The organism is Lactobacillus delbrueckii subsp. jakobsenii ZN7a-9 = DSM 26046 (assembly GCF_001888925.1).
Taxonomy (GTDB): domain Bacteria; phylum Bacillota; class Bacilli; order Lactobacillales; family Lactobacillaceae; genus Lactobacillus; species Lactobacillus delbrueckii.
Map to the genome: position 1 here is coordinate 1,830,227 of NZ_CP018218.1, position 57,671 is coordinate 1,887,897.

The 57,671-nt window shown below is 50.5% G+C and carries 36 protein-coding genes, 28 tRNA genes, 3 rRNA genes and 7 pseudogenes (2 of these 74 running past the window's edge); 10 read left to right on the forward strand and 64 right to left on the reverse strand.

Annotated elements, in window-relative coordinates; all coding sequences use genetic code 11:
* On the forward strand, positions 1–420 hold the 3' portion of the coding sequence (locus LJ046_RS09385) for a GNAT family N-acetyltransferase (protein WP_002878838.1). The gene continues 111 nt to the left of window position 1, outside the view; 420 of the gene's 531 nt are visible here — the last part of the coding sequence; the start codon falls outside the window, past its left edge; it ends in the stop codon at positions 418–420.
* Between the two features lie 199 nt (positions 421–619).
* Here LJ046_RS09385 and LJ046_RS09395 read toward each other — a convergent pair whose 3' ends face one another.
* The 3 genes from LJ046_RS09395 to LJ046_RS09405 all read right to left on the reverse strand — a co-directional run bounded on the left by LJ046_RS09395 (position 620) and on the right by LJ046_RS09405 (position 3,391).
* Positions 620–805 (reverse strand): hypothetical protein, encoded by a 186-nt coding sequence (locus LJ046_RS09395; RefSeq protein ID WP_002878837.1) that lies wholly within the window; start codon positions 803–805, stop codon positions 620–622.
* Between the two features lie 119 nt (positions 806–924).
* Entirely contained in the window at positions 925–1,911 is a 987-nt protein-coding gene (locus LJ046_RS09400; RefSeq protein WP_035176631.1) for a LacI family DNA-binding transcriptional regulator, read from the reverse strand.
* Between the two features lie 22 nt (positions 1,912–1,933).
* Positions 1,934–3,391 carry a sucrose-6-phosphate hydrolase gene (locus tag LJ046_RS09405; protein WP_002878835.1) on the reverse strand — a complete coding sequence of 486 codons (1,458 nt, stop codon included), beginning with the start codon at positions 3,389–3,391 and terminating at the stop codon, positions 1,934–1,936.
* Between the two features lie 288 nt (positions 3,392–3,679).
* Here LJ046_RS09405 and LJ046_RS09410 point away from each other — a divergent pair, with 288 nt between their 5' ends.
* Both LJ046_RS09410 and LJ046_RS09415 read left to right on the forward strand, forming a co-directional pair.
* Positions 3,680–5,620, forward strand: coding sequence for a sucrose-specific PTS transporter subunit IIBC (locus LJ046_RS09410; RefSeq protein WP_002878834.1), 1,941 nt, complete (start codon positions 3,680–3,682; stop codon positions 5,618–5,620).
* A 182-nt stretch (positions 5,621–5,802) separates the two neighbouring features.
* Positions 5,803–6,882 carry a 6-phosphofructokinase gene (locus tag LJ046_RS09415; protein ID WP_002878833.1) on the forward strand — a complete coding sequence of 360 codons (1,080 nt, stop codon included), beginning with the start codon at positions 5,803–5,805 and terminating at the stop codon, positions 6,880–6,882.
* Positions 6,883–6,962: 80 nt separating this feature from the next.
* On the opposite strand, the gene LJ046_RS09420 is transcribed toward LJ046_RS09415, so the two are convergent.
* The 8 genes and pseudogenes from LJ046_RS09420 to LJ046_RS09455 form a co-directional block, all read right to left on the reverse strand.
* Positions 6,963–8,684 carry a phospho-sugar mutase gene (locus LJ046_RS09420; RefSeq protein ID WP_002878832.1) on the reverse strand — a complete coding sequence of 574 codons (1,722 nt, stop codon included), beginning with the start codon at positions 8,682–8,684 and terminating at the stop codon, positions 6,963–6,965.
* 579 nt (positions 8,685–9,263) lie between these two features.
* A pseudogene (locus LJ046_RS09430) lies at positions 9,264–10,732 on the reverse strand (RNA-guided endonuclease TnpB family protein).
* Between the two features lie 40 nt (positions 10,733–10,772).
* The gene (locus tag LJ046_RS09435; RefSeq protein WP_072557678.1) at positions 10,773–11,432 is read right to left on the reverse strand and encodes an IS607 family transposase; all 660 of its coding nucleotides are present in this window, start codon (positions 11,430–11,432) and stop codon (positions 10,773–10,775) included.
* 122 nt (positions 11,433–11,554) lie between these two features.
* Positions 11,555–11,737 (reverse strand): annotated as a pseudogene (locus LJ046_RS09440) (glycogen/starch/alpha-glucan phosphorylase); the annotation flags it as partial.
* Between the two features lie 100 nt (positions 11,738–11,837).
* Positions 11,838–11,996: a hypothetical protein gene (locus LJ046_RS10105; protein WP_002880109.1), complete on the reverse strand. Its 159-nt coding sequence runs from the start codon at positions 11,994–11,996 to the stop codon at positions 11,838–11,840.
* A gap of 16 nt (positions 11,997–12,012) precedes the next feature.
* Positions 12,013–12,540 (reverse strand): hypothetical protein, encoded by a 528-nt coding sequence (locus LJ046_RS09445; RefSeq protein WP_002880108.1) that lies wholly within the window; start codon positions 12,538–12,540, stop codon positions 12,013–12,015.
* Between the two features lie 573 nt (positions 12,541–13,113).
* A tRNA-Thr gene (locus LJ046_RS09450) sits at positions 13,114–13,186 on the reverse strand.
* A gap of 103 nt (positions 13,187–13,289) precedes the next feature.
* Positions 13,290–14,579: an alpha-amylase family glycosyl hydrolase gene (locus LJ046_RS09455; RefSeq protein ID WP_002880104.1), complete on the reverse strand. Its 1,290-nt coding sequence runs from the start codon at positions 14,577–14,579 to the stop codon at positions 13,290–13,292.
* 287 nt (positions 14,580–14,866) lie between these two features.
* On the opposite strand from LJ046_RS09455, the gene LJ046_RS09460 reads away from it, so the two are divergent.
* Positions 14,867–16,102, forward strand: a complete 1,236-nt coding sequence (locus LJ046_RS09460; protein WP_002880103.1) for an L-lactate MFS transporter — start codon at positions 14,867–14,869, stop codon at positions 16,100–16,102.
* A 108-nt stretch (positions 16,103–16,210) separates the two neighbouring features.
* A complete protein-coding gene (locus tag LJ046_RS09465) occupies positions 16,211–16,627 on the forward strand; it encodes a helix-turn-helix domain-containing protein (RefSeq protein WP_002880102.1) in 417 nt (138 codons plus the stop codon).
* 44 nt (positions 16,628–16,671) lie between these two features.
* On the opposite strand, the gene LJ046_RS09470 is transcribed toward LJ046_RS09465, so the two are convergent.
* Entirely contained in the window at positions 16,672–16,980 is a 309-nt protein-coding gene (locus LJ046_RS09470; protein ID WP_035176861.1) for a hypothetical protein, read from the reverse strand.
* Positions 16,981–17,118: 138 nt separating this feature from the next.
* On the opposite strand from LJ046_RS09470, the gene LJ046_RS09475 reads away from it, so the two are divergent.
* Together LJ046_RS09475 and galE are read left to right on the forward strand one after the other, a co-directional pair.
* Entirely contained in the window at positions 17,119–20,259 is a 3,141-nt protein-coding gene (locus LJ046_RS09475; RefSeq protein ID WP_002880099.1) for a DUF3427 domain-containing protein, read from the forward strand.
* Between the two features lie 80 nt (positions 20,260–20,339).
* A complete protein-coding gene (gene galE, locus LJ046_RS09480) occupies positions 20,340–21,329 on the forward strand; it encodes a UDP-glucose 4-epimerase GalE (protein WP_002880098.1) in 990 nt (329 codons plus the stop codon).
* A gap of 190 nt (positions 21,330–21,519) precedes the next feature.
* On the opposite strand, the gene LJ046_RS09485 is transcribed toward galE, so the two are convergent.
* Entirely contained in the window at positions 21,520–22,362 is an 843-nt protein-coding gene (locus tag LJ046_RS09485) for a C40 family peptidase (protein ID WP_002880096.1), read from the reverse strand.
* A gap of 192 nt (positions 22,363–22,554) precedes the next feature.
* Between LJ046_RS09485 and LJ046_RS09490 the strand changes: the two genes are divergently transcribed.
* On the forward strand, positions 22,555–23,925 hold the full coding sequence (locus LJ046_RS09490) for an amino acid permease (RefSeq protein ID WP_002880095.1): 1,371 nt from the start codon (positions 22,555–22,557) through the stop codon (positions 23,923–23,925).
* Between the two features lie 628 nt (positions 23,926–24,553).
* Here the strand turns inward: LJ046_RS09490 and LJ046_RS09505 are convergent.
* The 5 genes from LJ046_RS09505 to LJ046_RS09525 form a co-directional block, all read right to left on the reverse strand.
* Complete coding sequence (locus LJ046_RS09505) at positions 24,554–24,922, reverse strand: DUF956 family protein (RefSeq protein ID WP_002880094.1); 369 nt, start codon at positions 24,920–24,922, stop codon at positions 24,554–24,556.
* Between the two features lie 9 nt (positions 24,923–24,931).
* The gene (locus LJ046_RS09510) at positions 24,932–25,846 is read right to left on the reverse strand and encodes a PTS system mannose/fructose/sorbose family transporter subunit IID (RefSeq protein WP_002880093.1); all 915 of its coding nucleotides are present in this window, start codon (positions 25,844–25,846) and stop codon (positions 24,932–24,934) included.
* Positions 25,847–25,874: 28 nt separating this feature from the next.
* Positions 25,875–26,687 (reverse strand): PTS mannose/fructose/sorbose transporter subunit IIC, encoded by an 813-nt coding sequence (locus LJ046_RS09515; RefSeq protein ID WP_002880092.1) that lies wholly within the window; start codon positions 26,685–26,687, stop codon positions 25,875–25,877.
* 18 nt (positions 26,688–26,705) lie between these two features.
* Complete coding sequence (locus tag LJ046_RS09520) at positions 26,706–27,707, reverse strand: PTS sugar transporter subunit IIB (RefSeq protein ID WP_002880091.1); 1,002 nt, start codon at positions 27,705–27,707, stop codon at positions 26,706–26,708.
* A 268-nt stretch (positions 27,708–27,975) separates the two neighbouring features.
* Positions 27,976–28,063: transfer RNA gene (locus LJ046_RS09525), tRNA-Ser, on the reverse strand.
* A 533-nt stretch (positions 28,064–28,596) separates the two neighbouring features.
* Here LJ046_RS09525 and nhaC point away from each other — a divergent pair.
* Positions 28,597–29,976 carry a Na+/H+ antiporter NhaC gene (gene nhaC / locus LJ046_RS09530; RefSeq protein ID WP_002880089.1) on the forward strand — a complete coding sequence of 460 codons (1,380 nt, stop codon included), beginning with the start codon at positions 28,597–28,599 and terminating at the stop codon, positions 29,974–29,976.
* A gap of 290 nt (positions 29,977–30,266) precedes the next feature.
* Here the strand turns inward: nhaC and rrf are convergent.
* The 5 genes and pseudogenes from rrf to sufC all read right to left on the reverse strand — a co-directional run bounded on the left by rrf (position 30,267) and on the right by sufC (position 37,144).
* Positions 30,267–30,383 (reverse strand): 5S ribosomal RNA (rrf, locus tag LJ046_RS09535).
* Positions 30,384–30,452: 69 nt separating this feature from the next.
* A 23S ribosomal RNA gene (locus LJ046_RS09540) occupies positions 30,453–33,360 on the reverse strand.
* A gap of 217 nt (positions 33,361–33,577) precedes the next feature.
* Positions 33,578–35,141 (reverse strand): 16S ribosomal RNA (locus tag LJ046_RS09545).
* Together the 16S, 23S and 5S rRNA genes form the textbook arrangement of a ribosomal RNA operon.
* A gap of 630 nt (positions 35,142–35,771) precedes the next feature.
* Positions 35,772–36,188 (reverse strand): SufD family Fe-S cluster assembly protein, encoded by a 417-nt coding sequence (locus LJ046_RS10520; protein WP_035176414.1) that lies wholly within the window; start codon positions 36,186–36,188, stop codon positions 35,772–35,774.
* Positions 36,189–36,364: 176 nt separating this feature from the next.
* Positions 36,365–37,144: pseudogene (sufC, locus tag LJ046_RS09565) on the reverse strand (Fe-S cluster assembly ATPase SufC).
* Between the two features lie 210 nt (positions 37,145–37,354).
* On the opposite strand from sufC, the gene LJ046_RS09570 reads away from it, so the two are divergent.
* Complete coding sequence (locus LJ046_RS09570; protein ID WP_035176412.1) at positions 37,355–37,849, forward strand: GNAT family N-acetyltransferase; 495 nt, start codon at positions 37,355–37,357, stop codon at positions 37,847–37,849.
* A gap of 212 nt (positions 37,850–38,061) precedes the next feature.
* Here LJ046_RS09570 and LJ046_RS09575 read toward each other — a convergent pair whose 3' ends face one another.
* The 41 genes and pseudogenes from LJ046_RS09575 to arcA form a co-directional block, all read right to left on the reverse strand.
* Positions 38,062–38,550: a PTS sugar transporter subunit IIA gene (locus tag LJ046_RS09575; RefSeq protein ID WP_002876925.1), complete on the reverse strand. Its 489-nt coding sequence runs from the start codon at positions 38,548–38,550 to the stop codon at positions 38,062–38,064.
* 5 nt (positions 38,551–38,555) lie between these two features.
* A complete protein-coding gene (locus LJ046_RS09580; protein ID WP_002876924.1) occupies positions 38,556–39,056 on the reverse strand; it encodes a hypothetical protein in 501 nt (166 codons plus the stop codon).
* Positions 39,056–39,838, reverse strand: a complete 783-nt coding sequence (locus LJ046_RS09585) for a MurR/RpiR family transcriptional regulator (protein ID WP_035176410.1) — start codon at positions 39,836–39,838, stop codon at positions 39,056–39,058. Before LJ046_RS09585 ends, LJ046_RS09580 begins: the two co-directional genes overlap by 1 nt.
* A gap of 83 nt (positions 39,839–39,921) precedes the next feature.
* On the reverse strand, positions 39,922–41,805 hold the full coding sequence (locus LJ046_RS09590; protein ID WP_002876922.1) for a PTS sugar transporter subunit IIBC: 1,884 nt from the start codon (positions 41,803–41,805) through the stop codon (positions 39,922–39,924).
* A 44-nt stretch (positions 41,806–41,849) separates the two neighbouring features.
* A complete protein-coding gene (locus LJ046_RS09595; protein WP_002876920.1) occupies positions 41,850–43,184 on the reverse strand; it encodes a family 4 glycosyl hydrolase in 1,335 nt (444 codons plus the stop codon).
* A gap of 271 nt (positions 43,185–43,455) precedes the next feature.
* Entirely contained in the window at positions 43,456–43,614 is a 159-nt protein-coding gene (locus tag LJ046_RS10245) for a hypothetical protein (RefSeq protein WP_196767766.1), read from the reverse strand.
* A gap of 147 nt (positions 43,615–43,761) precedes the next feature.
* A complete protein-coding gene (smpB, locus tag LJ046_RS09600; protein WP_002876917.1) occupies positions 43,762–44,223 on the reverse strand; it encodes an SsrA-binding protein SmpB in 462 nt (153 codons plus the stop codon).
* Positions 44,224–44,238: 15 nt separating this feature from the next.
* Positions 44,239–46,596: pseudogene (gene rnr / locus LJ046_RS10570) on the reverse strand (ribonuclease R).
* Positions 46,597–46,662: 66 nt separating this feature from the next.
* Positions 46,663–46,896, reverse strand: a complete 234-nt coding sequence (secG, locus tag LJ046_RS09610; protein WP_002876914.1) for a preprotein translocase subunit SecG — start codon at positions 46,894–46,896, stop codon at positions 46,663–46,665.
* Positions 46,897–46,922: 26 nt separating this feature from the next.
* Positions 46,923–49,015: pseudogene (locus LJ046_RS09615) on the reverse strand (LTA synthase family protein).
* Between the two features lie 527 nt (positions 49,016–49,542).
* On the reverse strand, positions 49,543–49,935 hold the full coding sequence (locus tag LJ046_RS10735) for a hypothetical protein (RefSeq protein ID WP_231128042.1): 393 nt from the start codon (positions 49,933–49,935) through the stop codon (positions 49,543–49,545).
* The gene (locus LJ046_RS09625; protein ID WP_002876906.1) at positions 49,928–50,977 is read right to left on the reverse strand and encodes a glycosyltransferase family 4 protein; all 1,050 of its coding nucleotides are present in this window, start codon (positions 50,975–50,977) and stop codon (positions 49,928–49,930) included. The genes LJ046_RS10735 and LJ046_RS09625 overlap by 8 nt, the downstream gene beginning before the upstream one ends.
* A pseudogene (locus LJ046_RS09630) lies at positions 50,970–52,137 on the reverse strand (glycosyltransferase family 4 protein). Before LJ046_RS09630 ends, LJ046_RS09625 begins: the two are co-directional and overlap by 8 nt.
* 158 nt (positions 52,138–52,295) lie before the next feature.
* A tRNA-Leu gene (locus LJ046_RS09635) sits at positions 52,296–52,380 on the reverse strand.
* A 17-nt stretch (positions 52,381–52,397) separates the two neighbouring features.
* Positions 52,398–52,482, reverse strand: a tRNA-Leu gene (locus tag LJ046_RS09640).
* A gap of 28 nt (positions 52,483–52,510) precedes the next feature.
* A tRNA-Cys gene (locus LJ046_RS09645) sits at positions 52,511–52,581 on the reverse strand.
* A gap of 29 nt (positions 52,582–52,610) precedes the next feature.
* Positions 52,611–52,683, reverse strand: a tRNA-His gene (locus tag LJ046_RS09650).
* Positions 52,684–52,696: 13 nt separating this feature from the next.
* Positions 52,697–52,767 (reverse strand) — tRNA-Trp (locus tag LJ046_RS09655).
* Between the two features lie 4 nt (positions 52,768–52,771).
* A tRNA-Tyr gene (locus LJ046_RS09660) sits at positions 52,772–52,853 on the reverse strand.
* A gap of 8 nt (positions 52,854–52,861) precedes the next feature.
* A tRNA-Phe gene (locus tag LJ046_RS09665) sits at positions 52,862–52,934 on the reverse strand.
* Between the two features lie 6 nt (positions 52,935–52,940).
* Positions 52,941–53,014: transfer RNA gene (locus LJ046_RS09670), tRNA-Asp, on the reverse strand.
* A gap of 3 nt (positions 53,015–53,017) precedes the next feature.
* Positions 53,018–53,091 (reverse strand) — tRNA-Met (locus LJ046_RS09675).
* 9 nt (positions 53,092–53,100) lie between these two features.
* Positions 53,101–53,188, reverse strand: a tRNA-Ser gene (locus tag LJ046_RS09680).
* A 42-nt stretch (positions 53,189–53,230) separates the two neighbouring features.
* Positions 53,231–53,302: transfer RNA gene (locus tag LJ046_RS09685), tRNA-Glu, on the reverse strand.
* A gap of 260 nt (positions 53,303–53,562) precedes the next feature.
* A tRNA-Ser gene (locus tag LJ046_RS09690) sits at positions 53,563–53,650 on the reverse strand.
* A 2-nt stretch (positions 53,651–53,652) separates the two neighbouring features.
* Positions 53,653–53,726 (reverse strand) — tRNA-Ile (locus LJ046_RS09695).
* Between the two features lie 3 nt (positions 53,727–53,729).
* Positions 53,730–53,800, reverse strand: a tRNA-Gly gene (locus LJ046_RS09700).
* A 14-nt stretch (positions 53,801–53,814) separates the two neighbouring features.
* A tRNA-Phe gene (locus LJ046_RS09705) sits at positions 53,815–53,887 on the reverse strand.
* Positions 53,888–53,904: 17 nt separating this feature from the next.
* Positions 53,905–53,978: transfer RNA gene (locus LJ046_RS09710), tRNA-Met, on the reverse strand.
* Between the two features lie 11 nt (positions 53,979–53,989).
* Positions 53,990–54,063 (reverse strand) — tRNA-Ile (locus LJ046_RS09715).
* Between the two features lie 12 nt (positions 54,064–54,075).
* Positions 54,076–54,149, reverse strand: a tRNA-Met gene (locus LJ046_RS09720).
* A gap of 36 nt (positions 54,150–54,185) precedes the next feature.
* Positions 54,186–54,259 (reverse strand) — tRNA-Pro (locus LJ046_RS09725).
* A gap of 6 nt (positions 54,260–54,265) precedes the next feature.
* Positions 54,266–54,339 (reverse strand) — tRNA-Arg (locus LJ046_RS09730).
* 5 nt (positions 54,340–54,344) lie between these two features.
* A tRNA-Leu gene (locus LJ046_RS09735) sits at positions 54,345–54,430 on the reverse strand.
* Positions 54,431–54,444: 14 nt separating this feature from the next.
* Positions 54,445–54,516 (reverse strand) — tRNA-Gly (locus LJ046_RS09740).
* Positions 54,517–54,520: 4 nt separating this feature from the next.
* Positions 54,521–54,593 (reverse strand) — tRNA-Thr (locus LJ046_RS09745).
* 11 nt (positions 54,594–54,604) lie between these two features.
* Positions 54,605–54,686, reverse strand: a tRNA-Leu gene (locus LJ046_RS09750).
* A 12-nt stretch (positions 54,687–54,698) separates the two neighbouring features.
* A tRNA-Lys gene (locus LJ046_RS09755) sits at positions 54,699–54,771 on the reverse strand.
* 2 nt (positions 54,772–54,773) lie between these two features.
* Positions 54,774–54,846, reverse strand: a tRNA-Val gene (locus tag LJ046_RS09760).
* 158 nt (positions 54,847–55,004) lie between these two features.
* Positions 55,005–56,433: pseudogene (locus tag LJ046_RS09765) on the reverse strand (basic amino acid/polyamine antiporter).
* A gap of 100 nt (positions 56,434–56,533) precedes the next feature.
* On the reverse strand, positions 56,534–57,671 hold the 3' portion of the coding sequence (arcA, locus tag LJ046_RS09770; protein ID WP_002878792.1) for an arginine deiminase. Its footprint extends 86 nt past the window's final position; the window shows 1,138 of its 1,224 coding nt (coding positions 87–1,224); the start codon falls outside the window, past its right edge; it ends in the stop codon at positions 56,534–56,536.

Here is a 57,671-nt window from a genome sequence, read left to right on the forward strand (position 1 = left end):
CACTGGGGGATCTACCCAAGCGAAAAAGACATCGCGGAAGCAATTGCACAAAAGCGGGCCGTGGTTGGCATCAAGGACGGCAAGATCGCCTCAGCCGGCATCTTGACTGTGGGTAATGACCCTCTTTACAGTAAATTTGCCTGGCCAACCCCAGCTGAAGACAACGAAATCGCCGTCCTCCACCTCTACGGGGTCCACCCATCCTTCCGCCGGCAGGGCCTGTCCTCTGTCCTTTTGACCTTTATCAAGGACCAGGCCAAAAAGCTCGGCTGTAAATCCATCCGCTTGGACAGCATGGATGGCAACGTTCCTGCCCGCCGCCTCTATGAAAAGAACGGCTGGCGCTTTGTCAGCCAGGAAACTGTCTACTACGACGACATCGGAGACAGCAAGGTCGACCTGCTTGAATTAGCCTTATAACAACAAAAAACCACAAGCCTGGCTTGTGGATTTTTTCTTTACTCTTTTTTCTGTTCTTGATTCTTATTTTTTCCCGCCACTCCTTGGCCCGCTGGTCCGGGATAAACCACATCAGCATGACCAAAGCCATGAAGACCCAGGACAAAATTGGCCAGGCAAAGCCAGGCCCAATTTCTTCCACTTTATTCAGTAGTTAGCACTATTCTTGATTCTTGTAGTCAGCTTCCATTTCCTGCGGATCTTCCGCCTCTTCTTCATCGAAGCTGTATTCCATCTTCTTGTTGCGGTCCTTCATAAAAGCATAGGCAATTTCCGCCCCGTAGACCAGGAGGCCGATCAGGCTAAAAGCCAGAATGAACAGCCAAACGCGTTTCTTCTTCTCCATGCTTGTCACCTTAGCTTTCTTTTAACTAAAAATTGCTTCCTAATTCTATTATAAGCGCTTTTCGGGAAAAATACAGATTTCCTGGCAAAGACAGGAAAAGCACCCCCCGCAGGAGATGCTTAAACAGTCTGATTTCTCAGCAGCTTGACCGGGAGCAGGTAGCTGTTTTGGGCCAGCTTCTTTTCCGGGTCCGCGATCCGCTCATAGAGCAGCTTGACCAAGGTCCCGGCCAGGTCTGGAACCGGCTGGACGACCGTCGCTAATTCCGGCACGTAGTTCTGGACCAGCTGGGTCCCGTCAAAGCCAACGATTTTCAAGTCCTCCGGCACCCTGATCCCCAGCTTCCTGGCTTCTTTTAAGAGCAGGATGGCCGTAAGATCGTCTGAGCAAAAGACCCCGTCGATCTTCCGCCCGCTGGTCAAGAGCTCCCGGAGTTCTCGCGCCTTAGCCGCCGGAGACTCGTAAAAGGCTGACCGGGCCGTGTGTACCGTCAATCCCGTCGCGGCCACCGTGTCCGCGTAGCCGTCAAAGCGGCGGGAGGTCGGGTTGCCGGTTTTAACCAGATTGCCGACAAAGTAGACATGCCCGCATCCCGCGTCAACCAAGGCTTGGGTAGCCAGGCAGCCGCCCTGGTAGTTGTCACTGGTCACGATCGGCACCTGGTCAGACAGGTCCCGGTCAAAGGAAACGATCGGCAGGCCATGGCGCTGGTATTCTTCAATCCCCAGGTTGTGCGAACCCGCGATGATCCCGTCGACCCGGTTGGCCTCCAGCATCCGCAGATAGCGTCGCTCTTTATCGCTGTCCTGGCCGGCGTCGCAGAGCAGCATCTTGTAGCCGTCCGCTTCCAGCTTGTCTTCAATTGCCGCGACCAGTTCCGCGAAGAAGGGATTGGTGATGCTGGGCATGATCACCCCAATCATCTTGGTCTGCTTGCCATGCAAAGACCGGGCCAGGGTGTTGGGCTGGTAGTTCAGCTCCCGCATGGCCGCGTACACCCGGTCCCTGGTCTTCTGGCTGATGTAGCCGTAGTTGTTGATCACCCGCGAGACAGTCGTCGGCGAGCAGCCAGCCTTCTCCGCTACATCAGTTAATTTTGGCCTCATCGTCATCCCCTCTTCTGCTCTCCTACATATCCTTTAACCGCCAAGTCTTGGCCTGGTAGTCAACACCGCTATCCATCTTAACAAAAGTTTGTCCATTTTGAGGGAAGAATCTCCCCGTAATGACTTCTTCGCCGCCATTGACAAAAATTTCAAAGAGGGAGTGGTCCACAAAGATCCGCAGGTCCAGGTCTTCCCCGTCTGGCAATTTCACCGTCCGGCTAGTCCCGTAGTCCGGGTTCACGGCCTGGCCGCATTCACCCCGGTCAACCATTAAGCGGGCGTGCTTGCCGGTCTTGAAGCTGAGCTTGATGCAGTTCTTACCTTCACTGTCTGCCGCCAAAAGCAGCTTGCCCTTCTGCCCCTGCTTAATAGTCAGCTTCAGTTCGCTTTGCGCGCCAACATCAAAGGCCAGGTCACCTGTGAAGTCTTCTTCGACTCCTCTCAGGCTCTTCATGGCCTTGACCGGCTTTTGAAGCAAGCGGCCGTGCTTTAAAGCCAAGCGCTTGACCTGGCTCAAGCAGTTAGCCCAGCCTTCCTTATCACTTGGGTAAGTCATATCCGGCAGGCCAACCCAGCTGATAGCGTAAGCATAGCCATCTGGCGCGTTGAAGGCCTGAGTAGCGTAGACGTCAAAACCCCCGTCCAGGTTGATCGGGGCCTTCTGCTTGGTCTCGAAGTGACCGGTTTCAAAGTCAAAGCTTTCCCCAACCCAGTACATGTTTGGGTAGACATTCTGGTAGTCGGTCACGTTCTTGTCCAAACCCTGCGGGCAGAAGATGAAGACCGGCTTGCCGTCAACAAAGACCAGGTTCGGGCATTCAATCATGTAGCCCATGTCTGGCAGGTCAACATAGCCCAGGTCCTGCCATGGACCCGTTACAGCATCTGCCTTGTAAAGGCTGATCTTGCCGGCCTTGGTCTCCTTGTCCTGGGCACCCAGAATAGCGTAGTACTTGCCATCGTGCTCTAAAATCTGCGGGTCACGGAAGTGCTCAGTCACATGCTCTGGCGAGTTGATCAGAGGCGTCTCCAGCTTGGTCACCTTTCCCTCTTCGTCCATCCAGGCCCCAACCTGGTAAGAATGGCGAACCCAGTTTTCGTCGCGGACATTGCCCGTGTACATCAGAAAAAGCTTGTCGCCAATTGCCTTGGCTGAACCGGAATAGGCCCCATGGCTGTCCAGCGGGGTGTCAGGATAAACAGCTTCGCCCAGGTTTTCCCAGTGAACCAGGTCGGAACTGGTCAAGTGCACCCAAGACTTCAAACCATGCACTGCCCCAAATGGGTAAGCCTGGTAGAAGACCTGCCAGCGGCCATTATAGTAGGAAAAGCCGTTAGGGTCGTTCAATAAACCAGAAGTTGGCCGGATGTGGTAGTGCAATTGGTAGTCTGACCGGGCTGCCTGGCTCTGCAGCTCAAGCAAAGTCTTGACATCCCATTTCTCATAAGGAAGATATCTTTTTTCTCTTGTCCATTCCATATTAAGCAACCTCCGCTTAATCACTAATCTCTTCTTTAGTAACCTTTTATCTTTATTTGCCAGATTGTTCCCAGGCAAAAAAATCTGGATAATTAAGCTTTTATCATCTTCTATTTTAGGGTTGAAGCGCTAACATGTCAAACGGTTAACAGGCTCTTTTTGAGTTAACAGAACTTTTATAAAATATTCTCTGCCAAACGATTGACACATTTGCCAGAAACAGATATTATTGTTAAGTGAATTAAAGAAAAGCGTTTTCAGAAAATAAGGAGAGTGTTTCTCGTGGCAATGAATTACAATGCAGTTGCCAAGCGGGTGATCGCTGCCGTAGGTGAAGACAACCTGGTAGCCGCTGCCCACTGTGCGACTCGTCTGCGTTTAGTCTTAAAAGACGATACCAAGATCGACCAAGCAGCCTTGGACAAGGATCCCGACGTTAAGGGTACCTTCAAGACTGACGGCCAATACCAAGTTATCATCGGGCCCGGTGACGTTGACAACGTCTACAACGAATTGATCAAGCAAACCGGCCTGTCCGAAGTTTCTACCGACGACTTGAAGAAGATCGCCGCCAGCGGCAAGAAGGTCAACCCTGTCATGGCCTTCATCAAGCTTTTGAGTGACATCTTCGTGCCAATCATCCCAGCCCTGGTTGCGGGTGGTTTGCTGATGGCCTTGAACAACTTCTTTACCAGTCCTGGCCTGTTCGGGCCTAAGTCCCTGGTCCAAATCAACCCAGCCATCAAGGGCCTGTCTGACATGATCCAACTGATGTCAGCTGCCCCATTCATGTTCCTGCCGGTTCTGGTCGGTATTTCCGCCGCTAAGCGGTTTGGCGCCAACCAATTCCTCGGGGCTGCAATGGGCTTGATCATGACCACCCCGCAGCTGGCTGGTGCAACTCACTACTGGAACATCTTCGGCTTGCACGTAGCGCAAACCAACTACCAATACCAAGTTATTCCAGTCCTGGCAGCTATCTGGATCTTAGCCTTCTTGGAAAAGAAGCTGCACAAGGCCCTGCCAAGCGCGGTCGACTTTACTTTCACCCCGCTTCTGTCAATCATGATCACTGGCTTCCTAACTTTCGCCATCGTCGGGCCAGTGATGCAGACCGTTTCTAACTGGATCACCAACGGCTTCGTATGGCTGTATGACACTGCTGGCTTCATCGGCATGGGTCTGTTCGGTCTTTGCTACTCAGCCATCGTTATGACTGGTTTGCACCAAAGCTTCCCGGCCATCGAAACCCAATTGCTGGCTGCCTTCACTGCCGGCAAGGGTGCGGGCGACTTTATCTTCGTTGTTGCTTCCATGGCCAACGTTGCTCAAGGTGCCGCAACCTTCGCTATCTGGTTCTTGACTAAGAACGAAAAGGTGAAGGGTCTGTCTTCATCAGCCGGTGTTTCTGCCCTCCTGGGGATCACCGAACCAGCCCTCTTCGGGGTTAACTTGAAGTACCGCTTCCCATTCTTCTGCGCCCTGATCGGGTCCGGTGTTGCTTCAGCCCTTGCAGGTCTCCTGCACGTTGAAGCCGCATCCCTTGGTTCTGCCGGTTTCCTGGGCTTCCTGTCCATCTACCCGAAGACCATCCCAATGTACGTTGTCTGTGAACTTGTTTCCTTCGCTATTGCCTTCGCCTTGACTTTCTTCTGGGGCAAGGGCCACTTGAAGGAAGAAGTTGCCAGCGTTGAAGGCGAAACTGGCTTCAGCGCTTCAACTGAAGTTGAAGCTGAACAGCAAGTTGAAGCTGCCAAGACTGCTGGTTTGGAAGACGAAGTAGTTCTGGCACCTGTAGACGGCATTTCTGAAGACCTATCAGCCGTAAATGACGAAGTCTTCTCCCAAAAGCTCATGGGTAACGGGGCAGCCATCATTCCTAGTGACGGCAATGTCTACGCTCCAGTTACCGGTACTGTTTCCGTTGCTTACAAGACTGGCCACGCTTACGGGCTTAAGTCTGACAACGGTGCCGAAGTCCTGATCCACATCGGTCTGGACACGGTCAACTTGAACGGCCAGCACTTCAAGTCCCTGGTCACTCAAGGCCAGCACATTGAAAAGGGCGACAAGATCGGCGAAGTCGACCTGGATGCCGTCAAGGCTGCCGGCTACGACACCACTGTCATGGTTGTCATCACCAACACCCCTTCATACAATGAAGTGGCCCGGGTTGAAGCAACTGACGTCAAGCACGGCGACAACTTGATTGCTTTAACTGCTTACTAATCAAAACTACTATGAAGCAGCCCTGCCCGGGCTGCTTTTCCTTTGCTAATTTTCATTTGACAATATATTCATGTTTTTTTCAATTAGATTTAAAAATCTGCTTGCATCTTGGCAGGTACACGACTAAGATTTAAATTAAGCCCAGTTTTAGAGAACTGTTTAGCACGAGGAGGAATTTAATCATGACTTTACGAGTTGGTATTTTGACGAGCGGCGGCGACTGCCAGGCGCTCAACGCGACCATGCGGGGATTGGCCAAGACCCTTTACAACTGTGTCGATGACGTGGAAATCATCGGTTTCAAGCGGGGCTACTACGGCTTGATGCATGAAGACTACGTCAAGATGAAGCCGCGGGACTTCTCCGGCATCATCAACGAAGGCGGGACGATTCTGGGCACTTCCCGCCAGCCATTCAAGGAAATGCGGGTCATCGTTGACGGCTTTGACAAGGTAGCTGCCATGAAGAAGACCTACAAGAAGCTCAACCTGGATGCTTTGGCTGTTTTGGGCGGCAACGGGTCACTTAAGTCAGCCAACATGCTGGCCCAAGAAGGCTTGAACGTGATCGGCCTGCCAAAGACCATCGACAACGACACTTGGGGAACTGACTACACCTTCGGTTTCCAAAGCGCCGTTGATATTGCCACCAGATACCTGGATGAAATCCACACTACTGCTCGAAGCCACTCCCGGGTCTTCGTCGTCGAAGTCATGGGCCACAAGGTTGGCCACATCACCCTGGCCGCTGGCCTGGCTGCCGGCAGCGACATTATCCTTTTGCCGGAAATCCCTTATGACATCAATGTCGTGGCCAAGAAGGTCAAGAAAAGACAAAAGTCTGGCAAGGGCTTCACGGTCATTGCCGCCGCTGAAGGGGCAATTTCCAAGGAAGACGCCACCCTGCCCAAGAAGAAGTACAAGGCTAAGGTTGCCGCTAGAAACGGTGCCAGCGTGGTTAAAGAAATCGCTGCCCAATTGCAGGAAGTTTTGCCAGACGCTGAAATCAGAACGGCGGTCATCGGCCATGCTCAACGGGGCGGCCAGCCAGATGCTTACGACCGGCAAATCTCAACCCGCTTCGGGATTGAAGGGGCCCGCTTGATCATGAACCGGTCTTTCGGCCGTCTGGTTGTCTTGAAGCACAGTGAAGTCGACTCTATCGCCCTGGAAGACACGGCCGGCAAGCTCAAGTACGTTGACCCGAACGGCAAGGCCGTAAGCAACGCCCGCCTCATGGGCGTCACCTTCGGGGACAAGTAAGAGCCTATAATTCTTAACAGCACACAAGCACAAAAAAGAAGCATCGCGTTCGCGGTGCTTCTTTATTTGTTGTTTTAAAATTACTTCAGCAATTCGCTAATAGCGTCTTGGTAGCTTTCAGCTGCCTTTTCAGCAGTTGCGATGTCAGCCTTGTTAACGCCGACATAAGCCTTGATTACTGGTTCAGTACCAGATGGCCGCAGGGCTACCCAAGTTTCGTCATCCAGGAAGTACTTCAAGACGTTTGACTTCGGGAAGCCAGTCAATGGAGTTTCTTCGCCGTTTTCGACAGTAACTTGTTCTTGGTAGTCTTCGATCTTCAAGACCTTGGCCCCGTTGATTTCACTGAGGTGTTCTTCTCTCAGCTTGCTCATCAATTCAGCCATCTTCTTTTGCCCGCCGATCCCTGGCATTTCGATAGCCCGGGTGATTTCATAAGCAACGCCGTACTTCTTCCAGATTTCCTGCAGGCCGTCAAAGACAGTCATGCCCTTGGAAGCGTAGTAGCTGGCAACTTCGGCGAACATCAAGGCCCCTTGCATGGCGTCCTTGTCGCGGGCGAAGGCTTGGAAGAGGTAGCCGTAGCTTTCTTCAAAGCCCATCAGGAACTTGCCGTCCCCTTCCTTGTTCATCCGGTCGACTTCTTCACCGATATACTTGAAGCCAGTCAGAACTGACTTGGTCTTGATGCCGAAGTCCTTGGCAATCTTGAATGGCAAGGCACTGGATACGATTGAAGTAACGATTTCGTAGTCCGGAGTCAGCTTGCCTGAGTCCTTCAAGTTTTGCAGGAGGTAGTAAGACATCAAAGTAGCGATTTGGTTCCCAGTCAAAACTTGGAAGTCGCCCTTGTCAGTTCTTACGCAGGCTCCCATCCGGTCAGCGTCCGGGTCGGTAGCCACGATCATGTCAGCGCCGATTTCGTTGGCCAGTTCCACGCCTGGGTTGAAGACGTCACGGAATTCCGGGTTAGGCTTCGTGCAAGTCGGGAATTCTGGGTCCACAATCGCCTGACTTGGCACTGGAACAACGTTGCTGAAGCCGCCGCGTCTGAAGGCGCGGTCGTAAAGCATCTTACCCGTCCCGTGCAGCGGAGTGTAAATAATCTTCAGCTTGTCGGCGTTTTCCTTGATCATGTCCTTGTTGACGTTGACCGTTTCCAACTTGGCCAGGTAGGCTTCGTCGACATCTTCGCCGATCAGCTGCAAAGTGCCTTCAGCGCGCAGCTTCTTGACTGGAGCTGCCTTAACGCTGAAGATATCTTCAACCTTTTGCGCGTAAACAAAGAGGCGGTCAGCGTTTTCCGGCCCCATTTGGGCACCGTCTTCGCCGTAAGCCTTGTAGCCGTTGTACTGCTTGGCGTTGTGGGAAGCAGTGATGTTGATCCCGGCAAAGGTGTGCAGGTAGCGGACAGCGAAGGACAGTTCCGGCGTTGGACGTAGGTCGTCAAAGAGGTAGACGTGAATGCCGTGAGCCCCCAAAACGCGGGCAGCATGAGTAGCCAGTTCGCGGGAGTTGTAGCGGGAGTCAAAGGAAATTACCACGCCCCGCTTCTTGGCTTCTTCGCCGTTTTCGTCGATCAAGCGGGCCAAACCTTCAGTTACCCGGCCGACCGTGAAGACGTTGATCCGGTTGGTCCCTGGTTCCAGGAGCCCCCGCATCCCGGCAGTCCCAAAGTTGATGTCCTGGCCAAAGGCGTCTTCGATCCACTTTTCGTCGCCGCCTAATTCAGCCATTTGTTCAGCCAGGTCTTCCGGCAGGGCGGCTTGTTTCCATTGTTCAAAAATTTCTTTTGCGTCCATATTAGATATACTCCTTTTTATTCCTTTTCATTCCTGTCTAGCTTAAATGTCTTCAACAGATAAGCCTTCTGAGCTACCCTTTCTTGATCCAGTATATCACTTACCAGCTCTCCAATCTTCTCTGGCAGGCAATATGTTTGAAATTTTCCCGCGTCCAGGATCATATCCTGGTCGGTCTTGTTGTAGCAGTAAATGACCAGTTCCGAATCATAAAACTTACTAAATCTTGATAATCACATCAATATTGGTAAGTTTTTCTGATATTCCTTTCTAGTTAAATCTATGAGTAGATTCAACTTGGCAAAAGAAATCAGATTTTTAACCTTTTGAAGTTAAGGTCAGTGAGTACGGTTGGCTGTCAAATAACGCCAAATGGCATTATCCAATAGCTTTTTATCTGCCCCACTGGAAAACTTTTAGCATGGCAGTCGGAAAGGCATCTTGCCCGCAAAAAGCAGGCAAGCATATCGTGATGCCTTCTCGAAGCAGTCAAGCCGCGATTTTAATACCCCGAACTGAGTTCGTTAAAGCTGACTGCCCTTACATGCTAGAGCCTTCAACTTTGTAGTATTACTTGCCTTATGCTTCTTTTATCCGACTGGCAAGAATTTCCTTAACTCGCTTGTAAGGCGTGTAAAGCGTGATTTCTTCGTCAGTTAATCTACTCAATATGTTTTTGGCTGCGGCGATGTTCGCATTCATCTCGCCGCATTTCTTGCATCTAGTCAGTTCATGATGACTGCCGTATCTTTCCTCAAAATGCTGCCCGCAGATCGGACAGTACTGAGAAGTATATGCTGGATTGACATCATGAGTTTCAATCGAATTCTTGCTTGAAAGATATTCAATACGTTCATCCAGTTGGCCCTTAGTCCATGAATTCAAGCGCTTGCGAATCTGCTGTTATCTGATTTGACGCCTTTTTCTTTTACGAACGTCAAGTCTTCCTTGGCAATGACCGCCGGATGCTCTTTCTCAATCATCCTGTTTATCGCATGGTTGATAAATCTTCTGACAGTTTCATGAGCTGAGCGGTAGCTCTTTTCATACGACTTTCTACCGATATTGTTCTGCTCCAGATTCTTAAGCTTGCCAAGCAGTTTTATTTTCTTCTTCGAAGCTGTCTTGGACAAAGGCTTGTCCTTTTTCTCCAGTTGCTCAAGCTGCTGATTGAGTTGCCAGCGCAAACTCATATATGGCTGGCGATTTGCGTTTCGCTTGCCGTATTTGTCAACGATGGCATTGGCAAGCTTGCTGAAGTTTTTACCATATTCATTGCAGCTGTTGCAGGAAAGCAGGGTGGCAAGCCCCTTGTCAATGCCGATCGCCTTCTTTGAATCATTGCTGTAACGCTTGCTAGAGATCAGCTTATGAACTTCAAGGCGCTGCTTGATGCGGTCAAGCACGACTGTGATATCGCCGGTGCGTGGATAACTCCACGGGCTGGTCATCTCCACAGAAAACTGCTTTCTAGGCACGTCTGAACTGAATGAAAAAGTATTTCCTTCAAATGCCCAATTCAAGTCACAATTCATGCTAGAGCCAAGCTTGCCCGACTTCCGTGCCCGGTAGTGGTAGCGGTACGTAATCCGGCGCAGGTAGCTGTGCGCTTGCTTGATTTGCTTATCCGTCAGTTTAGCTTCTATTTCAGTCAAAGCTTCAGTGTATTCTTATGGAAGCTCAATTGGCTTGTGAAGAAGAACGGCTTGCCATGCGCTTTTAAATTTCAAAATAAAGAACAGAAGGTGGCGCTGATCTGCAGAAAGATTTTCATTTCCTTGAATCAGTTTCTTCAAACGGTTAGCCAGATTCGACCACATGCTTTTTATGTTGGCACATGCTTCACGGAGAGCGCCTACCCAGTGCTTGGTCTGAAAGTTGTAGACTGTTTCTAGCTTGCCTTTTGAGCCTTTAACCGGCTTGTCCCACTTGCGAACTTGGTTGCGCAGAGCCTGCCAGTTATTAACCGCTAGCATCGACTTGATGCCGCAGTAGCGGTTCAAAAAGAAATGCCGGCATCTGCCGTATCTTTCAAAAAAGTCGGACATTCTGGCAAATTCTTCATCGCTTATCTTTTTGGAGTAGACTCTAACTGTCTTGGGCTGAGTCTTTTTCACTGTCTGCTTGACTGAAGAGCTTTTTGCTTTCTTGGATGACTCTTGCATTCTGATGCGACCTCTTTCCATACAGCTTAGCTGAGAAAACAGTGATTATAGATAAAACATCTTCTACAAGTTCTGAATTTGGATCAACGTTGTCTGTCTGATTGATGACAACCAGCTCTACATCGTTTGCCTGACAGATTGTCTCAATCATTTCAAAGCCAAAACGGACAAGCCTGTCTTGGTAATTTACCACGACTCGCTCACACTGCTTCTTGCAGATCATGTTGATCAGCTCTGTCAGGCCCTTTTTCTTATAGTTGAGACTAGATCCAACGTCTTGAATGATCTTAAGCTGATAGCCATTGACTTCGCAATATCTGGACACTACGTCCTTCTGCCTTTGTAGATCTTCTTTTTGATGGCAAGAAGAAACCCGGCAATAGCCGATGGTCAGCAGCTTCTTAGGCTTAGCTGCTTTCATATTGCCTTGCAGAAGCTCATCTAGCATTTCTTTAGTGTAGCGACGTTGATTGGAGGCAGTTCTAAGCGGCGTAATCAGTCCCTCAGCTTCCCAATTGCGGAGAGTTGACTTAGCAACATTAAGATATTCAGCTGCTTTTGATATGGACATGTATTCGCTCATCGTTTCTTCCTTCCAATCTTTTGATACCGGCATTATATCAGGAATTGATAAGAAATATTACTATTTAGTACTGGATGAAATTAATACTTTTTAACAGTCACAACCTTTTCAACCAGCTTCTAGGCCTTCAAGTAGGCTTCAAAGTCAGCCAGAACCAAGAATTCTTCGTTGTCCTTCAGGAAGTCATTATACAGGGCCCGGCCTTCGCTGACGCAGCAAGGAATCGTCCCGTCAATCAAGGCGTCAACCGTCTTCTTCATGACTGGGTTGCTTTCGTAGAGGTCACGTGGGTGGTAGGAGTGGTCTTCATTTTGGCAAAGCGGCCGGTGAGTTTGACGGCGTAGAGAATATTCCCCATCCCCTGCCCTTTCAGATAGGCTTCAAGTTCCGGCAAAGAGAAGCCGCTCACCTTTTGGCCAGGACTTTTTGGGTCAAAGTGGACTCAGGCAAAGGGCGTTTTGACGTCACCGGATAAGGCTTCGATGGTCCCGTCAAAGCGTCAAAGAGGCCAGCGACCAGCATGACTAGGGTGCCGTGCTGGAAAAGTTTTGGATCCTTACGCATTTTTCCCTCCTATAAATTAGTAATCAAGTTCACCGGCATGGTGAATCTGCTGGTGGTGCTTCAAGTTAAAGCCGAGGGCATCCAGGGCGTGGCTATTCTGCTGGTAGGTCAAGGCGAAGAGGTTGATTAGGCCGTCGTCAGTGTTCAGCTCGTAAACGAAGGTAGATTCGTTATCGGGGATAAAGAGGGACTGGCGGCTTTCCAGGGTGTCGTCTTCTGAGAAAGTGTAGTCATCGATCACCCCTTGCAGAAGCAGGCAGCTTTCCTCTTTTTTACAGCCAGCAGGGATGGCTTGGTAGACCGCGTCTTGGTTGCGGCGGTTATAGATGACATCGACGTCAAAGTTTTCCCGGAGGTCAGCACTAGTGATAAAGAGGCGGTGCAGCTGCCGGGCCTGCTGGTAGAAGGAGCGCCAGAAGGCAGCTTTTTCCTCCCCGCATAAGCCAGCAAGTTTTTCAGAGATGCTATAGTCCAGGATTTCACTGGGGTCAATCTCCAGATCTTCCAGGTAGTCGTTGTCGTATTCATTGTTGTAGTCGGTCATTTTTATCACCCTGCCCTTTCTTAAATTACATAGTTATGCTTTAAAGGCTTTTTGTCAATCCTAAATGTGTAAAGTCCGCGAAAAAATAGGAAAAAGGCGAAAAAAGACATGATCTTTTATTAAAAGAATCATGTCGTAAAAAGCGGTTAGCTTTTTAAAGAAAGAGGCTAGTTCTTGCGCTTCTTGTCGATTGCGAGACCAAGCAGGGCGGTCAGGGCCATTACGCCGAGGCCGAGGACTGACAGAGCACGGAACTTGTCAGTTGCTTCACCGGTCTGAGACAATTTGGCTTAAGCATCTACTGCCTTGCTAATTGCCCGGGTCACAAGCTTTGGATTTATACTGCTTGTGCATCCCTACCGCACCCTTGTTTACTGTCTCCTCATAAGCCCCGCCTTTAGCAGATTCTGCCAGGTGGTCAGCCAAGTATTAGTTGAGTAGTAGCAGTCATCAACCAGCAACAAGGGCAAAAATCAGAACATCACTAAATGCCAGGGTAAAATCATTTCGTGCCAAATTTTGGCGCAAAAAAGTCCGCTGCCTTCTTGCAGCGGACTTCTTTGATACTCTGAGTGCCAATTATTGGAATCGAACCAATGACCTTCTCTTTACGAGGGAGATGCTCTACCAACTGAGCTAAATTGGCAATTTATCAACTCTTTCATTATAGCAAACAATCTGCTTTTGTCAAAAAAAAATTCGCCAATTTTCGCAAAAAATCTGTCTCCCTCAGACTGCTTTCTCAGCCCTTATTTCTCAATAATGGTAATCTCGCCGATCCGCATGACTCCTTCATAAACCTGGACGCTGCTGCCATCATAAAGGTTCTTGTAGATCCCCTCTGGCAGCTGGGTCGGAATCGCCTGCTTCTTGCCGGTCGTATTAAACAAGCCGATCAACTGCTCTTCTTCTCCACCTTCACCCAGGCTGTGGACAGCTTCCAAGACACCCTTTCTGACCTCTTTAGCCTCATAGCTGCCCTCAGCCATGATTGGCAGCTGCTTGATTTCATGCATCTTCTTTAAGAGGTCCGTCAAATCAATATCGCCGTTCCAGTCAACCGGGTCATTATCAAACAGGGTCACGTGGTGGGCATCCCCCTTTTCTTCCCCATTGTAGGCCAGCATAGCCCCCTTCATGAAGTAGATGAAGGCCGTCATTGCCCGCAAGGCCGCCGGATCATCGATCATCCCGTGCGCCCGGACCACGTCATGATTTTCCAAAAAGTGCGCCTTGACATAGTTTTCCGGGTAGACCCCTTCTTGCCGGTTCAGGCCAGCCAGGTAGTCAGTCAGATCCTTTTGCCCCAGCAGTGCTGCCCGCAAATCTGGGTAGATGTCATAATCATAGGTCATGTCAAAAGCCTGATAGAGCTCAGAATCTGACCCACCGACTGCCTCCTTGCTTCTCAAGAAGCGGATAAAGTCCGGGGCACCAGATTCAGCCAGCCAAATAGCCCCTGGCCGCACCTTAGCCACTTCTTCTCTGGCATACTTCCAAAAGTCCACCGGCACCATCGGGGCCACGTCGCAGCGGAAACCGTCCACATACTTGGCCCACATGACCAAAGTCTCTGCCTGGTACTTCCAGAGGTCCTTGTGGCTGTAGTCTAAGTCGATAACGTCGCTCCAGTCGCCCACCTTGTTGCCAAAGCTGCCATCCTTCTTGTGGTAGAACCAGTCCGAGTGCTCCTTAGCCAGGACTGAGTCTGGGGAAGTGTGGTTGTAGACGCAGTCGATGATGATCTTCATCCCCTTGGCGTGAACGTCATCGCACAGGCGCTTGAAGTCCTCCATAGTCCCGTATTCCGGGTTGATAGCCCGGTAGTCGGAAATTGCGTAGGGTGAACCCAGGCTCCCCTTCCGCTTCTCTTTGCCTGACGGCTGGATCGGCAAAAGCCAGATGATGTCCGTCCCCAAGTCCTTGATCCGGTTCAAATCCTTCCGAACCCCTTCGAAGTTGCCCTCTGGCGAGTAGTTTCTGACAAAAATGCTGTAAATCATTTGCTTGCGCAAGTCAATCTTGGTATCGCTAGCCATTTTTTCCTCCTTGGCCTGTGGCCGTTTTTTCTCACCCTTCTATCTTAGCCGTTTTCCTAAGCGCTTTCACTTTTTTCCGGTCATGTTACCGGTAACTCTTTTGCAAAAAACAACCCTAGATCTAGTAGTATGGTTAGCGGTTCCAACTCAAGATCTTAAAAATTTTGCCTTGCCCTTACATTGCTGACATGATATCCTTAACACATCGAATGATATTGACCCTATTTAATAATATTGTTCGTGTATTGTTACAAAGTCCAAAGATTTATAAGGAGAATATCTGAACAATGAAGACTAATCGTTACATTGTTGCTTTGGCGGGGGTCATGCTGCATCTGATGATCGGCTCAGTATACGCTTGGAGCGTCTACACTAAGCCAATCGCGGCACAGACCGGCTGGAGCGAATCATCAGTTGCATTTGCATTTAGTTTGGCCATCTTCTTCTTGGGGATGTCCGCGGCTTTCATGGGCCGCCTGGTCGAAAAATTCGGCCCGACCTTGACTGGGACTGTTTCCGCCATCCTTTACGGGAGCGGGATCGCCTTGACTGGCCTGGCTGTTCAAAGCCAGCAGCTCTGGCTCTTGTACGCTTCATACGGCGTCATCGCTGGTCTGGGCCTGGGTGCCGGCTACGTCACCCCGATCTCAACCATCATCAAGTGGTTCCCGGATAGACGGGGTTTGGCTACTGGCCTGGCCATCATGGGCTTCGGATTTGCCGCTCTTTTAACCAGCCCGGTCGCCCAATTCCTGATGTCAAGCGTTGGCTTGTCCAATACCTTCTACATCTTGGGTGCCGGCTACTTCTTGATTATGATCGTATCTGCCCAGTTTATTAAGCGGCCAACTACTGAAGATCTGGCCAACTTCAAGAGTGAAGACAAGGAAGCTGTTTCCTTGACTGGCGGCCTGCAAATGACGGCCAACCAAGCACTGAAGGCCAAGGCCTTCTACCTGCTCTGGTTCATGTTCTTTATCAGCATCACCTGCGGGATCTCCCTGGTCTCCGCTGCTTCACCAATGGCCCAGGAACTGACTGGGATGAGCGCGGCTACTGCCGCTGTCATGGTCGGCATCATCGGCCTCTTCAACGGCTTTGGCCGGCTGGTTTGGGCAACCTTGTCCGACTACATTGGCCGGCCTTTGACCTACAGCTTGATCTTTGTCGTTGACATGGCCATGTTCGTGATCTTGATCTTCACCCACTCACCATTCATCTTCGCTGTAGCCCTCAGCCTTTTGATGTCGTGCTACGGGGCCGGCTTCTCAGTTATTCCGGCTTACCTGGGCGACGTCTTTGGCACTAAAGAACTCGGCGCCATCCACGGCTCCATCTTGACTGCCTGGGCGGCAGCCGGCATGGTTGGCCCGCTCCTGCTCTCCTTCACCCACGAAGTTTTGAAGAGCTACTACGTGACCTTGGCCGCCTTCATCATCCTGGCCGGCCTGGCCCTCTGCGTCTCCTTCCTAGTTCAGCGCGAATTTGCCAAGCTGACCGACCTGGCTGACAAATTAGATTAATGACTTTTCAAGTTCCTGCTGACGCGGGAACTTTTTCTTTCCCCGCGAGCTTTTAAGCTGGCTAGAGGCTATAATATTATCGAAGAGAGATTGATGAGGGGGAAAAACATGATGCTTCCAAGCAAGCTGCGCGACCTGCGCAAGAAGAATGGCTTAAGCCAAAAAGAATTAGCGGAAAAATTAATGACCACACAAGCCAAGGTGGCCAGCTGGGAAAACGGCGACAGCGTGCCCGACATATCATACATCGCCAAACTGACGGTTTTATACGACGTGTCAGCTGACTACCTGCTGAAAGACGGCAAGCAAGAAGGGCAGACCATCGAACCAGGCGAAGAGATGGACCGGCCGAACACTAAGCGCCTGGGCAGGATCAACAGCATCTACTGGACTATCGTCATTGCTGTCTACCTGCTGGCCAGCATCGCGACCGGCCGCTGGTCCACCAGCTGGGTCCTCTTTATTTTAGGAGGCGCCATCTGGCTCATCGGGGCTGGTTTTCACTGGATCAATTCGACTAAATAAGAAAGGAGCTGCTTCTTAACTAGAAGTCAGCTCCTTTTGCTTTCTTATAAATTGTTGGATGACATGATGTAAAAAGTCAATAAGACAGAAACCGCAAAATACAAGGCCGCCGCCAGTAAGTAGGCCAGAAAAATATTGACCCCGTGCTTGGCAAAAGTCACTCCTAACAAGTCAATCCCGCAAAGCAGGGCGAAATCAGCAAGCGAAGCCCCAAACTTGGCCTGGCCAAAATGGCTCAGCAGCAGGCCAATGATGACCGCGGCTGCAATACAGATACTCCACAGCCGGCTGGTCTTAGGCGGATAAGCGCTAATGGCCCGCTCTTTAAGATGTTGCATGTAATTCTTCATCATTTTTCCCCCTTAGTAAAAAATCTTGCTATAAGCATATCATAGTCTTTTTTGTGAGAGCAATAACAAAAAGACATAATTTAGCAAATTTCCCCGAACCTGATACAATTAAGGCAAAACACTTCAGAAAGCAGGAAAAGCATGCTGAAAGACGGTATTTATGAACAAATCCTTAACCAAGAAATCCTGGACCAGCTGGAAAAAATCGACCCAAAAACCAGGAATTATCAACTGGAACAGCTAAACGCTGATGACTCCCGCCATCTCTTGACCATCTACCTCTCCCAGGTCATCCGGTCGGGCCTGCACTACCTCCGCGACAGCTTCAAGTCCGGTGAAGACAAGGCTGCCCTCATCGCCCAGATCCGCCTGGCCAACTCCATCGTCGACCAGGTCGCCCAGCATACCGGCGAAGCCGACTACGAAGACCTGCAGATCCTGGAACAAGGCGAAGTCCTGACCTCCATCTACCACAAGCTGACCCAGTCCCAGAAGATTACCCCCATCCGGCCCCAGACTTCCATAGTGGAGAATGCCCTTTTTACCGGCAGTAAAAATGAGCCCAGCATGCTCAGCGAAATCAAGAAGGAAATCGCCTCTTCTGACCAGGTCGACTTGCTCGTTTCCTTTATTAAGTGGTCGGCCATCCGCCCCCTTTTAGGAGATTTGGAGGCTTTTTGCCAAAAAGCCGGCCACCAGCTGCGGGTGATCGCGACAACCTATACCCAGGCAACTGACTACAAGGCTATCCTGACCTTGAGCCAGCTGCCCAACACTACAGTCAAGATCAACTACGAGACCGACCACGCCCGCCTGCATGCCAAATCCTATCTTTTTAAAAGAGAGACTGGCTTCTCCACCGCCTACATCGGTTCCTCCAACCTCTCCAGCGCTGCCTTGACCACGGGCCTGGAATGGAATGTCAAGGTTACTGAGCAGGAGTCTTTTGACATCGTCAATAAATTTGCCGTTTCCTTTGAAAGCTACTGGAACGACCCCTCTTTTGAAACTTTTGACCCGGATCAGGAAGACTGCCGGAAGAAACTGCAGATAGAACTCAACCGGCATAAGGCAAACACCTTCCACCTGGAAACCAGCATCCGGCCCTACAACTACCAGCAGGAGATCCTGGACCGGCTGCAGGCTGAGCGGGAAGTTTACGGCCATTATAAAAATCTCCTCGTTGCCGCCACCGGGGTGGGGAAAACCGTTATCGCCGCCTTTGACTTCAAGCGCTACTTGGCAGAGCATCCCCATGCCCGCCTCCTCTTCGTCGCTCACCGGCAGGAAATCCTGGAGCAGAGTCTGCAAAAGTTCCGCGAGGTCCTCAACGACTTCAACTTCGGCCACTTACTGGTCGGCCAGTACAAGACTGATGATATCAGCCAGCTTTTCGTCTCCATCCAGTCCTTTAACTCAGAAAAAATGGCTGACCTCTTGCCAAGCGACTACTACGACTTCATCATCATCGACGAATTCCACCACGCCGCGGCCAAGTCCTACCAAAAGCTGCTCAGCCACTTCAAGCCCAAGATCCTTCTGGGCCTGACCGCGACCCCTGACCGGATGGACGGACAGGATATCTTGCAGTACTTTGACGGCAATATTGCCGCCGAAATGCTGTTAGGCGAGGCTATCGACCGCCAGCTCCTCTGCCCCTTCCAGTATTTCGGGGTCACCGACAATGTTGACTACTCCGGCATGAAATGGAGCCGGGGCCAATACGAGGTCAGCGAACTGGAAAATGTCTATACGGCTAACGACGCCCGGGCCAAGTTGATTTTGCGCAGCCTGGACAAGTACAGCAACAATTTGGAAGACATCAAGGGCTTAGGCTTCTGCGTCAGCGTCAAGCACGCCGAGTTCATGGCCGCTGCCTTCAATCAGGCCGGCATCCCTTCCGCTGCTTTGTCTGGCCAGACTGCCCAGGCTGACCGCCAGCAGGCTAAGGAGGATTTGACCTCCGGCAAGCTCAAGTTTATTTTTGTCGTTGACCTCTATAACGAAGGAGTCGACATCCCAGCCGTCAACACCATCCTCTTTCTACGGCCAACCCAGAGCCCGACCATCTTCCTCCAGCAACTGGGCCGGGGTCTCCGCTTCAGCCCGGGCAAGGATTGCTTGACAGTCCTGGACTTCATCGGCCAGGCCAACCGCCACTATAACTATGAGGCCAAGTTCAAGGCCCTGACCGGACCAGGCCATGCCCTGCCATATGAAATCAGAGATGGCTTCCCGCACCTGCCGGCAGCCTGCTATCTGGAGCTTGAGCCCGTTGCCAAAAAGTACATCCTGGACAACCTTGGCCAGAACACGGCTAACAAAAAGGGCTTGACCCAGCGCGTGAAGACTTTTAGCGAAGACACGGGCCTGGAATTAAACTTGGCCAACTTCCTCAAGGCTTATGACATGAGTCTTTATGACTTCTACCACGCCAGCGGGTCACGTTCACTTTTCCGTTTGAAAAAATGGGCCGGACTGATTACTGACGACCGGGATGTGGAAAACCAGGTCTACCAGAAGTTCAGTAGCTTTTTCCACATCGATTCCAAAAGGCTCCTGGACTACTGGCTGGCTTACCTAAAGACGCCAAAAGAGGCAAGTAATGAGACTGAACGCTTGATGCTGGGGATGCTCTACTACAGCTTCTACAAGAAAAAGCCGGCCCAACTGGGCTTTAAGGACCTGCATGAAGGGATTAGGGACTTTTTAAAGGAAGACTTCGTCAAAGAGGAATTAATGGAAGTCCTCCGCTACCGGCTGAGCCAGTTGACCGTTTTGCCGGAAGCTAACGAATACCCCTTCACCTGTCCCTTGGAAGTCCACTGCCACTACAATGTCAACCAGATCATGGCGGCCTTTGACTACTTCAACCAGGACCAGTCCCCGGAATTCCGGGAGGGGGTCAAGTACTTCGCTGATAAAAAGACGGATATCTTCCTTATTAATCTGAACAAGAGTGAAAAAGACTTCTCCCCGTCAACCATGTATGAGGACTATGCCATCAATGCCCAGCTTTTCCACTGGCAGAGCCAGAGCCAGGACCGGCCAGCCAGTCCGAAGATCCAGCGCTATATCCACCAGGGTGAGACCGGCAATCTGATTTCTCTTTTTGTCAGAGAGTTTAAAAAGCAGGGAAATTATACAGCAGCTTACACTTTCTTAGGCAACGCGGATTATGTTTCAAGTGCAGGCGAGCGGCCGGTTTCCTTTGTCTGGCACCTGCACCAGGCGATTCCGGCCAGTCTTTTGGCCAAGGCCAACAAGGCGATTGCCCTGTAATTGCTTCAGCCGGGGAAAGCATTTTCTGTTATACTAGGTATCAGTTAGGTTTTGCAAAAAAGTATAAAAAAGGAGTAAACATGAAAATTTTAGTTGTAGGTGGTGCTGGCTACATCGGCTCCCACGCTGTAAGACGGCTGGTTGCCGATGGCAATGACGTAGTCGTTTTGGACTCACTGTTCACTGGTCACAAGGAAGCTATTGACCCAAAGGCCAAGTTTTACCAAGTTGACCTTTTGGACAAGGATGCGGTAACTGACGTCTTGAAGAAGGAAAAGATCGAAGCCGTAATGCACTTTGCTGCTTACTCTTTGGTCGGCGAATCAGTCAAGAAGCCGCTGAAGTACTACAAGAACAATGTATCCGGCATGATCAGCCTGCTGGAAGCCATGGAAGAAACCGGGGTTAAGTACCTGGTCTTCTCATCCAGCGCTGCGACTTACGGCATCCCTGAAAAGCTGCCAATCACTGAAGAAACTCCGCTTAACCCAATCAACCCTTACGGGGAAACCAAGATGATGATGGAAAAGATCATGCACTGGGCTGACAAGGCTAACGGGATCAAGTCCATCGCCCTGCGTTACTTCAACGTGGCGGGTGCTTCCCTGGACGGATCAATCGGTGAAGACCACCATCCAGAAACCCACTTGATTCCTAACATCATGAAGGCTGCCCTGGCTGGCGGCGGTGACTTTACTATTTTTGGCGACGACTACGACACCAAGGATGGTACTAACGTCCGCGACTACGTGCACGTGGTTGACTTGATCGACGCCCACGTCCTGGCTTTGAAGCACTTGATGGAAACTAACCAAAGCGACGTCTTCAACCTGGGTACGGCCACCGGCTTCTCCAACTTGGAAATCCTGAAGGCCGCCATCAAGGTTACCGGCGTTGACATTCCTTATACTATCGGGCCACGCCGCGGCGGTGACCCGGACTCACTCGTTGCTGACTCAAGCAAGGCCCGGAAGGTGCTGGGCTGGAGTCCGAAGTACGAAAATGTCGACGACATCATCGCCAGCGCTTGGAACTGGCACCAAAAGCATCCTGACGGCTTTAGCAAGTAAGACAAAAAAATAGTGGAACTTCCTCAGATGGAAGGTCCACTATTTTTTTGCACTTATTTGTTATCAACGCTAAGTCTTTTTTGGCGCTAAATAGTCAAAAATACTGATGCTGACCAGGCCTGCCCCAATCCCAGCCAAGTACTTCATTTACTCGATTATAGCATAAGCAATTGGGACCAGTTCATTCCTCTTAAAACAGGGAGCCGCACTTCTCGATCATCTGGAAGAGGTCGGCTCGGTAGTTAGGGTCTTCCTTACGAAGGCTGCTGATGGCTACCCCGAAGTGCTCCTTATAGCCAGTTGAGTTAATGTACTTGCCGTGGCCCAGGTACATGGCAATATGTCCTGAGAAATAAATCAAGTCCCCCGGCCGCAGGTCTTCAAACTCAATCTCGTGCACCGGCCAGGCTTCTTTGATTTCCGCGTCCCGCCAGAGCAGGACCCCGTTTAGCATATAGCTCATGAAGACTAGGCCCGAGCAGTCGATCCCCAAGGGGCTCTTGCCCGCCCACCGGTACTGGTAGCCCAAGTACTCCTTGGCGGTCTCCGTTACCTGCTTTCTGAAGCTTTCTTCATCCGGCTTGGCTTGAAGCAAAAAGTATTCCGGATCTGCTGACCACAAGAAGTCATCTTCATCCAGCCGCTTTGCCAAGGCCGTCTTGGAAACCCAGCCGCTTCGTCCGTCCAAGAGCTTAACCTTGTAATAGCCGTCCACAAGCTCATCCATCACGTTAAGCAGGCTGCCCTTATAAACCGTCAACAGAATGTCGGCTGAAACCTTGGGCTCAGCCAGAACGTCAATTACTGGCCGCCGGATGATTTTGACCTCCCGCGCCTTGATTTCTTTCAGGCTAACTGGAGTTACCGCGGCCTTTGGCACGTAGCCCTTATAGCCGTAATGACTGGTTACGTACCAAAAGTCTTCCTTTTTCCCGGTTGCCTTGACAGCCCAGCCGTATAAAAGTTCATCTCTTCTGGATTTGAGGTCGTCTTCCGTCATGAAGACCGCTGGTTGATTGATCAAGCCGTACATTTGCCTTGCTCCTAACTTTAATCGCTTATTTTTCCTTCTTTATCCTAATCGTAGATAATCCCAGTCATTTTTGCAAGAGGACAAATTGCCCTATTTCTTAAGATTCCTTTTCCTTATAGACTATTTCCTTAAATTAATTTCACTTTCTGCTAGCTTGTGTTAAAATATTTCATGTAACTCAATGGAGGTCTTATGGAAGAAAAGAAAACACAAAGTACATACAAACGGACACTGACCAATGCCCACATTCAGCTGATTGCCCTAGGCGGGACGATCGGGACCGGCCTCTTTCTTGGGGTCGGCAACAGCATCCAGAAGGCAGGGCCGGCAGTCATCTTGATCTACATCATCGTCGGCCTCTTCCTCTTTATCTTGATGCGGGCCCTGGGTGAACTGATCTTATCTGACTTAAAGAAGCACACCTATATCGAGTTTATTGAAAAATATCTCGGCAAGGACATCGGCAAGGTGACTGGCTATCTTTACTGGCTCAGCTGGCTGATCCTGGCCATGGCGGAAACGACGGCCTTAGGCATCTACTTCAAGTCCTGGCTGCCCAACCTGCCGACCTGGCTACCCGGGGTGCTCTCAGTCGCGGTCCTGCTCTTGATCAACTTGATCTCTACCCGCTTCTTCGGAAACCTGGAGTTTGCCTTCGCTATCATCAAGATTTTGATGATCGTCGGCTTCGTTATCTTCGCGGCCTTCATGCTGCTGAGCTCCGGTTCAACCAAGTACGGCCAGTCCAGCTTTAGCAACCTGTACGCTGACGGCTTTTTCAACAACGGGGCAGGCGGCTTCTTGCAAGGCTTCCAGATGGTTATCTTCTCCTTCATCGGGGTGGAACTGATCGGGCTGACAGCCGCTGAAGCCAAGGATCCGCGCAAGACTATCCGGAGCGCGATCAATGAATTGCCACTGAGAATCATCCTCTTCTACGTTTTGGCAATTATCGGGATTTTGGTGATCCTGCCATGGAACAAGGTTTCAACTTTCAGCTCACCATTCGTCCAAGCTTTGATGGGAGCAGGCTTTAAGGGGGCCGGCAACTTGATCAACTTCGTGGTCATCACGGCAGCTATTTCAGCAACCAACAGCTTCCTCTACAGTGCCGGCCGCCTGCTCTTCTCCGTTACTTTAGGCGGGGAAAGCAAGTGGAGCAAGTTCTTCGGCCAGCTCAACCTCCGGCAATTGCCAATGAGAGGCCTGGTCTTCTCAGCCTTAATCATCATCTGCGCACCTTTGATCACCATGACTATGGGGGACGAAGCCTTCAGCTTCATCTCATCAATGGCAACCAGCATGTTCCTTTTGATCTGGATCATCATGACCTTGACCCACCTGCGCTACCGGCAGGTTACGCCAAAGGACCAGCTACATGAATTCCAACTGCCAGCTTACCCATACCTTGACTACCTGCTCTTGGCCTTCTTCGGTGCCATAGTTATCCTGCTCCTCTTCCTTGATAGCTACCGGGTCCCAATGATCACGGCTTTGATTACCTTCGCTGTCCTCTATGGTTTCAGCAAGGCCTTCAATAAGAAAAAAGAAGCAGCAAAATAATTAATGAGATACAACAAAAGCTGACCGCAAGGTCAGCTTTTTTATGTACTTTAGTATTTCACCAAGAAGAGGCCGTTACGCTTAAACAGCTTATTAACCAGCTTCTTGGACTTCTTAGAAAGCTTATACAGATCAGCATCAATGCCGCTTTCGATCCGGAGCAAGGAATAGAGTGCTTCTTGTCCCTAAAAAGGACATTTACCCAGAGGTAATGGTCTGTCACAATCAACTAACTTCTTGCTGATCTCCAGCAGATCAGCCACAGGCAGCTAGGTCAAGCAAGTCAGGATAAGTTTCTTTAGCCAGATCATGATCCAAAAAATGTGTGTCTCATACTGGCTGACCAGCATTAACAGCAACAGGAGCATTTTGTCCGCGTAGGCTTCGCCAATCGTATGCGACCTCAAGCACTCAAATATCTCAAATTGTCTGGCGGCTCCATTTTTGGAAAACAATCGATATAGTAATTCCTTGGTCCTGGATTGCGGAGCTGATCCACCAGCTTATACGCCTGCTTTGCTTTCATGTCGATCCTCCATTGGCAAAACTCTCTTTTCAGTATAACACGGAGATTTTTAACATTACCGCACAAAAATAAGCCCGGACTTGGTCCGGGCTTATTTCCATTCTATTTCTTTTTGCGAGTAAAGAAGAGCTTGATCGTATCCCAAACTCCCAAAGCCTGCCGCATGTGGTCGGCCGGGACATACTTACGGATCGCCCGCAGAGTCTTCTTCGGATCCTTGGTAATAAAGATGAACTTCCCATCCTTCTTAGTCCGGATCTCAAAGCGGGGAATGTACTTCCCTTTGAAGTGAACGTCCGCGACTACATAAGTTATCTGATCCCAAGGAATCTGGATATAGTCTTCAACATTCTTCTCGTTATAGAATTCAAAAGCTTCATCGCCGATCATGACTTTACCATAGGTAGTCATGGCCCGGAACCAAGTTCCGGATATAGCCAGATCAACGGTCTTATTCATTGATTGAGCCATTTGTTAATCTTACATCAAGCCCCATACGTGGAAGAGGATACCAACAACGAAGATCCCCAAGATGATAACGATTGGAGAAACTTTCTTCTTCAAGAGCCACATGCAAAGGAAGGTAAGCAGCAGACCTGCCAAACCTGGAACCAGCATGTTCAAGTTGTCTTGCAGAGTAGTAACCTTGGTATTAGTCAAGGATAGACCAGCAGCTTGTTCGGTCAAGGCTTCCTTGATACCAGCAGTACCGCTTGGCAGCTTGGTCCAGTCGATGTAACCACCCTTTTGGATTGGCACTTCTGAAACCTTCAGAGTGAAGTTGATGCTTACCCAACGTTCGATCAAGGCACCCAGGACGAACATACCCATCATGGCAGCCCCACGGGTAACCTTCTTCAGCAAACCACCTGAAAGGTCGGAGCTGATAGCGGCACCAGCCTTGTAACCCAATTCTTGAGTGTACCACAAGAAGGCGATACGGATCAGGTTCCAAAGAATGAAGAAGAGGATTGGCCCGAGGATGTTACCGTTGATGGCCATTGAGGCACCAAGGGCACCGAGGATTGGACGAACAGTGTACCAGAAGACTGGGTCACCGACACCGGCCAAAGGCCCCATCATACCAACCTTAACACCTTGGATAGCTTCGTCGTCAACTTCAACGCCATTAGCCTTGTCTTCTTCCAAAGCCAGGGTAACACCAATGATTGGTGAAGCCAAGTAAGGGTGAGTGTTAAAGAAGACTAGGTGACGTTGCAAAGCAGCAGCCATGTCTTCCTTGTTTGGGTACAGCTTTCTTAAAGCTGGGATCATACTGTAGGCCCAACCACCGTTCTGCATTCTTTCGTAGTTCCATGAACCTTGCAGAAATTGTGAGTGCCACATAACGTCCCAACGATCACGCTTTGATAAAGTTACTTTCTTTTCAGTCATGATTTATCTCTCCTTTCTGGCTTGATTTCTAATAGTCATCAATAATGTCGCCCAGCGGGTCACCAGTACCAGCTGCAGCAGCATCGCCAGAGCCTTTGCTTACCTTTTCTTCCAAAGCGAGGTACATCAAGGCCATAGATAAACCAATCGCACCCAAAGCAATCAAAGTCAAGTCCTTAACGCCGGCCAAAGCGAAACCAATGGCGAAGAATGGCCATACTTCACGGCTGGCCATCATGTTGATAACCATAGCGTAACCTACGGCAACAACCATACCACCACCGATGGTCATACCAGCTGACAGCCAGGCTGGCATAGCAGCCAGTGCGCTTCTAACAGTTTCAGTTGGAATAGCAAGCAACAAGACAGCTGGAATAGCAATGCGCAGACCCTGCAAGCAGACAGCGATCCATTGCCATACGTTGATCATGCGCCAGTTACCTTTTTCGGCGTACTTGTCCATGATATGAACGATGGCAGTTGAAATAGTCCGGACCAACATGGTCAAGAATAGACCGGCAACGGCCAAAGTGATGGCCAAGCCAGTGGCAGTCCCGATACCCTTGGTACCTTGACCACCCTTGATCAAAATGATGGCTGAGGCAACAGCGGCCAAAGCTGCGTCAGGTGCGACAGCGGCACCGATGTTGGCCCAACCCAAAGCGATCATTTGCAAAGAACCACCGAGCATAATACCCAAGGTAAGATTGCCAGTAACTAAACCGATTAAAGTACATGCAACCAATGGTTGGTGGAATTCCCATTCATCCAGGATACCTTCCATCCCGGCCAGGAAAGCTACCACAATCACCAGGATGACTTGAATAGCATTTAAGTCCATTTTTAACTCCTTTTCCCACTACTTTTGTTCATCGAGCAGGCTTTGTGCCTTCTTAAGAATTGAATCCATGTTTTCAGGGGTGTCTGAAGGAACCTTGCGGACGTCGAACTTGATGCCCATCTTTTCGAGTTCGCGGAAAGTGTCGACGTCAGTCTGATCCATGGACAGAACGTTGTTGGCGTTAACCTTGCCCTTGCTGTATGACATGGAGCCGACGTTCAAAGTCTTGATGTCTACGCCGTTCTTGATCGTTTGCAAAGCATCTTCTGGGTTTTCAAACAACAAGAAGGCGCGCGTATTACCAAAACGCGGGTCTTCATAGATTTCCTTCATCTTCCACAATGGAACGGTGTGTGCTACCGTACCAGCTGGAGCAGCTTCACGGATCATGCTCTTGCGCAGGTCGTCCTTGGCAACCTTGTCAGAAACCACGATAACCCGGTCTGGGTGAAGTGCTGGAATCCAACCAGTTGCAACTTGACCGTGCAACAAACGTGAGTCAATTCTGGCACCAACGATCTTAATGTGACCGTCGCCCAAAACAGTCCCTTTTGGGATTGCTTCCTTAGGAGCGCCAGCTGCGGCTGCAGGTGCAGCTGCCTTTTCCACTGCAGGCATTAAGCTTTCAGGCTTGGTCTTGATACCATCCTTAGCTGGCTTAATGATCGCAGTCGCGATGTCTTGCGCGGTAGCCTTGTCATTGATCATTCTTTGGGTCAAGGCTTCAACTACCATTGGCAAGTTCAAACCGGAAACGATTGCCCACTTGTCGTGACCGTCGAGCAAACCGTTTGCCTGGTTGAAAGGCGTGCCACCCCACAGGTCAACCAGGAACAAAACTTCTTCCTGGTCTGCAAAAGAAGCAATCGCTTCATTCATCTTACCCTTAATATCATCTGGGCCTTCAGAAGGCTTCAGAATGACATGGGCAAAATTGTCTTGTGGGCCAAAGAGCATTTGCGCGGATTCGGCAATACCGTCCGCGAAACCGCCATGGCTAGCTAAAACAATTCCTACCATGATATTTCCTCCTCAAAAACTTCGGTACGTTCCTATTATACAATAAAAAGCGCTTACGTGGAGCACTTTCTTGAAACCTTTTTCAACTTTTTCGTTAATTTTATCTCTATGACTGAAAATGCATTACAATAACGCAAAAAGAGGCCCAAAAATTGCATTTTTGCGAAAAATACCAGTTTTAATTAAGAAAAGAAAAATACTTATTAGCTGAAAAAAAGCGGCTGATTCAGTCAAATCAGTCGCTTGTCTTATATATTTGTTGTTATAACGGAGTAGCAGAGATTCGAACTCTGGCGTCGGTTTCCCGACCTACACCCTTAGCAAGGGCGCCTCTTCAGCCACTTGAGTACTACTCCAAGTCATGTACATTAATATTAGCAAACTTTTCCGGGTCCGTCAAACCCTTTTGAGAGATTTTTTCTGCTTTTTTGCGTCTTTTTCCTCCAAAACAGACGATATCTGCAAATCAATTGAAAGCCGGTCTCACTTTTCATCGTTTTTGGCTATTGTCTTCCCGCCTGCTTAAAAAAGAATTAGCAAAAGCGTTGCTTAACAAAGCTCATAATGTTATAGTAGGAAACATAAAAATTCGAGTGATCTTTTAGTAGCAGCCAGGCTCAGCGCTCAGAAAACCGGTGGTTGATGCGAACCGGACAGGCCTGGAGCAGCAAATTACGGGATCAAGCAACTCGACCGGTCCAGCCCCGTTACGGCTAAAGTAAGTGCAGCATGCTGCAAAGTTGGGTGGTACCGTGCCTATAAGCGCCCCAGCCTGAGTCAACCGACTCGGCTGGGGCTTTTTGTTTGCAGAAAGGAGAAATATGAAGCGATATCAAGTCTTGGTTTAAACTGGCAAAAGCAAATACAGATTTAACTAAGGAACAAACACATGAAAAAACAAATCAGTTTTAAAGAAGCAGTAACTATTCTTATTTTGCTGCTGGTCATGCTGGGCTGGGGCGTCATCGGCTTTGGCATGTCCCCGCAGATCCCGGTCTTGACTGTCATCGCCTTGCTCATCTTCTGGCTGCAGATCCGCGGCTTTGAGTGGGAAGAAGTCATGAAGGGGATCAGCCAGGGGATTTCCACGGCCATTGTCCCGATCTTTCTCTTCCTTTTAATTGGGACCTTGATTGCTGTCTGGATCCAGGCCGGGATTATTCCATTCTTGATGGTCCTGGGCTTTCATATGATCAGCAGCCACTTCTTCGTTCCCTCGGTCTTCCTGGTCTGCTCTTTGGTCGGCCTAGCCATCGGGTCCGGCTTTACGACCGTGTCCACCGTCGGGATCGCCCTCTTTGGGATGGGGAGCACTTTAGACATCAACCCGGCTTTGACAGCTGGGGCGATTATCTCCGGCGCCGTCTTCGGCGACAAGATGTCCCCTCTGTCTGACTCAACCAACCTGGCTTCCGCGGTAGCTGAAACTGACCTCTTTGAGCATATCAAGAATATGATGTGGTCAACCATTCCCGCCTTTATCGGCTCTTTGCTCTTTTTCTTCTTCCTGGGCCAGAGCAATAAGGCAACTTCCTTATCCGGCATCGCTGCCGTAGAAAGCAGCCTCCGCCAAAACTTCTCAGTTTCCTTCTGGTCAGCCTTGCCGATCATCTTGATGTTCGCCTGCGCCTGGAAAAAGGTGCCAGCCATTCAAACGCTTTTTGCCAACATCTTCTTGTCCGTTGCCATAATTTTTGTCCAAAATCCGGGCTTCAAGATGCAAAAGCTGGCAACGCTGATTGAATCCGGCTACGTTTCAAATTCCGGCAACAAGACCGTTGACGCCCTCTTGACCCGGGGCGGGATCTCCAGCATGATGGGGACTGTTTCCTTGATCATCATGACCCTGGCCCTGGGCGGAATCTTGATGCACCTGGGCATTATCGACAGCGCCATGAAGCCTCTGGTTGAACGCCTTAAGAAGCCGGGTCGGCTGATCTTGACGACAATCATGGCCGGGATTGGGATCAACCTCTTCGTCGGTGAACAATACCTGTCCGTTATCCTGCCGGCCAACGCCTTTAAGCCTGCTTACAAGCGGATCGGTCTTGACCCCCTGGCCCTCAGCCGGGCCCTGGAAGACGGGGGCAGCGTCATCAACTACTTGATCCCTTGGGGGGTGGCTGGTTCCTTTGTGGCTTCAGCCTTAGGCGTACCAGTTCTGGACTTCCTCCCCTTCACCATGTTCAGCCTCCTGTCACCTGTCTTCTCTATCCTCAGCGGCTTTACCGGCATCGGTCTGAAGTGGAAGCAGGAAAAAGTGGCTTAAGCCTTATCCTGTTCTCTTAAATTATGAATTAAAGAAGCCTGTTTCCAGCTGGAGACAGGCTTTTAGTGTGGCCAAAGGAGATAAGCAAGTATCCTGTTAGTCTCTCCTCCCTTTCAGCGCTGTAGAAAATGCCTTAAGTAGATGGGCCATAAGCAACTAACAGCAGGTAAGAGAGGGGATTACAGGCGATTAGCAGTAAACAGATAAATAGAGAGTAAAGATTTGCTGATAAATAGCAAGAAACACAATAGAAAACAAAAAGAGCCAGACTTCCGTCTGACTCTTGATTCGCGCGGCAGCTTCCTATCCTCGCAGGCAGTTTCCCACCAACTACTTTCGGCGTTAAGAAGCTTAACTACTGTGTTCGGCATGGGAACAGGTGTATCCTTCTTGCTATTGCCACCGCACTCTTGCTTGAGCTTGCACGCTCAAAACTGAATATCTCTTCCAAGTCAAAACCTCATTGCTTTGCTCTTTTGGTCAAGTCCTCGACTGATTAGTACCGGTCTGCTCCAAGCCTCACGGCTCTTCCACTCCCGGCCTATCTACCTCATCGTCTCTGAGGTGTCTTACTTTCTTGAAGAAATGGGAAATCTCATCTTGAGGGGGGCTTCGCACTTAGATGCTTTCAGCGCTTATCCCGTCCGCACATAGCTACCCAGCGATGCCTTTGGCAAGACAACTGGTACACCAGCGGTGCGTCCATCCCGGTCCTCTCGTACTAAGGACAGCTCCTCTCAAATTTCCTGCGCCCACGACGGATAGGGACCGAACTGTCTCACGACGTTCTGAACCCAGCTCGCGTGCCGCTTTAATGGGCGAACAGCCCAACCCTTGGGACCAACTTCAGCCCCAGGATGCGACGAGCCGACATCGAGGTGCCAAACCTCCCCGTCGATGTGAACTCTTGGGGGAGATAAGCCTGTTATCCCCAGGGTAGCTTTTATCCGTTGAGTGATGGCCCTTCCATGCGGTACCACCAGATCACTAAGCCCTACTTTCGTACCTGCTCGAGTTGTCTCTCTCGCAGTCAAGCTCCCTTTTGCCTTTACACTCTGCGAATGATTTCCAACCATTCTGAGGGAACCTTTGGGCGCCTCCGTTACACTTTAGGAGGCGACCGCCCCAGTCAAACTGCCCGTCAAACACTGTCCTCGGCCTGGATCACAGGCCTGAGTTAGAGCATCCGTCAAGCAAGGGTAGTATCCCACCAGCGCCTCTGATAAGACTGGCGTCCTATCTTCTCCGGCTCCTACCTATCCTGTACATGCTTGACAGATACCCAATATTAAACTGCAGTAAAGCTCCATGGGGTCTTTCCGTCCTGTCGCGGGTAACCCGCATCTTCACGGGTATTATAATTTCACCGAGTCTCTCGTTGAGACAGTGCCCAAATCATTACACCTTTCGTGCAGGTCGGAACTTACCCGACAAGGAATTTCGCTACCTTAGGACCGTTATAGTTACGGCCGCCGTTTACTGGGGCTTCAATTCAAACCTTCGCTTGCGCTAAGCTCTCCTCTTAACCTTCCAGCACCGGGCAGGTGTCAGCACCTATACTTCATCTTACGATTTTGCAGATGCCTGTGTTTTTGATAAACAGTTGCTTGGGCCTTTTCACTGCGGCTGATCTTGCGACCAGCGCCCCTTCTCCCGAAGTTACGGGGCCATTTTGCCGAGTTCCTTAACGAGAGTTCTCTCGCTCACCTGAGGATACTCTCCTCGACTACCTGTGTCGGTTTGCGGTACGGGTGCACCGTTTCTGGCTAGAAGCTTTTCTCGGCAGTGTGACGTCGCAGCCTTCGCTACTTTAATTTCGCTCCTCATCACGCCTTGTCCTTATGAAAGCAAGCATTTGACTCACTCTCAGACTTGACGCTTGAACGTGGTATCCAGCACCACGCGCTGCTAGCCTCCTGCGTCCCTCCATCGCTCATAACGATTCGGTGCAGTACAGGAATTTCAACCTGTTGTCCATCGACTACGCCTCTCGGCCTCGCCTTAGGTCCCGACTTACCCTGGGCGGACGAGCCTGCCCCAGGAAACCTTAGTCTTGCGGCGGACAGGATTCTCACCTGTCTTTCGTTACTCATACCGGCATTCTCACTTCTAGAAGCTCCACATGTCCTCTCGGTCATGCTTCACCGCCGCTAGAACGCTCTCCTACCACGTGCATAAATGCACATCCACAGTTTCGGTATCATGCTTAGCCCCGGTAAATTTTCGGCGCGGCGTCACTCGACTAGTGAGCTATTACGCACTCTTTGAATGATGGCTGCTTCTGAGCCAACGTCCTAGTTGTCTGCGCAACTCCACATCCTTTTCCACTTAGCATGAATTTTGGGACCTTAACTGGTGATCTGGGCTGTTTCCCTTTCGACTACGGATCTTATCACTCGTAGTCTGACTCCCGCACATAAATGTCTGGAATTCGTAGTTTATCTGAATTCAGTAACCCTTGACGGGCCCCTAGTCCAAACAGAGCTCTACCTCCAGCATCCTCTTTGCGAGGCTAGCCCTAAAGCTATTTCGGAGAGAACCAGCTATCTCCAAGTTCGTTTGGAATTTCACCGCTACCCACAACTCATCCCCGCAATTTTCAACTTACGTGGGTTCGGTCCTCCAGCGCGTTTTACCGCGCCTTCAACCTGGTCATGGGTAGGTCACTTGGTTTCGGGTCTGCGTCAGCCAACTGCTCGCCCTATTCAGACTCGCTTTCGCTGCGGCTCCGTCTTTTCTGACTTAACCTTGCTGACTAACGCAACTCGCCGGTTCATTCTACAAAAGGCACGCCATTACCCGTTAACGGGCTCTGACTACTTGTAGGCACACGGTTTCAGGTTCTCTTTCACTCCCCTCCCGGGGTTCTTTTCACCTTTCCCTCACGGTACTGGTTCACTATCGGTCACTGGTTAGTATTTAGCCTTGCGAGATGGTCCTCGCGGATTCAAGCGGGATTTCACGTGTCCCGCCCTACTCAGGATACTGATAGGCCTTCTTTGGATTTCGCTTACGGGGCTCTCACCCTCTCTGGCGCGTTTTCCCAAACGCTTCTGCTATCCTCTGAAGTGCCATGTCTCAGTCCTACAACCCCGGCAGATAAATCTGCCGGTTTGGGCTCTTTCCTGTTCGCTCGCCGCTACTTGGGAAATCGATATTTCTTTCTCTTCCTGCAGCTACTTAGATGTTTCAGTTCGCTGCGTGTTCCTTCCTTAAGCTATGTATTCACTTAAGGATAGCATGTCTGCACATGCTGGGTTCCCCCATTCGGAGACCTCCGGATCAAAGCCTACTTACGGCTCCCCGAAGACTTTCGCGGTTAGTTGCGTCCTTCATCGGCTTCCAGTGCCAAGGCATTCACCGTGCGCCCTTCTTCACTTGACCTTGCAAGTTTGTTCTTTCGAACTCTCTCGGTCGCTTTGCAATGTTTTCATTGTTCTCAATGATTCTCGGTTTTTTCTTGGAATTAAGATATTCAGTTTTCAACGTACAAGTGAGAGCTGATACTCTCAAAACTGAACAAAGTTTCTTTTGCAGTGTGCTTCCGTAACTGGTGGACTTCTTTTAGCATTTCTGCTCTCCATCCATCCGTTTTCCTTAGAAAGGAGGTGATCCAGCCGCAGGTTCTCCTACGGCTACCTTGTTACGACTTCACCCCAGTCATCTGCCCTGCCTTAGGCGGCTGACTCCTATAAAGGTTATCCCACCGACTTTGGGCATTGCAGACTTCCATGGTGTGACGGGCGGTGTGTACAAGGCCCGGGAACGTATTCACCGCGGCGTGCTGATCCGCGATTACTAGCGATTCCAGCTTCGTGCAGGCGAGTTGCAGCCTGCAGTCCGAACTGAGAACAGCTTTAAGAGATCCGCTTACCCTCGCGGGTTTGCTTCTCGTTGTACTGCCCATTGTAGCACGTGTGTAGCCCAGGTCATAAGGGGCATGATGACTTGACGTCATCCCCACCTTCCTCCGGTTTGTCACCGGCAGTCTCTTTAGAGTGCCCAACTTAATGATGGCAACTAAAGACAAGGGTTGCGCTCGTTGCGGGACTTAACCCAACATCTCACGACACGAGCTGACGACAGCCATGCACCACCTGTCTCTGCGTCCCCGAAGGGAACCACCTATCTCTAGGTGTAGCGCAGGATGTCAAGACCTGGTAAGGTTCTTCGCGTTGCTTCGAATTAAACCACATGCTCCACCGCTTGTGCGGGCCCCCGTCAATTCCTTTGAGTTTCAACCTTGCGGTCGTACTCCCCAGGCGGAGCGCTTAATGCGTTTGCTGCGGCACTGAGGACCGGAAAGTCCCCAACACCTAGCGCTCATCGTTTACGGCATGGACTACCAGGGTATCTAATCCTGTTCGCTACCCATGCTTTCGAGCCTCAGCGTCAGTTGCAGACCAGAGAGCCGCCTTCGCCACTGGTGTTCTTCCATATATCTACGCATTCCACCGCTACACATGGAGTTCCACTCTCCTCTTCTGCACTCAAGAATGACAGTTTCCGATGCAGTTCCACGGTTGAGCCGTGGGCTTTCACATCAGACTTATCATTCCGCCTGCGCTCGCTTTACGCCCAATAAATCCGGACAACGCTTGCCACCTACGTATTACCGCGGCTGCTGGCACGTAGTTAGCCGTGACTTTCTGGTTGATTACCGTCAAATAAAGACCAGTTACTGCCTCTATCCTTCTTCACCAACAACAGAGCTTTACGATCCGAAGACCTTCTTCACTCACGCGGCGTTGCTCCATCAGACTTGCGTCCATTGTGGAAGATTCCCTACTGCTGCCTCCCGTAGGAGTTTGGGCCGTGTCTCAGTCCCAATGTGGCCGATCAGTCTCTCAACTCGGCTACGCATCATTGCCTTGGTAGGCCTTTACCCCACCAACTAGCTAATGCGCCGCGGGCTCATCCTAAAGTGACAGCTTGCGCCGCCTTTCAAACTTGAATCATGCGATTCATGTTGTTATCCGGTATTAGCACCTGTTTCCAAGTGGTATCCCAGTCTTTAGGGCAGATTGCCCACGTGTTACTCACCCATCCGCCGCTAGCGTCCAACAAATCACCCCGAAGGGATCTTTGAATTCAGCTCGCTCGACTTGCATGTATTAGGCACGCCGCCAGCGTTCGTCCTGAGCCAGGATCAAACTCTCAATTTGAAAATTGAGTCTTTTTAATCTGCTCCAGATTATTTGCTTGCGAATTGACTTCGCTTATTTGTTTGGATCAAACATTGTTTGACCCGCACACTGCGAAACTTTGTTCAGTTTTCAAAGTACCAACTTGCGTCTTAGTGACGCAACGTTTTATATCTTACTCGCTTGTTGACTTCTTGTCAACAAGTTTTTGATATTTTCTTTTTCGTGTCTCCGGCGAATTCCTTCTTCGCCGCGACAACAAATATTAGTATACTCGTTATTGTTGAAAGGTCAAATCCACCTTTTCATTCGCTTTATCATGGGTACAGCCGGCAGAGTTGTAATATTTTGCCTTGCCGCTTCTGCTTCTCTTATTCTGCTTTATCTTTCTTTTTAATTCTTCAATGAATTCCTCGTTCGTTTTTTGCCCTTTTTGCCGGGAAAAATAATTTTGTTTTTGGTTTTTTATCTGCTCTTTTATCTCCTCTTTTGCCTTTCGCTGCTTGTCTGTATCTCTTATAAGAAGAGCTTTGAAAATAAAGTCGTCGTGCTATTTGGCTGTTGGCAGCCCTTTCCCTCACTTTTTCTTCCCTGGTACAGTTATCAAATCCTTTTCATTTTTCACATAATTTTTCTTGTGTTCCTTATGTCCTATATTCCATTTTGGACTATTGTTTTTGTTTTTTTAGAAAGGCTGATCCAACTTCCATGATCAAAACCCGTCTTATCAAGCAGCTGGGCTCTTCCAGCCGCTACCTCAGCCAATTCGCCTATGCCTTTCTGGCTCCCTTGACCCTGTTTGCCGTCTTGGTCAAAATCGACGCCCCGGCCAGCATCTTCCTTTTTTGTGCCGTGCCCGTGATCCCCATCGTCATCATGGTCGTCATGCTGGTCGCCGATAGTAATGGCGATCACGTTCATCTCGGCTCTGGCTCCCTGCACGTAAAGGTCAGAGTCATAGTCAGACAGAATCTTCCCGTCGCTCAGCATCCCCATGGCCCAGTCCAACTTGGCGTCCCGGCCGACCCAGGCTACCCGCTTTAAGTAGGCGGTCGTGTTTTTGCCCAAAATTCTGACCCAGCTTCAATGGAAAAAGCTTCCCTATTTTGCAAGGGCCGGGTCAAAGACAGGGGTCAGGCCCGGTAGTCCGCCTTGGCAACGTCGGACCTAGGCAAGTCCGGCAAAGCGGCAGAGGCTTCTGACCGCATTTTTGCAAACCATGCTTGTGCGGTCATGCTTCCTCCTTAAACGTCTTCATCCGTCAGTTCAATCTCCAGGCCCAGCTCGTCGCGCAGCTTGGTGTAGCCTCCCTTTTCCAGGCGCTTGGCCAGGTCCGGCCCGCCTTCAGCCACGACCCGGCCGCCCATCATAACGTGGACCTTGCTAGGCACAACGTAGTCCAAAAGGCGCTGGTAGTGGGTGATCATCAAGGCGCCGAAGTCTGGCCCCCGCAGGTCATTAACCCCTTTAGAGACCACCTTCAAAGCATCAATGTCTAGGCCGGAGTCGATTTCGTCTAAAATCGCGAACTTGGGCTTGATCATCAGCATCTGTTAGATCTCGTTACGCTTCTTTCCCCACCGGAAAAGCCCTGGTTCAAGTAGCGCTGGGCCATTTCGGCCTTCATGTCCAAAAAGTCCATCTTTTCATACAGTTCCTGGAGGAATTCCCGGGCCGGGACTGGATCGCCTTCCGGCCGGTGGGCGTTCAAAGCCCCCCCGGATGAATTCAGCGTTGCTGACGCCAGGGATTTCAGCCGGGTACTGCATGGCCAAAAAGAGGCCGGCTCGGGCCCGGTCGTCAACTGGCAAATCCAGCAGCTCTTGCCCATCCAGCTTGACCGACCCCTGGGTTACCTTATATGCCGGGTTGCCCATAATGGCTTCTGACAGGGTCGACTTCCCCGTCCCATTTGGTCCCATAATGGCATGGATCTCCCCGGTTTTCAGCTGCAAGTTAACCCCTTTGAGAATCTCCTTGCCGGCAATTTCTACGTGCAAATCAGTAATTGTTAACTCTGACATGACTCACCTCAACTAGTTATCTACAAAATTTAGTGTCACGTTTATTTACAGCACACAAGGCCTAGTGGTTATAGAGGACGAAAGGAGAAATATGCGATTTTTTAAAAGATCGCAAATCACCAGAAAAATATCTGAAAACTTCAGAAAATAAGTAAGTAATTTGACAAATCATTCTAGCCTGCTACACTGACTAAACATAATCAACTAGTTATGGAAAGGATCCTGTTAACCGTGAAAAAAAGTCAGAAAAACGATTTCAGCAAAGAAATTCAAGTCAAACATTTTAACGAGCTCTCTGCCCGGGAGGTCTTCTGCCTGTCCAGAATCCGCGATGACGTTTTCGTTGCCGAGCAGGAAATCACGGTTCCTGAACTGGACGACCAGGACCTTTCTGCCTACCATGTCTTTCTTTTAAATGAAGACCAAAGCAATGCCCTGGCGGCCGCCCGCTTCTTCAGCGAAGAAGGCCGTTTCTACATCGGCCGGGTCGCCGTGCAAAAGACTGCCCGCCACCGCGGGATTGCCAGCCAGCTGTTAGGCGCCATTGAAAACTACGTTTTGGCAAATAACTTAACCAAAGAACTTTATCTGCACGCCCAAGCCAGTGCCCGGGACTTCTACCTGGCCAATGGCTACCACGATGTCGGCCCCGTCTTCATGGAAGCCGGCATCCCCCACCAAATGATGGCTAAAAGCCTCGCCTAAGCAGCCGCAAGGCTGCTTTTTTCATGCAAAAAACTGCCCCGGGAAAGGTCCCGGAGCAGTCTGGCGATTTGTGAGTTAGTAAAGAAAGTTTTTTAAAGTCTGGCGATTTGTGAGTTAGTAAAGAAAGTTTTTTAAAATAGAGGAGTAAAAGTATAAAGTAAAAGTTTTGGATTAAAGAGTAATGTTAAAAATGGTAAAAATCATCACGCGCTTTAGTTAAAGGCAATTTCCTGTGCGTCGTCGCCCGCCTCTACAGGGCGCGGGTCGACATCCTTAACTTCTTTAAGCAGGTCCATGTTAGTGTAAACCACCATGACCGTGTTGTCCAGGCCGTGGTCAGCCACGTCGGCTATGTCCATTTCTGCCAGCTTGTCGCCAGCCTTGACTGAATCGCCTTGCTCAACGAAGAGCTTGAAGGGTTCCCCCTTCAGTTCCACCGTGTCGATCCCCAAGTGGATCAAGACTTCCAGCCCTTCGGCCGTCTTGATGCCGATAGCGTGCTTGGTCGGGAACAGGGTGGTAATGGTCCCGGAAACCGGGGCAACTACTTCCTGGCCGGTCGGCTTAACGGCAAAACCGTCGCCCAGCATCTTTTGGGAGAAGACGTCATCGCTGACTTCGGACAGGGGAATCAGATTGCCCTTGATGGGCGCCTTGACTTCATTGCCTTTTGACTTGGACTTTTTAAAGAAATTAAACATGAATATCAACCTTTCACCGCTCTAAAGGCGAGAACTACATAGAACACAAAACAAATTACGAATAAAGAAGCAATCAAGTAGGTCAAGGACAGCAGCTGGCTCGGCTTTACCTTGCTCACTTCAGGTAAATCCTCTCCCCGCCGCAGAGCAAAAATAGCGAAGAGGAGACAGAACCAGTTGCCAACGATCAGCTGGGTCCACAGCTGCAGCTTCATGAACTTCATGTACTGGCGCCGGTCGGCCAAGAGGGCCTCTCCGTCGATCCAGCAGAGGTAACCCAAGAGAAAGTCACCGGCCGCCACGATAATTGACACCGTGGTCGCGGGACTGGCCGCGATGAAGTCAGTGATCGTCCGCTTGGCCGCCCCGGCCCGCAGCTGCAAGAGCAGCAGGTAGGCTAGCGGGGCAAAAAAGAGGACGAAGGTGTAGATCTTTAAAATTCTTTTCGGCGTCAGACGGGCGGACTTAGTCAACCTGTCTAGCCAATTCAAAGCTTTCTCTTGCATTATTCATCCTCTTTTCTCAGCCACTCGCAGTAGCCGTTAATCAATAAATCAATCATTATATAAGCCGGACTAAAAGCCCAGTTCTTGGTGCTGTTGCTCTCATGGAAGAGACTTGGCTGGAAAAAGAGACTGTAGTCAGACAGACTGGCCAGCCGGCTCTCCTTGATGGTCGTCAGCGAAGTAATCGTCAAATGCTCATTGAGCAGGTGCAGCTCATCCAGGAGCTGGCACAAGTCAGGATCTTCCCCGGAAAAGGAAATCACAATCAATTGGTCATGGTCTTGCAGCCAATTCTTCGACATCTTCAATTCACTAATCGCTGATGGCATGACAACCGTCGGCTTGCCCACATTCACCAGGAGCTGGTTGGAGAGATAGCTGGCGATAGACGCCTGCTGCCAGCCGGTGGTGTAAATGTAGATATTTTCTGTCTGGTTTAAGGTCGAATAAAAGCTTTCAAAATCCAGTGTCCTGAAATAGCTGAGCTCTAAGTGCAGATTCTTGACCAGGCGCTCGGAGAAGGTATCTTGCTGCTTAACCATCCGCTTCTCCCCCTTGGAAAAATCTGCCAGCTCGTATTTCAATTCGCTGTAGCCACTTAGACCGATCTTTTTGCATAAGCGAAAAATGGCCGATTCTGAAACATAAAGCTTCTTGGCCAATTTCGCCAGACTGAGTTCGCTGCATTCAGCGGCATTGTTCAGCAAGTAATTCAAGATCTTCTTATCCGATGGATTCAGATAACTTGATTTTTCCACGATTCGTGCTTTTAGTCCTGCCATAAAAGTCTCCTCTTGCTAACTTGTTGACGTTTTCACCTAGTTAACAGAATAGCACTTTTATGGGCTTAGACCAATTTAAAAACTTACATAATTTCCTTCATCTTGTCGACAACCCGTTCAGCTTCCAGGCCGACCACGATGTCGATTTCCTGGTCATCCCGTCTTTCAACGGCGCTGGCCCCGAACTTCTTGAAGTCGTCGTCGCCGGCAACCTTCTTAGTGTCAAAGACGTGGACTCTTACTCTGGTTGAGCAGGAAGTCAGTTCTTTAATGTTGCTTCTGCCGCCCAGCAGGTCCAGGTAGCCGGTGGCCTTTTCTTCATCAGGGTCGACTTCGGCCTTGGCAACGGTGTTGCCGCTGTCGGCAATAATATCTTCAATTCTTTCCAGAACTTGGGCAACGTCCAGACCAACGATGACCTGGATGGCTGAACCGTGACGGACAACCCCGACTGCCTGGTTCTTTCTGAAGGCAGCATCGGCGCCGACCTTGTCAGGATCCTTGACAGTTACCCGCAAACGGGTTGCGCAGGAAGTGATTTCAGCAATGTTTTCCGGTCCGCCCAAGAGAGTCGTGTAAGCCGTAGCTCTCGCGATGTATGGGTCAGAGGAGTTTTGCCCGGCAGCTTCAGCAGCTTGTTCAGCAGCCTTGGCTTCCTTGTATTGCTTCTTGTTCATCAGCTTGACTTCCTGGTCGTCAGCTTCCCGGCCTGGAGTAGCGTAGTTGAACTTGACGATCATAAAGCGGAAGATGAAGTAGATGATCACGGCATAGATCAGACCAATGATGAATTGGGCCATGTAGGTGTGCCAGTGGTTAGCCCACAGCGGCAGCCAGTTCATGGAAGCAATCCCGATGGCCCCGTCAGTCATTTGGCCGACAACGCCGAAGATGTACATGGTGGTATTCATGGTTGCGGCCAGAACTGAGTAGATAACCCAGAGGATTGGAGCCGCGAAGAGGTAGGTAAAGTCAACAGGTTCAGTAATCCCGGCCAGGAATGAAGTCAAAGCAGCTGGTAAAAGCAAGGCTGAAGTCTGCTTCTTCTTGTCCTTCTTGGCAGTGTGGTAGAAGGCCAGGCAGATGGCTGGCACAAGGAAGACTTTTTCATTCCCGTAAAGCATGAAGCCCATGTTTGGAGCCAGGCTCTTCAGGCTCTTAGTGCTTTCGGCAAATTCAGTCAAGTGCTTGAGCCACCATGGTTGCAAGCCCCCGGCAACCACGGCCGGACCGTATTGGAACGGAATGTAAACCAAGTGGTGCAGGCCAGTTGGAATCAGGACCCGGTTCAGGAAGTTGAAGATCCAAACCCCGATCAAGCCGCTGGATGCCATGAATTCCTGCAAACCAGTGATGCCCATTTGTACCCTTGGCCAGATAAGGCAGGTCAGGAAGGCAACTGGGAACATGGCCACGAAGCCTAAGATGACAACGAAGGCTGAACCCTGGAAGGTACCCAGGAAGTCCGGCAATTTCTTGTCAAAGTAGCGGTTGTGCAGCCAAACCACGATACCGGCGATGACCAGGGAACCAACGATACTGGTGTCCAGGGTCTTGATCCCGGCAATCATGGTCAAACCATTGTTGGCTGAGTTGGCCACGATCTGGGTATTAACGTAGTCCTTAAGGCCGAAGAAGGCACCCCAGTGGGTCAGGAAACCAGCGATAAAGTAGTTGAAAGTCCAGTAGGTAACGATGGCTTCCATGGCTGCCCGCCCGTGGGCCTTCTTAGCCAGCCCGATTGGCAGGCCGACCACGAAGAGCATGTCAACTTGGTTAAAGACGGTCCAGCCACCTTGTTGAACGGTGTCCCACAGACCGTACCAGAAGGTATTGGTGTTTGCCAGTGAGCCAAAGATCAACGGGTTGTTGAACAGGCTGGTTAAGGCAACCACGATACCGGCGAAAGAGAAAAGCAGGACAGGCACGAACATCGCCGCCCCGAATTTCTGTAGTTTCTGCATCATAAGCAATCTTCCTCCTTGCTTCTTTTTATTTCAATTCATTCTGACTACTTCAAATCCGGCCAGTAAGGCTTGTTGACGACCATCATGTCGTCCAGGATCTTCTTGGCCACGCTAGCGTCTGGAACAGTCTTGTTCAAGGTAAAGGCCTGCAGCATCTTGATGTAGGACTTTTGCTCATAAGCATCGACAACCAGCTTTTCGCAGGTTACTTGTTCCATCATCAGACCCAGTTGGAAGCGGCCGGCTTCACCGACTACCAGCGGCTGCACGCCGTTTGAGCCAAAGAGGCAAGGCACTTCAACGATAGCATCGTCTGGGAAGTTGCAGATGGCCCCGTTGTTCGGAATATTGGCCAGGTACTTCTCGTGGGTGTTGAAGGCGATCGCGTGGCAGATGTCAATGATGTAGTTGGAGTGAACTTCGCTTTCCCAAAGGTTGCCCTTGGCCGTGCCTTCCTTGACGATCCGGGCGCATTCACCGAAGACTATCTTTTGCCGGTATTCCAGGATTTCATCGGTTCTGGTGTAGTGCGGGTTGGCGTTTTCCACTTCGTATTGCGGGAAGTAGTAGTACTGCATGTAGTTGTTTGGCAGAGTCGTCGGGTCCAAAGCGTAGCAGTCAGCAACCTTCTTAAAAGTTGCGACCCAGCTGGCTTCGGTTTCCTTGTCGAAGTCTCCGCCCACGTAGTAGCCGTTCTTCTTGACATGTTCTTTCAAAAGCGGCATTAGGTCTTCCCCGGTCTTCTTGTTGGTAACGCTCTTCCACCAGCCAAAGTGGTTCAGGCCGTAGTAGGTAAAGTCGAGGTCCTTAAAGCTCTTGAGCCCAGCAATGGCCGCCATTCTGCCCATGTCATCGATTGGCATGTCGCAGATGTTGACAACCTTGGCATTCGGGCGGAAGCGCCGGCAGGCTTCAGAAACAATCGCGATCGTGTTGGAGTAGTTGACCATCCAAGCGTTTGGCGAGTACTTTTCCATGAAGTCGATGATTTCAATGATGGCCGGGATTGACCGCAAACCGTAGGCCATGCCTCCGGGGCCGGTAGTTTCCTGGCCGTTGACCCCGTACTTCAAAGGAATCTTTTCATCCTGGCTGCGCATTTCGTACTTGCCGACTCTGATTGAGCCCAAGACGAAGTCAACGTCAGTGAAGGCTTCTTCCGGGTCAGTCGTATATTCAAATTCGACTTGCGGCGCCTTTTCCTTGACGATGATGGCGCAGGCGTCACCGATCTTCTTTTGCCGGTCAGCATCAATGTCGTACAGTTTCAGTTTCCGCAGGGGAAGCTTATCTTGATTGGCACAGAGACTGATAACAAATCCAGGGGTGAAGGTGCTGCCACCGCCGGCAATAACTACTGAAAATTTCTTGTCTGACATAAATCAATTGCTCCTTACAAAATACATTGTTTCATCACATGAGGCCTTTCAGGCGCCCCGACCTCCCGTAAGCTTGCTTACACTCTTATTATGGCACCGCTTCCAGATATGTAAAGAGTTTACAAAAACATAGAATCATATTTCAGATTGTGAAAAGTATTTCGCAAGGGTGAAAATATTTCGGAAAGCTGTCTAGACTAATTTTTGCAAAGAAAAAAGGCACTGGTCTTGCCAGTACCTCGAGATTAACTTAATTTAATTAACTAAAGCTTCAGGCCATTTGCAGAGCCAAGGCAACAGCAAAGACAAACAGAGCAGCGCCGATCAACCAAAAAGCAATTTTCTGCCCCTTTGGCAGTTCCTTTTCAACACCAAAAATTACCAAGCCCAGGCCGATCAGTCCGGACAAAAGCATGATCCAAAAACCCATTGTCTATCCTCTTTCTATTACTCTGAATGAATTTTTTGCTTACACTTATTCTACAACTAATGCCAGCCTTTGCAGGGGCTTTTTTGGAAAGCGTAATATGCAGATAAGTATACGAGAATACAAAAAATCCGCCTTCCGGCGGATTCCTTAAATTCTGTATTTTCTGCGCAGTTCCCGGTCCTGGTCGCGCTTCTTGATCGTTTCGCGCTTGTCGTATTCCTTCTTACCCTGCGCTACGCCAATCAAAACCTTGGCAAAGCCGTGCTTCAAGTAGACCTTGAGCGGCACGATGGTCATCCCCTTTTGGGCCTTCACCTCAGCCAGTTTGGCGATTTCCTTCTTGTGCAAAAGCAGTCTGCGGCTTCTCAGCGGGTCATGGTTGTAGCGGTTGCCTTCCTTATATTCATCGATATGAACATTTTCCAGGAAGGCCGACCCGTTGATGATCTGCACGTAGCCGTCACGCAAGGTCACGTGCCGGGCTCTGACTGACTTGATCTCCGTCCCCGTCAAAGCAATCCCGGCTTCATAAGTATCCTTGATGAAATAATCATGCCGGGCTTGCCGATTCTGCGCGAGGACATTTTCATCCTTGGCTTTTTGTTTCATAAAAAATCCTCCCGCTTACATATAACGGTTTGGCCGCCGGCGGTTGCCTCTTTCACTTTGCCCAGCCGCTGGCCGCGGTTGTTGCGGCTTGGCTTGTGGCGCCGGTCACCGCTCTTGTCGCGGCCGCCGTAATTGCTCCGGCCTTGAAGTTCCGGTCCCCGCTTCTTCTGCCCATCCCGCGGTCATTGTGGGGCCGCTTTTGGCATCTGGATCGTAAACTTCAAAGTCCAGCTGGTGCTGCTCAACATTCGCATTGGTCAAGACAACCTTGATCGGCATCCAACCTTATACTTCTTGTGGGTTGCCCGGCCGGTCAATGTCATGGTCTTTTCATCGTATGAGTAGTAGTCGTCCTTCAAGTTGGAGATGTGGATCAAACCTTCCACCGTGTTCTCCAACTGCACGAACATCCAAAGCTGGTTACTGATGAAATAACTGCTTCAAACTTGTTGCCGACCTGGTCAGCCATGTATTCGGTCATCTTCAGTCGTTGGGTTGCCCGTTCCGTATCGATTGACCGCCGCTCTTGCATTGAAGTCTGATCAGCTACTTCCGGCAGTTCTTCCTTAAAGTGCTCCTTGACCTCATCCCCCATTCCTTCTTCCAGGTAGGCGTGGATCATCCGGTGGGCCATGGTGTCTGAATACCGGCGGATTGGGGAAGTAAAGTGGGTGTAGTACTTGGCCGCGATCCCGAAGTGGCCCAGCGGATCTTCTGAGTAGTGGGCCTGCTTCAAGCTCCGCAGCAGCATCATCTGGAGAACCGCTTCTTCCGGCGTGCCCAAAGTCTTGGTAACCACCTTCTCAAGTCCAGCGGCTCGATGTCGTTTGGATCTGCCTTGACGTTCAAGCCGAAGGCACTGCAGAATTCAAAAAATCTGGTGATCCGGTCAGCTTCTGGCGTTTCGTGCACCCGGTAAAGGAAAGGCACCTTTTTTCTGTAGTAGGCTTCTGCCACAGTTTCATTGGCCAAAAGCATGAAGGATTCGATCATCTTTTCGGCTGTCCCCCGGCTGTGCAGGACGATGTCCACCGGCTTGCCCTTCTCATCCACGATGATCTTGGCTTCCGGTTCTTCAAAGTCGATGGCCCCCGGGCGTGGCGCTTGTTGTACAGGGCTTCATGCAGAGCTGCCATGTCCTTGAGCATTGGCCGCACCTTAACATACTTGTCTTCCAAGTCGCTGTCCGGCACGTCAGCGCGCAAGGCCTGGTTGACCTTGTTGTAGGTCAAACGGCCGTGGGACCGCATCACGGCCGGGTAGATGTCGTAAGATACCCGCTCACCTTCCGGGGTGATTTCCATGTCACAGGACAGAACCAAACGGTCAACGCCTTCGTTCAAGGAACAGATCCCGTTGGACAGTCTGAACGGCAGCATTGGAATAACCCGGTCGACCAAGTAGGTACTGTTGCCCCGGGCAAAAGCTTCCCGGTCCAAAGGCGTTCCTTCTTTAACATAGTGGGCCACGTCAGCGATGTGGACGCCCAGGTGGTAGTTGCCGTTGTCCAGCTTCCACAAAACGACCGCGTCGTCAAAGTCCTTGGAGTCATCCCCGTCGATCGTGACGGCTGGCTGGTCGGTGATGTCCCGCCGGCCTGCTTCATGCCTCTCTTCTTCAGTTACGTGGTCCGGGATGGCATTGGCCTGCTCTAAGGCGTCTTCTGGCCATTCAGTCCGGATGTCGTGTTCCGCTACGATGGACATGATGTCCACGCCCGGGTCGTTCTTGTTACCGATAATTTCGACAACTGCCCCGGTCATCTGGTCTGGCAAGTCTTCGGTCGGATAGGTCTTCAGAGATACCTTGACCATGTCCCCCATTTGTGGGATCAAGCCGTTTCAGATACATATACTTCTTGAACTTCTTGTTGTCGAAATCACGTAGCCGGCAAAGTGGCTGATCTTGGCCTGCAGGTCTTCCAAAGGGGTGTATTCGCCGACAATGCTGCTGGCCCCGCGCTCCAGTATTTCTTCAACCTGCCCTTCCGGCCCCTTCCCGTTCCAAGGGTTGCCGCCGGCCGTGATCTTGACCTTGACCCGGTCCCCGTCCAAAGCCAGCTTGGTAGCGTCAGAGTTGATGAACACGTCATCGGCTTCTTCATCATCTAAGTGGACAAAGCCAAAGCCCTTGTCGTTGGCCCGGAAGACCCCTTCGACTTCAGTATTTTCCTGGGCCAGCTGGTAGCGGCCGTTGCCGTCAGTGATGATCTGCTTTTTCTGCCAGGTAGGCCAGGGCCTTGACCAGGTCGGTAAAGTTGCCCAAACGGTCCCGGCGGGCCTGCCGCTCGATCTGGTCAACGCTGAATTGCTTTTGCGGGTTGTGCCGGAAGATCTCCAACACGCCCGCCAATACAGTCTCGTTTTGCGCCATTATTTTCTCCATCTGTATTTTCGTTAAAAAAACCTCCCATCAAGCAAGTGATCGGGAGGTTAATGATTATTTAGAAGACAGGATTGCCAAAATAATCGAAAAAGCAAAGAACAATACCAGTAGAACTGACGTCACTTTTTCCATAAAGGCTTCAAAGCCCCGCTTCTTGGTCTGGCCGCTAAAGACGGCGCCGCCTGACAAAGCGTTCAAGGCATCTTGCTGCTTCTGTGGTTGCATCATTGTCGCAATAATGATCAGCACTGAAACAATGATCAACAGCGTCATAATAAAGTTGTACAATGCACTGCCTCCAATTTATTCTACAATTACCTTATTATTATATCATAGATAGACTTACTTTGTCTTAGTTTTTTCAGTTCGGGCGCGTCAGTTTTATAAAGACTGCTTGCGTCCTTCTTGCCCAGCTGGCTCTTTAAGCTGGTCTTGCTCTTACCGGCTTCTGCCAGCTTCTTTAAGAGTCAGTCTTATTGTAGTCATAGTCACTGGTCTTGACCGGAGTAAACCAGGAGGGGTGGTAGAAGCGGAGCAGGTTCCCGGTCACGACCCGGTCAGACAGGGTCAGCTGGGTCAAAACCTGGTTGGCGATCAAGCGGCAGGCCTTCTTTTCCTTGGCGCCGGTGACCTTCTTGCCCGTCTTGGTGTAATAGTAGCTGCTCCCCACCTTGGTGTAGGTCGGGGTAATAAAGTTCCCATTCCGCTGGGCCACCACTTGCGGGTTCTTTTTACTTAACAGGTCATGGCCAAACAAAATCAAGTCCTTGCTCTTGATCCCCAGCAGGTTGAGCAGGGTCGGCATCACGTCGATTTCCCCGCCGTAGGTATGCTTAATGCCGCCTTTTAAGTTGCTTGAATAAAACATGAGCGGCACTTTTGCTGCTGCTGGTCGTCAAACTCCCCGTAATTTTTCTTCCCGGTCAGCTGGGCCATGGCCGTTGTGGTTGTTGGAAATCCCGTAGTGGTCCCCGTAGAAGACCAGGAGGGTCTTTTTGTCCAGGCCAGTCTTCTTTAGCCAGGTCATGAATTCGCCGATCGCCTGGTCCAGGTAGTGGGCCGTCTGCACGTAGCCGTCAACCGTGTTATCCCCGGTCGTGGTCTTCTTGATCGACTGGTTCTGCTTGTCCAAGGTATATGGATAGTGGTTGGTGACCGTGATCATCTTCAAGTAAAAAGGCTGGGGCAGTTCAGAGATGTACTTGGCCGACTGCTGGAAGAAGATCTTGTCCTTTAAACCATAGCCCAGGTACCAGCTGTTTTTGTACTGGTAGTAGTTCAAAGAAGCGAAATAATCATAGCCAAAAGACTTGTAGGCATTGTTCCGGTTCCAGAAGGACCCCGTCCCCCCGTGCATAACGGCGGAAGTATAGCCGCCTTTTTGCTTCAAAATAGCCGGCATGGATTCAAAAGTATTGCTGGTCCCGTAAGTCGACATGGCTGACCCCGACTGGACCCCGAAGAGGGAGTTTTCCAGCATCAGTTCCGCGTCAGAGGTCTTCCCCTGCCCCACCTGGTTGAAGAAGTTGTCAAAAGCCAGAGTGTGCTTGGAATGGTAGATCTTGTTCAAGTTAGGCGTGACTTCCTTGCCCTTCCACTTGTAGCCGATCAAAAACTGCTGGAAGCTTTCCAGGTGGATAACGATGACGTTTTTCCCCTTGGCTACACCCGTATAAGCTGAATTTGGCTGGACGTAGTTGGCCTTGAGGTACTTTTTAACAGAACTCAAATCCGACACCTTGGCATTAGCCATCTGGGCGTTGGTCTGAGCCGTCTTGATCCCGTCATAAAGGGCATATTCGTTGATCCCTAAATACTTGACGATGTAGTTGTTGTCAAAAGTCCGCGTGAGCAGGCCTGACCGGTCCTTTTGGGACAAGAGGAGGTTGCCCCCATCAAGAGCAGGGCCGTCAGTTCAATGGCGACCTTCCTTTTCCAGGACTGGGCGTAGAGGTCCATTTTGAAAAACTTCCCCAGCAAAAGCCCCAGCAGGATCAAGGGGTCAGCAAAGGCTAAAAAGTCGCTGCCCTTGAGGATGCCGGCAATGCTTTTGCCCAAATTCTCCGAAGCGCTGCCCGAATTCTGCAGCAGGGAAAAAGAGAGGAAGTTGGAGAATTCCCGGTAGTAAGGACGTTGGCGAAAAGCAGGTAGCCAGGAGGAAGTCCAGGACAAGCATGGTCCAGTAGGACTTGCGCCCCTTCATCAGCATCCCCAGACCCAGGATCAGCATCCCCGACGGAATAGGGTTGATGAGCAAGAGGAAGCCCTGCAACGGGCCCATCGCCCCCAGGGTAAACTTGGTCAGATATATTAGGTAACACTTGAGCCAGTAGCCGAAGACCGCCAGAGTAAAGAATCCGTTCTTCGACGTCCGCAGCCAGGTCCCAAAGGCCTTGATTTTCTGCATTTCTTTCACCTCAAAAAATCAGTCTCGCAACTTAGCCGCTTGAAGGACCAGCCAAAGATGCCGAGAATCATGCCGAAGAATAGGTCGCGAACCGCCACATGGCAAAACCCCCGGCTTGATGAAGCTGGCAAAGAGGGTGGGAGCTGAATTCCGCCCCGCCACTGGCCCCAGGCAAAGGAATCACGGCCATGAACAAGATGTCAAGGTCACGTCAAGTCAACTGGTTGACCAAGGCCCGCAAGGTCAGGTAAGGAGCCGAGTAGTAGCACAGGAGCTGCCCGACCGTCAAGAAACCACGCCCCAGAGCTTCTTCTCAGCCTTAAGGGCCTGGCTTTCCTGTAGAAGCTTTGCCACTTCTCCAAGCCTGGGCCCTTCCTGGCCAAAAATTCCAGCTTCATGACCTTTTAAGCCCCCCAGTTATGGGCAAACATGGCTAACAGGAGCAGATGATGAGAAGACGTGGAGGGCAAAACCAGGAAAAATAAAAAAGCTTGCCGGCCAAAAGTGAAAGCCGAAGATAAAGGCCGTCAAATAGGCAATAAGACAACCAGGTAGCAGATGAACTTCATCATCAAAATCGAAAGTTGCCCGGCCGCCGGCCATGCCATTTCCACCATGGCCGCCAATTGTGACGGCCCGCCGGTGGCCATCGGGTGATCCCATTGAAAGGCCTGGATGAGCGGAATCAGATAAGACCAGAAGCTCGCTTGGCTGTCCCCGGCTTTTTGGCCACGGAGGATCAAGGCCTCACAGACATAGGACAAGGCCATGGCCAAAAAGACCAGGACCAGGCGCCAGGGAATAATCTGCCCGGCTGCCGCCTTTAAAGTCGCCATTGGCGTGGCCCGGAGGTCAAAGTACAAAACAAGGGAGCTGATCAATAAGACGATCAGGACTCCCCACAGATTTTTCTTATTCATAACTGATCTGCCCCAATTCCCGGCCCAGCTGGTACTGCTCCTGGTAGAAGTCCCGCCAGATTTCAGCCAGGTGGTCTTCAGAATACTGCTGGCTGGCCTTGCGGGAAAGCTCCTGCTGGCGGGCCAGGACTTCCGGATGGGTAGCAGCGAAGCGGAGCTGTTCGTTCATTTCAGCAAAGTCCTTTCCGGCCAGGTAGTAACCGTCAATGATCGCCCGGTAGAGGTCCAAGTCTCTGAGCAAGACCGGGGTCCCGCAGCTGAAGGCTTCCAGAACTGACATCGGAAAGAGTTCGTCAAAGGACGGCAAGAGGAAGAGGTCGGCCATGTTCAAGTAGTCAACCAGCTTTTCCCGGTCGATGATGCCGGTAAAGGTCAGGTTCTTGGGCGGGTTCTCCACCAGCTGCTTGAAGTGGTCATAGCCGTCTGTGATTTTGCCGAAAGAAAAGCCGCCGGCCCAGATAAACTGGTAGTCGGGGTTGGCTTCCGCCAACTTGGCGAAGTCGTCGACCCCTTTTCTGGCCTGGACCTGCCCGTCGCCAAAGACAACGAACTTGCCCTGCGGGATGCCTAATTCCTGCCGGGTGGCATTCTTTTTGGCCTGAGTCTGTTCATAGAACTCACTCTTGGCCACGAAGTTCGGAATGTAGCGGATCTTGTTTCTGTCCAGGCCGTATTCAGTCAGCTTGTCGATGAAGATCGGGTTGACGACCACGATCTGGTCCATCCGCTTGTAAAAGTCGATCACGTACTGGTAGAAGACCTTTTTAGCCACCCCTGGCAATTTGATTGACCCTTCCAGGGTATCTGGCAAAAAGTGGACATAGCCGATCTTGCGGCCTCTGGCTGGTGAAAAGCTGTTGGCGAAGTAGGTCGGATTGATGGTGTGGTAGTGGGTCAAGTCGCTTCTGCCGTACTTGTTGATGGTCACGTAGAAATCATCGACCAGGTGGGTCCTGAGAAGCCGGATCAGTTCCAGGTAGGCTGCCCCGACCCCTTGGCCGGCAACTGAGTCCGCCTGGGAAAACATGTTGATTCTAATCATTGCTGTCCTCTTTTTTCACTTGATAGTTGTCAATCGCGTACTGGTAAAACTTGTAGACCTCGCTGGCAAAGTGGCTGGCGGAAATTTCTTCCAGCTTTTTTGCCAGGAGCTGGGGCGGAATCTCTGCCGGCCCTGCCGCAAGTAAGTCGCGATTTCTTCCTTCATCTGCCGCAGGCTTTCAAAAGTCAAGCCGTAAGCCGGGTCATTGAAGACCTGGTCGGTGTAGTCGGTCTTGTAAACCACGCACTTGCGTCCGCTGCCCAGGGCTTCGATATAAGTCAGCCCCTGGGTTTCCGTGTCGCTGGCTGAGACGAAGAAGTCGGCCATCTTATAGTAGCTGGCGACCTGGTCATGGGGAATATTGCCGGCAAAAATCACATGGTCTTCCAAAGTCAGGCGCTCAACCTGCTCTTTTAAGACATCCGCGTCCGGGCCGTCGCCGGCGATAACAAAGACCAGCTTAGGGAATTCGGTCAACAGGTCTGGCATGACCCGGAGGATGCGGTCAATCTTCTTTTCCGCGGCTACCCGGCCCAGGGTGATGATCACCTGGGCATCCGGGGCAATCCCCAGTTTTTCCCGCAGATCCGCCTTGTCCGGGCCACTGATGGCGTCCAGGTCAACCCCGGTAGGAATCACCCGCATGGGGATCTCCACCCCGTAGCGGGCCAATAAAGCCGCTACCCGCTGGCTGGGCGCGATGACCCCGTCCATATTCTTCAAGTAGCTCTTGGTGAACTGCTGGACATGAACTGGCCGGAGCAAGTGGCCGTTTAAGACATAGTGCAGGTAGTCTTCGTACATGGTGTGGTAGGTGTGGATAGCCGGGATGCCCAATTGCCGGGCCACGTGCTTGCCAATTAAGCCCATGGAAAATTCGGTCTGGGTGTGGACGATGTCCAGGTTGACCTCCTTGGCCACCTTGACCGCCTCAAACAGACCCCGGAAAGCAATCCGCCGCTCAGAGAAGCCAATGAAGGGCACGGAGCTGAAGCGGAAGATATTGGCTTCAACCGTGTCCTTGTCGACGTTGGGATCAGTTGTCGTGAAGATGAAGACATTGTGACCCTGGGCCTCCAAAGCTTCTTTAAGGGTTTTGACCGACGTCGCTACCCCGCTGTTTTGCGGGAAGTAGGGTCTGTAAACAAACCGATATTCATGTGCTTTCATTACCTCCATACTAAAAGACATTATAGAGAATCGGCAAAAGAGGTGCAAATTTCTTTACCAAAATCCTAAAGAATAAAAGATATTTGCTACAGGGAAAAAGATAAAGATAAAAGAAAAACGACTCCCAAAAGGAAGTCGTCTCAAACGATAGCGGTGATCGGGGTCGAACCGATACGTCCGTAATGGACACCAGATTTTGAGTCTGACGCGTCTGCCAATTCCGCCACACCGCCGTGATATTAAACTTGAATAGCGGTGATCGGGGTCGAACCGATACGTCCGTAATGGACACCAGATTTTGAGTCTGACGCGTCTGCCAATTCCGCCACACCGCCATGCTATTCTACTTGGCCGTTAAGCCTAAGGCGGCGATCGGAGTCGAACCGACGATTAAGGTTTTGCAGACCTCTGCCTTACCACTTGGCTACACCGCCACGATTATTCTCTTCTGCCCTTCGGCTAGGGCGGTATGTGGGAATCGAACCCACGAATGCTGGATCCACAAACCAGTGTGTTAACCACTTCACCAATACCGCCATATTCTGTTAACAGGGATAGTAGGAATTGAACCCACACCGACGGTTTTGGAGACCGTAGTTCTACCTTTAAACTATATCCCTATTATGGAGGAAAGTGGATTCGAACCACTGAACTCAGAGAGAGCGGTTTTACAGACCGCCGCGTTTAGCCACTTCGCTATTCCTCCATTTTCAATGGCGCGGGACGGAATCGAACCGCCGACACATGGAGCTTCAATCCATTGCTCTACCAACTGAGCTACCGAGCCATCAAACGGTCCATGCGGGATTTGAACCCGCGATCTCCTCCGTGACAGGGAGGCGAGATAAACCACTGCTCCAATGGACCATATTGCGGGAGCTGGATTTGAACCAACGACCTTCGGGTTATGAGCCCGACGAGCTACCAGACTGCTCCATCCCGCGATAATAAAAAGGAGGATGTGGGATTTGAACCCACGCACGAGTCACCCCGTCTAACGGTTTTCAAAACCGTCCCCTTAAGCCACTTGGGTAATCCTCCATTTGATGGATAGAAAAATATTCAATTCTTGCCTTCCGGCAATGACCCGTACGGGATTTGAACCCATGTTACCGCCGTGAAAGGGCGGTGTCTTAACCACTTGACCAACGGGCCGCGTAAGCACTCTTAAGATGATACTCGCTTAAACTCATCTTGTCAAGCGGCTTTCTCAATCTTTTCAAAGGCCACTTGCGCCGACGCTCGCGTGTCAACAAATATTAGAATACAGAAAAATCCTGTCTTTGGCAAGTCTTTTTTAGAAAAAAGAGCTACTTTTTTGCCTTTTCTCCTGCTTCTGCCCTATCTCCTTCTTACTTTTAGAGTTAAGCAGCTTTAAGGCACAAAAAAGAGCTGCGGAACAGCTCTTTATCAAGCGGAGTAAGAGAGATTCGAACTCTCGCGCCAGTTTCCCGGCCTACACCCTTAGCAAGGGCGCCTCTTCAGCCACTTGAGTATTACTCCAATGGGCCTGGATGGACTTGAACCATCGACCTCACGCTTATCAAGCGTGCGCTCTAACCAGCTGAGCTACAGGCCCATAAGCGGGTAACGAGAATCGAACTCGCGACAACAGCTTGGAAGGCTGTGGTTTTACCACTAAACTATACCCGCAAATATTCAATTTATGGCGCGGGACGGAATCGAACCGCCGACACATGGAGCTTCAATCCATTGCTCTACCAACTGAGCTACCGAGCCAGCTTATTAAAAAGCAATTGCGGGAGCTGGATTTGAACCAACGACCTTCGGGTTATGAGCCCGACGAGCTACCAGACTGCTCCATCCCGCGATAATAAAAAATGGACCTTGCAGGACTCGAACCTACGACAGGACGGTTATGAGCCGTCTGCTCTAACCGACTGAGCTAAAGGTCCAAGTTTACAAAATAGCGGCGGGGGGGATCGAACCCTCGACCTCCCGGGTATGAACCGGACGCTCTAGCCAGCTGAGCTACACCGCCATACTGTAACCAATATGGAAAATATTAAATTACAAATCGGGAAGACAGGATTTGAACCTGCGACCCCCTGGTCCCAAACCAGGTGCTCTACCAAACTGAGCCACTTCCCGGATTTATGCACCCAGTAGGACTTGAACCTACAACCTTCTGATTCGTAGTCAGACACTCTATCCAGTTGCGCTATGGGTGCATGCATGCCGAAGACCGGGGTCGAACCGGTACGGTTGAAACCAACCGCAGGATTTTAAGTCCTGTGCGTCTGCCAATTCCGCCACTCCGGCATATATATTATAAAAGCGGAAGACGGGATTCGAACCCGCGACCCCCACCATGGCAAGGTGATGTTCTACCACTGAACTACTTCCGCACAATGCCGATTATACGACTTGAACGTACGACCCCCTGTTTACAAGACAGGTGCTCTACCAACTGAGCTAAATCGGCATAATATAAAATACGGGTGGCGGGACTTGAACCCGCACGTCCGAAAACACTAGAACCTAAATCTAGCGCGTCTGCCAATTCCGCCACACCCGCAGATCGGGGCCATGAGTCGTGAGGGACTTGAACCCTCGACCCTCTGATTAAAAGTCAGATGCTCTACCGACTGAGCTAACGACTCGATGGAGGATACAGGGCTCGAACCTGTGACCCTCTGCTTGTAAGGCAGATGCTCTCCCAGCTGAGCTAATCCTCCATATGACTAGTTTACGGCATAGGCCGTAAGCACAAATATTAGTATATCGTATTCAGCCAAGAATGCAAGTCTTTTTTGCCTTTTTTATTTTGAAAAAGCAAGGCGAAACACAAAAGAACAGCGGAAAACCGCTGTTTTGGGAAAGATTTTAAAATCAATTACATAATGTTGATCTTCTTGTTGGCAATCAGTACGATAGACAGAACGCAGAGAATTGCAATAAAGATAAAGGTGATCTTTTCGTTCTTGTTGAGCTTTCTGCCTTGTTCACGGACGCCTTGGTAATAAACGATCAGGCCTGGGATGTAACTCAAGGAAACAGCCAAGACTGATTGCCAGCCAGCCAAAATCATGCACATTAATTGGAAGAGGGCTGCCAATAAGCCGTAGGTCCATTGAGTCCATTCCTTGTGTTCACGGCTGAACTTCATTTGGTACAAGCCGACAAACAGGTATGAGAACAAGATGGCACTTGAAGCCAAAGTGTAACAGAATTCGTAAAGCCTTGTCAGTGAAGAGCAAGGAGAAGAGGAAAATGGTCTGCAGGATAGCAGTAGTGAACAGGGCGTTGGTTGGCGCCTTCTTGCTGTTCAGCTTGCCCCAGAACTTAGGAGCAGCACCGTCTTCAGCGATCAAAAGCATGGTTTCTGCTGGCAGCATGGTCCATGACAGCCAGGAAACGATAGTGGAAATGATCAAACCAATGTTGATGATCATCATGCCCCAGTCGCCGACGATCATCTTCAAGTCGTTACCCAAAGCTGGTTGTGCAGCGCTGGCCAATTGGGCCCGGGTAAGTGAGCCGTATGGCAGGATTGAAATCATCATGTAGAAGACCAAAAGCAGGACGAAACCAAGCATGGTTGCTTGTTGCGCTTCCTTCAAGCTCTTGACACGTGACCCCATGACTGAGGCCCCTTCAACACCGATAAATACCCAGATCAGGGTCATCAAAGTCCTCTTCATCTGTGGCCAAAGGCCGCCAGTAGTGGTCCCCTTGGACAGATTGTTGGCAACTCTGCCCCAGAAGTCAGCGGTGAAAATCCCGCCCTTGAAGGAAACGATGCAGATGATTACAAACATAATCAATGGCACAACCTTGCAGAAAGTACCGATCGTGTTAACGAATGAGGCACTTTCAACACCGTTGTTAACCAAGAAGGTCAAGGCCCAGCAGAAGATGATAGCCACGATGATTGATGGCAGGTTTGAGCCACCCTTGAAGACCGGAATAAAGGTCCCGATCGCGCTCATCAGCATAGTCGCGAAGGCCAGGTTACCCAGCCAGGCACTCATCCAGTAGGCCCAGCCGGAAATGAATTCACCCATAGGGCCATAGCCGGCCCCGGCGTAAGCGAAGATACCACCTTTAAGGTCGGATCTCTTCTCAGTCAAATTGTTCAATGACAGAACAAGCATCAAGAAACCAAAGCCAACCAGCAGCCAGGACAAAATTGCGGGCCCTGGAGCGGCAGATGTGGCGATGGAACTGGTAATGCCGAAGATCCCAGTCCCAATGGAGGAACTGACGATCAAAGCGGTCAGGCCGACAAGGCCTATCCCGCTTTTGTTTACTTTCTCTTCCATGATTTTTACCTCCCAAATACTCTTTCCACCTAAAAAGGCGGAGATAGTCTAAACCCTTGAGCGATAGACCAGCTCCGCGATTTTAAGATCTTAAAACCAATTAGATGTCTTCACGAACAATTGGGCAAGACATGCAACGTGGACCACCACGGCCCCTTGACAATTCGCTTGAGCGAACTTCGTGAACGAGAATCCCGTGTTCTCTCAGCAAAGCGTTGGAGACGTAGTTTCTGTTGTAAGTTACAACTTCACCTGGAGCGATTGCCAAAGTGTTTGAACCGTCGTTCCATTGTTCACGCGGAGCTACGATTGGGTCACCGTTACCAGTTGGGATCAAGTCGATTTCTGACTTGCCCAGTGCCTTCTTCAGCACTTCCTTGATGTCAGTGTGGTGTTCGAAGGTTACTTCGCCATCCTTGCCTGGGTGCAGTACCCAGTTGTCAACCTTGCCATCTTCAGTCAAGATGTCCGGGTGAACAGTGAATTGGTCGTAGTTGATCATGGTGAACACCGTGTCAAGGTGCATCATCGCGTGGTTGTGCGGAATTGAGATGGCAATTACAGTGTCGTAGTCAGAGTTTGCGAACAAGCTCTTAGCGATGTCTTGAATTGCGTCAGCAGTAGTCCGTTGTGAAGTACCGATTGCTACTACGTGGTCGCTCAATACCAGTTCGTCACCACCTTCGATGTGGCTTGCGTGGTTTCTGTCACGCCATACCTTAACCTTGCCTGCAAAGCGAGCGTTGTACTTCAAGATGTATTCAGTGATCATTGATTCACGCTGACGAGCTGGGAAAGTCATCTTGTTGACTGACATCCCGTCACCGATTGAAGCTTGCGGGTCACGGGTGAAGTAAGCGTTTGGAAGTGGATCCATCAAGAATGGCCATTCAGTGTTTTCGGACACTGCAGCCAAGTCAAGGGTAGTCAATTCCGGGTCGTCTTTGCGGATACCTTCGTAGATTCTGGTTACCAGTTCAGCTGGAGTCAGAGCCTTCAAATATTCAACCAAGGCGTCATGGGTTACGCCGGCAACAAAGCCAGCTTCAACAACTTGTCTTTCAATGAATTCGTTTCTGACAGCTTCGTCTTCCAAAGCTTCAGCAGCCAGGTCTTCGGTGTAGATAACTTCGGCACCATTGTCGCGCAGAGTTTGTGCGAAGAAGTCGTGTTCTTCCTGGGCGATTGGCAGATATGGAATGTCGTCAAACAAGAGACGTTCCATTGAATCCGGCGTG

What these genes read in the sequence shown, in the direction of transcription:
- LJ046_RS09475 (WP_002880099.1), top strand. Translation starts at nt 17,119, where the DNA reads ATGCTGAAAGACGGTATTTATGAACAAATCCTTAACCAAGAAATCCTG.
- LJ046_RS09395 (WP_002878837.1), bottom strand. Translation starts at nt 805, where the DNA reads ATGGAGAAGAAGAAACGCGTTTGGCTGTTCATTCTGGCTTTTAGCCTG.
- LJ046_RS10245 (WP_196767766.1), bottom strand. Translation starts at nt 43,614, where the DNA reads ATGGGTTTTTGGATCATGCTTTTGTCCGGACTGATCGGCCTGGGCTTG.
- LJ046_RS09420 (WP_002878832.1), bottom strand. Translation starts at nt 8,684, where the DNA reads ATGGACGCAAAAGAAATTTTTGAACAATGGAAACAAGCCGCCCTGCCG.
- LJ046_RS09470 (WP_035176861.1), bottom strand. Translation starts at nt 16,980, where the DNA reads ATGATGAAGAATTACATGCAACATCTTAAAGAGCGGGCCATTAGCGCT.
- LJ046_RS09515 (WP_002880092.1), bottom strand. Translation starts at nt 26,687, where the DNA reads ATGGACTTAAATGCTATTCAAGTCATCCTGGTGATTGTGGTAGCTTTC.
- LJ046_RS09505 (WP_002880094.1), bottom strand. Translation starts at nt 24,922, where the DNA reads ATGGCTCAATCAATGAATAAGACCGTTGATCTGGCTATATCCGGAACT.
- LJ046_RS09445 (WP_002880108.1), bottom strand. Translation starts at nt 12,540, where the DNA reads ATGACCGACTACAACAATGAATACGACAACGACTACCTGGAAGATCTG.
- LJ046_RS09510 (WP_002880093.1), bottom strand. Translation starts at nt 25,846, where the DNA reads ATGACTGAAAAGAAAGTAACTTTATCAAAGCGTGATCGTTGGGACGTT.
- galE (WP_002880098.1), top strand. Translation starts at nt 20,340, where the DNA reads ATGAAAATTTTAGTTGTAGGTGGTGCTGGCTACATCGGCTCCCACGCT.
- LJ046_RS09415 (WP_002878833.1), top strand. Translation starts at nt 5,803, where the DNA reads ATGACTTTACGAGTTGGTATTTTGACGAGCGGCGGCGACTGCCAGGCG.
- LJ046_RS09580 (WP_002876924.1), bottom strand. Translation starts at nt 39,056, where the DNA reads ATGCAAGAGAAAGCTTTGAATTGGCTAGACAGGTTGACTAAGTCCGCC.
- LJ046_RS09460 (WP_002880103.1), top strand. Translation starts at nt 14,867, where the DNA reads ATGAAGACTAATCGTTACATTGTTGCTTTGGCGGGGGTCATGCTGCAT.
- LJ046_RS09520 (WP_002880091.1), bottom strand. Translation starts at nt 27,707, where the DNA reads ATGGTAGGAATTGTTTTAGCTAGCCATGGCGGTTTCGCGGACGGTATT.
- nhaC (WP_002880089.1), top strand. Translation starts at nt 28,597, where the DNA reads ATGAAAAAACAAATCAGTTTTAAAGAAGCAGTAACTATTCTTATTTTG.
- LJ046_RS09490 (WP_002880095.1), top strand. Translation starts at nt 22,555, where the DNA reads ATGGAAGAAAAGAAAACACAAAGTACATACAAACGGACACTGACCAAT.
- LJ046_RS09585 (WP_035176410.1), bottom strand. Translation starts at nt 39,838, where the DNA reads ATGGCAGGACTAAAAGCACGAATCGTGGAAAAATCAAGTTATCTGAAT.
- LJ046_RS09400 (WP_035176631.1), bottom strand. Translation starts at nt 1,911, where the DNA reads ATGAGGCCAAAATTAACTGATGTAGCGGAGAAGGCTGGCTGCTCGCCG.
- LJ046_RS09410 (WP_002878834.1), top strand. Translation starts at nt 3,680, where the DNA reads ATGAATTACAATGCAGTTGCCAAGCGGGTGATCGCTGCCGTAGGTGAA.
- LJ046_RS10735 (WP_231128042.1), bottom strand. Translation starts at nt 49,935, where the DNA reads ATGAATAAGAAAAATCTGTGGGGAGTCCTGATCGTCTTATTGATCAGC.
- LJ046_RS09625 (WP_002876906.1), bottom strand. Translation starts at nt 50,977, where the DNA reads ATGATTAGAATCAACATGTTTTCCCAGGCGGACTCAGTTGCCGGCCAA.
- LJ046_RS10105 (WP_002880109.1), bottom strand. Translation starts at nt 11,996, where the DNA reads ATGCGTAAGGATCCAAAACTTTTCCAGCACGGCACCCTAGTCATGCTG.
- LJ046_RS09455 (WP_002880104.1), bottom strand. Translation starts at nt 14,579, where the DNA reads ATGGCTAGCGATACCAAGATTGACTTGCGCAAGCAAATGATTTACAGC.
- LJ046_RS09575 (WP_002876925.1), bottom strand. Translation starts at nt 38,550, where the DNA reads ATGTTTAATTTCTTTAAAAAGTCCAAGTCAAAAGGCAATGAAGTCAAG.
- LJ046_RS09485 (WP_002880096.1), bottom strand. Translation starts at nt 22,362, where the DNA reads ATGTACGGCTTGATCAATCAACCAGCGGTCTTCATGACGGAAGACGAC.
- LJ046_RS09595 (WP_002876920.1), bottom strand. Translation starts at nt 43,184, where the DNA reads ATGTCAGACAAGAAATTTTCAGTAGTTATTGCCGGCGGTGGCAGCACC.
- LJ046_RS09465 (WP_002880102.1), top strand. Translation starts at nt 16,211, where the DNA reads ATGATGCTTCCAAGCAAGCTGCGCGACCTGCGCAAGAAGAATGGCTTA.
- LJ046_RS09405 (WP_002878835.1), bottom strand. Translation starts at nt 3,391, where the DNA reads ATGGAATGGACAAGAGAAAAAAGATATCTTCCTTATGAGAAATGGGAT.
- smpB (WP_002876917.1), bottom strand. Translation starts at nt 44,223, where the DNA reads ATGAAACAAAAAGCCAAGGATGAAAATGTCCTCGCGCAGAATCGGCAA.
- LJ046_RS09435 (WP_072557678.1), bottom strand. Translation starts at nt 11,432, where the DNA reads ATGAGCGAATACATGTCCATATCAAAAGCAGCTGAATATCTTAATGTT.
- LJ046_RS09570 (WP_035176412.1), top strand. Translation starts at nt 37,355, where the DNA reads ATGGAAAGGATCCTGTTAACCGTGAAAAAAAGTCAGAAAAACGATTTC.
- LJ046_RS09590 (WP_002876922.1), bottom strand. Translation starts at nt 41,805, where the DNA reads ATGATGCAGAAACTACAGAAATTCGGGGCGGCGATGTTCGTGCCTGTC.